The organism is Gordonia sp. G4, assembly GCF_057770005.1.
This window is the reverse complement of record NZ_CM173442.1, coordinates 5,455,318-5,496,639: the sequence shown is the minus strand read 5'-3', so window position 1 is coordinate 5,496,639 and position 41,322 is coordinate 5,455,318. Positions and strand designations below refer to the sequence as shown.

General features: G+C 67.4%; 46 protein-coding genes, 1 tRNA gene, 1 other RNA gene and 3 pseudogenes (1 of these 51 only partly in view). 24 read left to right on the top strand and 27 right to left on the bottom strand.

Features of this window, described 5'->3' with window-relative positions:
* Positions 1 to 51 precede the first annotated feature (51 nt).
* On the bottom strand, positions 52 to 1,920 hold the full coding sequence (locus AC3B5T_RS24980) for a flavin-containing monooxygenase (RefSeq protein ID WP_055477012.1): 1,869 nt from the start codon (positions 1,918 to 1,920) through the stop codon (positions 52 to 54).
* A gap of 162 nt (positions 1,921 to 2,082) precedes the next feature.
* Here AC3B5T_RS24980 and AC3B5T_RS24975 point away from each other — a divergent pair, with 162 nt between their 5' ends.
* A complete protein-coding gene (locus AC3B5T_RS24975) occupies positions 2,083 to 3,315 on the top strand; it encodes a helix-turn-helix domain-containing protein (RefSeq protein WP_055477011.1) in 1,233 nt (410 codons plus the stop codon).
* Positions 3,316 to 3,326: 11 nt separating this feature from the next.
* Here the strand turns inward: AC3B5T_RS24975 and AC3B5T_RS24970 are convergent, their stop codons facing one another.
* On the bottom strand, positions 3,327 to 4,013 hold the full coding sequence (locus AC3B5T_RS24970; RefSeq protein ID WP_055477010.1) for a response regulator: 687 nt from the start codon (positions 4,011 to 4,013) through the stop codon (positions 3,327 to 3,329).
* Positions 4,010 to 5,181: pseudogene (locus AC3B5T_RS24965) on the bottom strand (sensor histidine kinase). The gene AC3B5T_RS24970 and the pseudogene AC3B5T_RS24965 overlap by 4 nt, the downstream one beginning before the upstream one ends.
* A gap of 235 nt (positions 5,182 to 5,416) precedes the next feature.
* Between AC3B5T_RS24965 and AC3B5T_RS24960 the strand changes: the two are divergent.
* From AC3B5T_RS24960 to crcB (AC3B5T_RS24935), 6 genes are all read left to right on the top strand, one after another.
* Positions 5,417 to 5,986: a universal stress protein gene (locus tag AC3B5T_RS24960; RefSeq protein ID WP_231632813.1), complete on the top strand. Its 570-nt coding sequence runs from the start codon at positions 5,417 to 5,419 to the stop codon at positions 5,984 to 5,986.
* A 26-nt stretch (positions 5,987 to 6,012) separates the two neighbouring features.
* Entirely contained in the window at positions 6,013 to 6,624 is a 612-nt protein-coding gene (locus AC3B5T_RS24955; RefSeq protein ID WP_055477008.1) for an MSMEG_1061 family FMN-dependent PPOX-type flavoprotein, read from the top strand.
* Between the two features lie 145 nt (positions 6,625 to 6,769).
* Positions 6,770 to 8,650, top strand: coding sequence for a propionyl-CoA synthetase (locus AC3B5T_RS24950; protein WP_055477007.1), 1,881 nt, complete (start codon positions 6,770 to 6,772; stop codon positions 8,648 to 8,650).
* 2 nt (positions 8,651 to 8,652) lie between these two features.
* Positions 8,653 to 9,135, top strand: coding sequence for a DUF6790 family protein (locus AC3B5T_RS24945; RefSeq protein ID WP_010844514.1), 483 nt, complete (start codon positions 8,653 to 8,655; stop codon positions 9,133 to 9,135).
* A gap of 14 nt (positions 9,136 to 9,149) precedes the next feature.
* Entirely contained in the window at positions 9,150 to 9,602 is a 453-nt protein-coding gene (gene crcB, locus AC3B5T_RS24940; protein WP_010844513.1) for a fluoride efflux transporter CrcB, read from the top strand.
* The gene (gene crcB, locus AC3B5T_RS24935) at positions 9,599 to 9,967 is read left to right on the top strand and encodes a fluoride efflux transporter CrcB (protein WP_197282826.1); all 369 of its coding nucleotides are present in this window, start codon (positions 9,599 to 9,601) and stop codon (positions 9,965 to 9,967) included. Before crcB (AC3B5T_RS24940) ends, crcB (AC3B5T_RS24935) begins: the two co-directional genes overlap by 4 nt.
* Before the next feature lie 77 nt (positions 9,968 to 10,044).
* Here crcB (AC3B5T_RS24935) and AC3B5T_RS24930 read toward each other — a convergent pair whose 3' ends face one another.
* Both AC3B5T_RS24930 and AC3B5T_RS24925 read right to left on the bottom strand, forming a co-directional pair.
* Positions 10,045 to 11,268 (bottom strand): acyl-CoA dehydrogenase family protein, encoded by a 1,224-nt coding sequence (locus AC3B5T_RS24930; protein ID WP_010844511.1) that lies wholly within the window; start codon positions 11,266 to 11,268, stop codon positions 10,045 to 10,047.
* A 31-nt stretch (positions 11,269 to 11,299) separates the two neighbouring features.
* Positions 11,300 to 12,670, bottom strand: coding sequence for an acyl-CoA dehydrogenase family protein (locus AC3B5T_RS24925; protein ID WP_035718177.1), 1,371 nt, complete (start codon positions 12,668 to 12,670; stop codon positions 11,300 to 11,302).
* Positions 12,671 to 12,853: 183 nt separating this feature from the next.
* Between AC3B5T_RS24925 and AC3B5T_RS24920 the strand changes: the two genes are divergently transcribed.
* Entirely contained in the window at positions 12,854 to 13,312 is a 459-nt protein-coding gene (locus tag AC3B5T_RS24920; RefSeq protein WP_055477006.1) for a DUF2752 domain-containing protein, read from the top strand.
* 43 nt (positions 13,313 to 13,355) lie between these two features.
* Positions 13,356 to 14,015 (top strand): MBL fold metallo-hydrolase, encoded by a 660-nt coding sequence (locus AC3B5T_RS24915; protein WP_055477005.1) that lies wholly within the window; start codon positions 13,356 to 13,358, stop codon positions 14,013 to 14,015.
* Between the two features lie 114 nt (positions 14,016 to 14,129).
* Here the strand turns inward: AC3B5T_RS24915 and AC3B5T_RS24910 are convergent, their stop codons facing one another.
* Complete coding sequence (locus AC3B5T_RS24910) at positions 14,130 to 14,705, bottom strand: TetR/AcrR family transcriptional regulator (protein ID WP_055477004.1); 576 nt, start codon at positions 14,703 to 14,705, stop codon at positions 14,130 to 14,132.
* Between the two features lie 149 nt (positions 14,706 to 14,854).
* Between AC3B5T_RS24910 and AC3B5T_RS24905 the strand changes: the two genes are divergently transcribed.
* On the top strand, positions 14,855 to 16,558 hold the full coding sequence (locus AC3B5T_RS24905; protein ID WP_055477003.1) for a nitroreductase family deazaflavin-dependent oxidoreductase: 1,704 nt from the start codon (positions 14,855 to 14,857) through the stop codon (positions 16,556 to 16,558).
* Between the two features lie 58 nt (positions 16,559 to 16,616).
* Here the strand turns inward: AC3B5T_RS24905 and hisN are convergent, their stop codons facing one another.
* The gene (hisN, locus tag AC3B5T_RS24900) at positions 16,617 to 17,420 is read right to left on the bottom strand and encodes a histidinol-phosphatase (protein ID WP_010844505.1); all 804 of its coding nucleotides are present in this window, start codon (positions 17,418 to 17,420) and stop codon (positions 16,617 to 16,619) included.
* Positions 17,421 to 17,439: 19 nt separating this feature from the next.
* On the opposite strand from hisN, the gene AC3B5T_RS24895 reads away from it, so the two are divergent.
* The 7 genes from AC3B5T_RS24895 (at position 17,440) to smpB (ending at position 22,810) form a co-directional block, all read left to right on the top strand.
* Positions 17,440 to 17,832: a hypothetical protein gene (locus tag AC3B5T_RS24895; protein ID WP_010844504.1), complete on the top strand. Its 393-nt coding sequence runs from the start codon at positions 17,440 to 17,442 to the stop codon at positions 17,830 to 17,832.
* 46 nt (positions 17,833 to 17,878) lie between these two features.
* Complete coding sequence (gene prfB / locus AC3B5T_RS24890; protein WP_010844503.1) at positions 17,879 to 18,994, top strand: peptide chain release factor 2; 1,116 nt, start codon at positions 17,879 to 17,881, stop codon at positions 18,992 to 18,994.
* Entirely contained in the window at positions 18,991 to 19,947 is a 957-nt protein-coding gene (locus AC3B5T_RS24885) for a mechanosensitive ion channel family protein (RefSeq protein ID WP_010844502.1), read from the top strand. Before prfB ends, AC3B5T_RS24885 begins: the two co-directional genes overlap by 4 nt.
* Positions 19,947 to 20,504 (top strand): Rv3103c transmembrane domain-containing protein, encoded by a 558-nt coding sequence (locus AC3B5T_RS24880; RefSeq protein ID WP_010844501.1) that lies wholly within the window; start codon positions 19,947 to 19,949, stop codon positions 20,502 to 20,504. Before AC3B5T_RS24885 ends, AC3B5T_RS24880 begins: the two co-directional genes overlap by 1 nt.
* Before the next feature lie 90 nt (positions 20,505 to 20,594).
* Positions 20,595 to 21,281, top strand: coding sequence for a cell division ATP-binding protein FtsE (ftsE, locus tag AC3B5T_RS24875; RefSeq protein WP_010844500.1), 687 nt, complete (start codon positions 20,595 to 20,597; stop codon positions 21,279 to 21,281).
* Positions 21,282 to 21,334: 53 nt separating this feature from the next.
* On the top strand, positions 21,335 to 22,243 hold the full coding sequence (gene ftsX, locus AC3B5T_RS24870) for a permease-like cell division protein FtsX (protein WP_010844499.1): 909 nt from the start codon (positions 21,335 to 21,337) through the stop codon (positions 22,241 to 22,243).
* 90 nt (positions 22,244 to 22,333) lie between these two features.
* The gene (gene smpB, locus AC3B5T_RS24865; protein WP_010844498.1) at positions 22,334 to 22,810 is read left to right on the top strand and encodes an SsrA-binding protein SmpB; all 477 of its coding nucleotides are present in this window, start codon (positions 22,334 to 22,336) and stop codon (positions 22,808 to 22,810) included.
* A gap of 1 nt (position 22,811) precedes the next feature.
* Here smpB and AC3B5T_RS24860 read toward each other — a convergent pair whose 3' ends face one another.
* Together AC3B5T_RS24860 and AC3B5T_RS24855 are read right to left on the bottom strand one after the other, a co-directional pair.
* A complete protein-coding gene (locus tag AC3B5T_RS24860) occupies positions 22,812 to 23,114 on the bottom strand; it encodes a hypothetical protein (protein ID WP_055477002.1) in 303 nt (100 codons plus the stop codon).
* Positions 23,115 to 23,261: 147 nt separating this feature from the next.
* The gene (locus AC3B5T_RS24855) at positions 23,262 to 23,618 is read right to left on the bottom strand and encodes a hypothetical protein (protein WP_156354368.1); all 357 of its coding nucleotides are present in this window, start codon (positions 23,616 to 23,618) and stop codon (positions 23,262 to 23,264) included.
* A 141-nt stretch (positions 23,619 to 23,759) separates the two neighbouring features.
* Here AC3B5T_RS24855 and AC3B5T_RS24850 point away from each other — a divergent pair, with 141 nt between their 5' ends.
* Entirely contained in the window at positions 23,760 to 24,341 is a 582-nt protein-coding gene (locus AC3B5T_RS24850) for a TetR/AcrR family transcriptional regulator (protein WP_010844495.1), read from the top strand.
* A gap of 61 nt (positions 24,342 to 24,402) precedes the next feature.
* Positions 24,403 to 24,776: a transfer-messenger RNA gene (gene ssrA, locus AC3B5T_RS24845) on the top strand.
* Between the two features lie 55 nt (positions 24,777 to 24,831).
* On the opposite strand, the gene AC3B5T_RS24840 is transcribed toward ssrA, so the two are convergent.
* The 7 genes from AC3B5T_RS24840 to AC3B5T_RS24810 all read right to left on the bottom strand — a co-directional run bounded on the left by AC3B5T_RS24840 (position 24,832) and on the right by AC3B5T_RS24810 (position 31,358).
* Positions 24,832 to 25,710 carry a metal ABC transporter permease gene (locus tag AC3B5T_RS24840; protein ID WP_055477001.1) on the bottom strand — a complete coding sequence of 293 codons (879 nt, stop codon included), beginning with the start codon at positions 25,708 to 25,710 and terminating at the stop codon, positions 24,832 to 24,834.
* Positions 25,707 to 26,498 carry a metal ABC transporter ATP-binding protein gene (locus tag AC3B5T_RS24835; protein ID WP_055477000.1) on the bottom strand — a complete coding sequence of 264 codons (792 nt, stop codon included), beginning with the start codon at positions 26,496 to 26,498 and terminating at the stop codon, positions 25,707 to 25,709. The genes AC3B5T_RS24840 and AC3B5T_RS24835 overlap by 4 nt, the downstream gene beginning before the upstream one ends.
* The gene (locus AC3B5T_RS24830) at positions 26,495 to 27,418 is read right to left on the bottom strand and encodes a metal ABC transporter substrate-binding protein (protein WP_010843458.1); all 924 of its coding nucleotides are present in this window, start codon (positions 27,416 to 27,418) and stop codon (positions 26,495 to 26,497) included. The genes AC3B5T_RS24835 and AC3B5T_RS24830 overlap by 4 nt, the downstream gene beginning before the upstream one ends.
* A gap of 76 nt (positions 27,419 to 27,494) precedes the next feature.
* Positions 27,495 to 28,136: a class I SAM-dependent methyltransferase gene (locus AC3B5T_RS24825; protein WP_055476999.1), complete on the bottom strand. Its 642-nt coding sequence runs from the start codon at positions 28,134 to 28,136 to the stop codon at positions 27,495 to 27,497.
* On the bottom strand, positions 28,133 to 29,266 hold the full coding sequence (locus AC3B5T_RS24820; protein ID WP_055476998.1) for an ABC transporter permease: 1,134 nt from the start codon (positions 29,264 to 29,266) through the stop codon (positions 28,133 to 28,135). Before AC3B5T_RS24820 ends, AC3B5T_RS24825 begins: the two co-directional genes overlap by 4 nt.
* Positions 29,263 to 30,102 carry an ABC transporter ATP-binding protein gene (locus AC3B5T_RS24815; protein ID WP_055476997.1) on the bottom strand — a complete coding sequence of 280 codons (840 nt, stop codon included), beginning with the start codon at positions 30,100 to 30,102 and terminating at the stop codon, positions 29,263 to 29,265. The genes AC3B5T_RS24820 and AC3B5T_RS24815 overlap by 4 nt, the downstream gene beginning before the upstream one ends.
* 20 nt (positions 30,103 to 30,122) lie before the next feature.
* Positions 30,123 to 31,358: a CaiB/BaiF CoA transferase family protein gene (locus tag AC3B5T_RS24810; protein WP_044508103.1), complete on the bottom strand. Its 1,236-nt coding sequence runs from the start codon at positions 31,356 to 31,358 to the stop codon at positions 30,123 to 30,125.
* A gap of 134 nt (positions 31,359 to 31,492) precedes the next feature.
* Between AC3B5T_RS24810 and AC3B5T_RS24805 the strand changes: the two genes are divergently transcribed.
* Entirely contained in the window at positions 31,493 to 33,277 is a 1,785-nt protein-coding gene (locus AC3B5T_RS24805; protein ID WP_055476996.1) for a long-chain-acyl-CoA synthetase, read from the top strand.
* Between the two features lie 18 nt (positions 33,278 to 33,295).
* On the opposite strand, the gene AC3B5T_RS24800 is transcribed toward AC3B5T_RS24805, so the two are convergent.
* A complete protein-coding gene (locus tag AC3B5T_RS24800; RefSeq protein ID WP_156354366.1) occupies positions 33,296 to 34,054 on the bottom strand; it encodes an alpha/beta hydrolase in 759 nt (252 codons plus the stop codon).
* Between AC3B5T_RS24800 and pgm the strand changes: the two genes are divergently transcribed.
* The 3 genes from pgm (at position 34,053) to AC3B5T_RS24785 (ending at position 36,715) form a co-directional block, all read left to right on the top strand.
* Positions 34,053 to 35,696: a phosphoglucomutase (alpha-D-glucose-1,6-bisphosphate-dependent) gene (gene pgm, locus AC3B5T_RS24795; RefSeq protein ID WP_055476995.1), complete on the top strand. Its 1,644-nt coding sequence runs from the start codon at positions 34,053 to 34,055 to the stop codon at positions 35,694 to 35,696. The two genes, AC3B5T_RS24800 and pgm, sit on opposite strands and share 2 nt — an antisense overlap.
* 69 nt (positions 35,697 to 35,765) lie before the next feature.
* Complete coding sequence (locus tag AC3B5T_RS24790) at positions 35,766 to 36,518, top strand: DsbA family protein (RefSeq protein WP_044507057.1); 753 nt, start codon at positions 35,766 to 35,768, stop codon at positions 36,516 to 36,518.
* A 121-nt stretch (positions 36,519 to 36,639) separates the two neighbouring features.
* A tRNA-Ala gene (locus tag AC3B5T_RS24785) sits at positions 36,640 to 36,715 on the top strand.
* Between the two features lie 416 nt (positions 36,716 to 37,131).
* Here the strand turns inward: AC3B5T_RS24785 and AC3B5T_RS24780 are convergent.
* The 10 genes and pseudogenes from AC3B5T_RS24780 to AC3B5T_RS24735 all read right to left on the bottom strand — a co-directional run bounded on the left by AC3B5T_RS24780 (position 37,132) and on the right by AC3B5T_RS24735 (position 41,268).
* Positions 37,132 to 37,668 carry an IS3 family transposase gene (locus AC3B5T_RS24780; protein WP_488358060.1) on the bottom strand — a complete coding sequence of 179 codons (537 nt, stop codon included), beginning with the start codon at positions 37,666 to 37,668 and terminating at the stop codon, positions 37,132 to 37,134.
* Positions 37,586 to 37,987, bottom strand: coding sequence for a hypothetical protein (locus AC3B5T_RS24775; RefSeq protein ID WP_488358801.1), 402 nt, complete (start codon positions 37,985 to 37,987; stop codon positions 37,586 to 37,588). Before AC3B5T_RS24775 ends, AC3B5T_RS24780 begins: the two co-directional genes overlap by 83 nt.
* The gene (locus tag AC3B5T_RS24770) at positions 37,984 to 38,292 is read right to left on the bottom strand and encodes a transposase (protein ID WP_488358059.1); all 309 of its coding nucleotides are present in this window, start codon (positions 38,290 to 38,292) and stop codon (positions 37,984 to 37,986) included. The genes AC3B5T_RS24775 and AC3B5T_RS24770 overlap by 4 nt, the downstream gene beginning before the upstream one ends.
* A gap of 67 nt (positions 38,293 to 38,359) precedes the next feature.
* Positions 38,360 to 38,569 (bottom strand): annotated as a pseudogene (locus AC3B5T_RS24765) (ATP-binding protein); the annotation flags it as partial.
* 120 nt (positions 38,570 to 38,689) lie between these two features.
* Positions 38,690 to 39,148: pseudogene (locus tag AC3B5T_RS24760) on the bottom strand (recombinase family protein); the annotation flags it as partial.
* 32 nt (positions 39,149 to 39,180) lie between these two features.
* Positions 39,181 to 39,615, bottom strand: coding sequence for a helix-turn-helix domain containing protein (locus AC3B5T_RS24755; protein ID WP_156354324.1), 435 nt, complete (start codon positions 39,613 to 39,615; stop codon positions 39,181 to 39,183).
* A 105-nt stretch (positions 39,616 to 39,720) separates the two neighbouring features.
* The gene (locus tag AC3B5T_RS24750) at positions 39,721 to 40,020 is read right to left on the bottom strand and encodes a YciI family protein (protein ID WP_055476656.1); all 300 of its coding nucleotides are present in this window, start codon (positions 40,018 to 40,020) and stop codon (positions 39,721 to 39,723) included.
* An 18-nt stretch (positions 40,021 to 40,038) separates the two neighbouring features.
* Complete coding sequence (locus AC3B5T_RS24745) at positions 40,039 to 40,572, bottom strand: SRPBCC domain-containing protein (protein WP_084817315.1); 534 nt, start codon at positions 40,570 to 40,572, stop codon at positions 40,039 to 40,041.
* Positions 40,562 to 40,915, bottom strand: a complete 354-nt coding sequence (locus AC3B5T_RS24740; protein ID WP_231632782.1) for an ArsR/SmtB family transcription factor — start codon at positions 40,913 to 40,915, stop codon at positions 40,562 to 40,564. The genes AC3B5T_RS24745 and AC3B5T_RS24740 overlap by 11 nt, the downstream gene beginning before the upstream one ends.
* On the bottom strand, positions 40,912 to 41,268 hold the full coding sequence (locus AC3B5T_RS24735) for a VOC family protein (protein ID WP_055476655.1): 357 nt from the start codon (positions 41,266 to 41,268) through the stop codon (positions 40,912 to 40,914). Before AC3B5T_RS24735 ends, AC3B5T_RS24740 begins: the two co-directional genes overlap by 4 nt.
* A 46-nt stretch (positions 41,269 to 41,314) precedes the next feature.
* Here AC3B5T_RS24735 and AC3B5T_RS24730 point away from each other — a divergent pair, with 46 nt between their 5' ends.
* Positions 41,315 to 41,322: the 5' end (the start) of an alpha/beta fold hydrolase gene (locus tag AC3B5T_RS24730; RefSeq protein WP_055476654.1), read on the top strand. The gene runs 655 nt beyond the window's last position; only the first 8 of its 663 coding nucleotides appear in the window; its start codon is at positions 41,315 to 41,317; its stop codon lies off the right edge, out of view.

The following is a 41,322-nucleotide window of genomic DNA, read 5'->3' as shown; positions in this document are numbered from 1 at the left end:
ATCCAGAAATGCCCCGCAACCCCAGGTTGCGGGGCATTTCTCATACCCAGCTCAACTCAGGTGATGCACGTCGGCGAGTCCGTAGACGGGTGTCGGAATGCCCTCGTATCGGGCCTTCAACTGGAGCGCCAGGTAGAGCGAATAGTGCCGTGACTGATGGAGATTTCCCCCGTGGAACCACAGGCCCGGCTGCTGGGTGGGCTTCCACATGTTCCGCTGCTCGCCCTCCCAGGGCCCTGGGTCCTTGGTCGTCTCGGATCCGAGCCCCCACACCTTGCCGACGCGGTCGGCGACCTCCTGACCCATCAGATCGGCGGCCCAGCCGTTCATCGATCCGTAGCCGGTCGCGTAGACGACGACGTCGGCCTCGATCTCGGTGCCGTCGGCGAGTACCACGGCGTTGGCGGTGAGGTGGTCGAGCTGACCGTGGACGAGCTTGATCGTCCCGTCGGCGATGAGTTCGCTGGCACCGACGTCGATGTAGTAACCGGACCCGCGGCGTAGGTACTTCATGAAGAGTCCGGAGTCGTCGTCGCCGAAGTCGAGTCGGAAGCCTGCCGCCTCCAGTCGGTCGTAGAAGTCCTTGTCCTGCTCGCGGATCTGGTCGTATACGGGTACTTGGAACTGGTGCATGATCCGGTAGGGCAGTGACGCGAAGGTCAGATCGGCCTTCTTGGTCGTCATCCCGGAAGCAACCGCCTCCTCGCTGTAGAGCGAGCCGAGGGCGATCGACCGCAGCGAGTCGGACTTCACGATGTGGGTCGAGGAACGCTGCACCATCGTCGCGTCGACGCCGTTGTCCACCAGAGCTTTACAGATGTCGTGTGCGGAGTTGTTCGAGCCGATGACGACGACCTTCTTGCCGACATAACCGTCGGGCCCGGGGTGCGCGCTCGAGTGGTGCTGCTCGCCGGCGAACACATCCTGCCCGGGGACCGACGGGACCGCGGGCTTGCCGGACATTCCCGTCGCGAGCACCAGTTGCGTCGGATGAAGTGTGAGGCGCTCTCCATCGCGGTCGACCTCGACGGTCCAGCGGGCCTCCGCGTCGTCGTAAGCCGCGGACAGGCATGTGGTCTTGCTCCAGTACGGAACCTCCATGACCCTGGTGTAGAACTCCAGCCAGTCACCGATCTTGTCCTTCGGTGCGAAGACCGGCCAGTTGCTGGGGAACGGCAGGTACGGCAGGTGGTCGTACCAGACCGGGTCGTGCAGGCACAGCGACTTGTACCGTTTGCGCCACTGATCCCCGGGACGTTCGTGCCGGTCGACCACGATCGAGGGCACGCCCAGCTGGCGAAGTCTCGCACCGAGCGCTATGCCGCCCTGCCCGCCGCCGATGACCAGGACGTACGGCTGCGTGGTTCGACCGAGTGCCAGGTCCTCGTCGGCCTTCTTCTCCGCCCAGGAACGGGTGTCGGGGTCGGAACCGTGCACGGCGCCGAGCGGGCGGTTCGGGCCGGCCGGCTCCTCGTGGCCCTTGAGCTCCTGCATAGTCGTCAGCAGCGTCCAGGCCTTGTCCTCCCCGCCGACGTCCTCTCCGCCGACGTCCGGACCGCCGACGCTGCGACGGATGCGCAGGTGTCCTTCACAGCGTCCGACGGCGGTCTCGAACGCGATGAACGCCGAGACCACCCCGTCGCCATCGTCGGTGGCCGGTTCGGTGGTGGTGAAGTTCGACGGCCGGGTGTCGGCGAGACGAGCGGTCAGCATGTCGGCTATCTGCTCGTGCCCTTCGACTGTCTTGATGTTCCACGTGAACGCCGTGAGGTCACGCCAGTAGCTGTCGGTCAGAAAGGCGTTCGTGGCCCGCGCGATGTCGAGCGCGCCGAGCGCGGACTCGAACTCGCGCAGCCAGGTCTCGATCCGCTGCTGGGGGGTGCGATCGAGCGGGACGACCGGTTCCAGTGTCTGGGTCATGATGCCTCCTCAGGCCTCAGGCGTGTGCCCGCGATCGTGATGTGTAACACAGCGGGTTGTGGACAGCAGACGCCCCGGCGCCGGGTGGCGGCAAGGGTTGCAGGGGGTTGCGAGGGGTGCGCAGCGTTGTCGTTGTATGTGACGTGACGCACAATCAAGGGGATGAACGCTTACGAGTCGGTCTCCGACCTGGAGCCCGCGATGCACGCCGGTGACGATCCTCGCGAGTTCGCGTCCGTTCTCAGCGCGGTTCACGACGCCGCGATGTCGGGCGGGCGCATGCCGGCGCGTCCGCGCGGCGTCATCGACGACTCGTGGCAGCGGCTCCGTCGTGCCGGCCTGGACCCGGACGTGGCCTGCGTCAGCGAACGGACCCTGCGGCTCGACGAGCTGGAGGATCGGCGCCGACGCTCCGGCCTCGCCGAAGTCGTCGACGAGCTGGCTCGCGGCCTCGACTCGCTGATCGCCGACGGTGACAACATCCTGGTCGTCTCGGATGCGGACGGGCACGTGCTGTGGCGCAGCGGGTCGTCGAAGGTGCTCACGCGCGCGGACGATCTCGGATTCGTCGAGGGTGCGGACTGGGCCGAGGGTTCGGTGGGGACCAACGCGATCGGTACGGCACTGATGTCCGGTCGTTCGGTTCAGGTGTTCTCGGCCGAGCACTTCGTGCGGAGCCACCATTCGTGGACCTGCACCGGTGCGCCGATCAAGGACCCACGGACCGGCGAGACGTTGGGTGTCGTCGATGTCAGCGGTCCGGCCGCCACGATCCATCCGACCACTCTGGCGCTCGTGCATGCGGTCGCCCGTCTCGCCGAGTCGCAACTCCGCGAGAGCCACCACCGCCGTCTGGACTCGCTGCGGGCGGTTGCCGCGCCGATCCTCGCGCGGATGCCGGGCCCGGCGCTGGCGGTCGACACCGACGGCTGGGTCGCGGCGGTGGACACCGTGTCTCCCCGATCGAGGCTCATCCTGCCACCGCGCCTCGGGCCCGGCCGGATCTTCGTGAACGCGCTCGGCGAGTGCGACGTCGAGGCGCTACCCGGTGGGTGGTTGGTACGAGTCGCGGAGACGTCGCACTCGCCGACCACCAGGGTGGTCCTGCGGGTGCCGGGTGGCGGCAACGTCGAGGTCACCGTCGAAGGCGCCAGTGGTGCGTGGACGCACCGGTGTTCGCCGCGCCACGGTGACATACTCACCTTCCTGGCGCGCCATCCCGAGGGCGTCACCGCGGCCCGGATGTCGACTCATCTGTTCGGTGTCGACGACCGCACGGTCACGGTCCGTGCCGAGATGTCCCGTCTGCGCAGGCACTTCGGCGGTCTGCTCGTCGCGGGACCGTACCGCTTCGTCGACGGGGTCGACGTCGAGGTGCTCGACGCGAACGACTGATCGCCACGGGGTCAGTCGTACTCGGCGACCACCAGACCGCGGTCGAAGGCGTACACGATCGCCGCCGCGCGGTCGCGCAGGTCGAGTTTCGTGAAGATGTGATTGACGTGGCTCTTGACCGTCACCAGCGAGATGCCGAGGGACGCACCGATTTCCGCATTCGTCCGGCCACGGGCGATCAGCCGCAGCACGTCGGTCTCGCGGTCGGTGAGCCCGGGGGCGGTGGTCACCTGCTCGCGGCCCGATCGTCGAAAACCCTGGAGCACCCGTTCGGTGACCGCGGGGTCGAGGAACGCCCCGTCGCGAACCACGGCGCGGACCGCCCAGATCAGCGCCTCGGCCGGCGAGTCCTTGAGGATGAACCCGGCCGCTCCGGCGCGCAGGGCCCGCGACAGGAGTACGTCGTCGTCGAAGGTGGTCAGGACCAGCACCGGTGGCGGTACCCGCAGCGTACGGACCATCTCGGTGGCGGTGATGCCGTCGACATTGCGCATCCGCAGGTCCATCAGGACGATGTCGGGTCGGTGCTCGGCGATCCCGGCGAGGACTTCGGACCCGTCTGCGCACTCACCCACGATGTCGAAGCCGTCGCGCGGACGGAGGATGCGACGCAATCCGGTGCGGATGAGTTCCTGGTCGTCGACGAGCAGGACCCTGATCGGGTCGGCCGGGGCCTCCGCCGGTCCGCTGGTCGTCATACGGGCACCCCGTCGGCGATCGACCGGGCGGGCAACGTCGCACGCACCGACCACGTGCCGGCGCGATGGGAGGTGTCCAGGGTGCCGCCGAGCAGTCTCGCGCGCTGGGTCATCCCCTCGATGCCGGTCCCGTCGCCTTGTCGTGGACGGCCCTGGGCCGCGGGGTTCTCGACCGTCAGTGCGACCGCATCGGACACCGACAGCGAGACGGACGCGCGCTTGCCCGCCGAGTGTTTGACGACGTTCGCCAACGACTCCTGGGCGATGCGGTACAGCGCCGCGCCGACCGGCCGCGGGAGCTCGGTGACGTCGCCGGCGACGGTGAAGTCGACGTCCACTCCGGCCTTGCGGTAGTCCTCGACCAGCCGGACCAGATCGTCGGCACCCGGCGACGGGGACGTCGTTCCCGCGGGTCCGGCTGTCCCCAGCACATGGACGATGGCGCGGATCTCGGTCATGGCCTGCCGGCCCTGGCGTTCGGCGTCGGAGAGCGCATCCAGGGCCTCCTCGACGTCGCGATCCTGTTCGAGGGCCCGCCGGGCGCCGGTGACGTTGAGCATCGTGATCGACAGGGAGTGCGCGATGACGTCGTGGATCTCGCGTGCGATCCGGCGTCGTTCGTCGCCGGCAGCGCGGTCGGCTCGCTCGGCGAGCACGCGAGCCCGTTGTCGGCCAGTCGTTTCTGGATCAGCACCATGTAGCCGATCAGCCATCCGCAGGCGACGCCGAGCGCGTAGAGCGCCGGTGAGTCGAGGCCGCCGAAGGCGCCGAACCAGACGATGACCGCGATGCACACGACCATCACGGCGATGCCGGTGAACAGGGGATACATCGCGGCCGCGATCGCCGCCATGAGGACGAGTTGCAGTGGTGCGGCGTCGGTCGGCGTCGGGATCATCAGAAAACAGACCGAACTGGTGATGATGCCGAAGCACGCGTACGAGGTCGGCGGCAGCGACAGATCCATCACCAGCGTCACCGCCGCGAGCACCAGGGCCGCGATCACCCACCAGACCTGCTCGAACGGAATGCGTTGCGCTGTGGACACCACGGTGACCACCAGGCTCGACGACAGGATGACGGCGGGATACAGCGGGGGATAGTCGCCGCCGGCCCGTTCGATGCGGCGCTGCAGCCCTGCGCCTGCGTTCGCTGTGAAGCCCGTCACCGTTCCAGGATAGTTCCGCGTCGCAGCCGAACGTCCGCCCGACGGTGGATTCCGATCTCCACCCTGGGGTGGAGTACGGGTCAACCCGCGGGATGGCGACGCGGATCTGTTGCCTCCATAGCGTTGTGAGCAGCTGATATCGCTGACCCAGGAGGACACGATGATGACGCTGAGGACACGACCCCGGCGATGGGAGACTCTCGAAACCCGGGAATTGCCAACCACTCTCGCCTCGATGACCACGTTCCGGGAGGTACGCGACGCCACGGCGAGCAGCCGCGGAGGGCTCGGCCACCCGGTCGTCGTCGGCGTCGACGGTGGCGACGCCTCGTTGCAGGCGGTGAAGGTCGCGGCTCGCCTGCTGGGCGACTCCGGCGACCTGATCCTGATCTGCGCCACCCGCGGCCGCCGGAAGGAAGCGAGCACAACCCTCCACGACGCCCTCAAGGGCGAGTCCTACCTGCTCTCCGGACAGGCGCGGGTCGACGAGTGCCTGCGGACCGCGGCCGAGCTCGCGAGATGGCACGGTGCGCGGACGGTGTCGACCAGAAGCGAGGTCGGCGACCCGACGGCGGTCCTGCATCGGGCCGCGCAACGCGTCGGGGCAGGGACCGTCGTCCTCGGAAGGGGCGGCGCCCGCCCGGGCTGGACCGCCCGCCGCCTCGCCGGACGACTGGACGACGACCGCACCCTCATCGTCACCGACGGGTCGCTCCATCTCCGCCGGCGGTCCGGGCTCACCGAGCACCCGCGCGGCATCGGATGGAATCTCCGCTGGCCGACGCCGGCGCCGGGACCTGCGTAGCACCACCCACATGACACGATGTCCGCATGCACATCACCGACGAGGCGAGGCTGCGGGAGATCGTCGGCGAACCGGCTGCCGTGGTTCGCGACAAGGTCAGGCCGACGCTGTCCGACATCGACCGGGCATGGCTTGCCGCCTCACCCGTGGTGTTCCTGGCCACCGCCGACGCCCACGGACGCGTCGATGTCTCGCCCAAGGGCGACCCCGCCGGCAAGGTGGTGCACATCATCGACGACACCCGCATCGCGATTCCGGAACGTCCCGGGAACAGGCGCGTCGACGGCTATCTGAACATCCTGCGCAACCCGCACGCCGGCACCATCTTCGTCGTCCCCGGCCGCAACGACACCCTCCGGGTCAACGGGGCCGCCCGCGTCGTCGACGACGGTGACTACTTCGACGCCCTGGCGGTCAAGGGAAAGCGTCCGATCCTGGCGGTGGAGATCGACGTCGACGAAGTCTTCTACCACTGCTCCAAGGCGTTCCTGCGTGCGGATCTGTGGAAACCGGAGACCTGGACTCCCCGCACGCTGCCCACGGTGGCCGCCATCACCAGGATGGTCATGCCCGAACTCGAGGTCCCGCTGGTCGACGACCGCGAGACCGACGAGCAGTACCGCAAGTACCTGTACTGACCGTTCGCCGCGAGCCGACGGCCGGTCGGCGCGGGACCGCAGATCACGTGTCGTGGCGGCGATCACACCGATACCCTCGAAGGGCGATGCGGCACCCTGCAGCGGTTTCGGGTGCGGGCCACGACGAGACGGCGAAGGGAAGGCCATGGGCAGCTACAGCGAGGCGTTCACACAGGCGAGCGATGATCGTGAGGCGTTCTGGCTCTCCGCCGCGGAAGCGGTGGACTGGCACACCCCGCCGACCACGGCGCTCGACGATTCCGACGCCCCGTTCTACCGCTGGTTTCCCGGCGCCACGCTGAACACCTGTCACAACGCGCTCGATCGGCATCTCGCTGACGGCAACGACGGGCGGACGGCGCTGATCTGGGACTCGGCCATGACCGGGGAGCGACGGCACTACACCTATGCGGCGCTGCTCGATGTGGTCTCCAGATTCGCCGGAGTGCTGACTGCACAGGGTGTCTCGGCCGGAGACCGCGTGGTCATCTACATGCCGATGATCCCGGAGGCCGCCATCGCGATGCTCGCGTGCGCGCGGATCGGTGCGGTGCATTCGGTGGTGTTCGGTGGGTTCGCCGCCCGGGAGCTCGCCACGCGCATCGATGATGCCGAGCCCGTCGCCGTCGTCACGGCGTCGGGAGGCCTGGAACCGGGACGCACGGTCGAGTATCTGCCGATGGTGGCGAAGGCCATCGAGATGTCGGCGACACCGCCGCGCACCGTCATCGTCAAGGATCGTCCGGAGATCACCGGCAGCGCCGCCGATCACGCCGGCTGGCTGGACTGGGATGAGGTCACCGACACCGCCGAACCGGTCGACCCGGTACCGGTCGCCGCGACCGATCCCCTTTACATCCTCTACACCTCGGGAACCACCGGGAAGCCCAAGGGAGTCGTCCGCGACAACGGCGGGCACGCGGTCGCGTTGACCTGGTCGATGACGAACATCTACGACATCGCCGCGGGTGACGTGTGGTGGACGGCGTCGGACGTCGGATGGGTCGTCGGGCACTCCTACATCGTCTACGCGCCGCTCTTCGTGGGGGCGACGACGGTGATGTACGAGGGCAAACCGGTCGGCACCCCCGACGCCGGCGCGTTCTGGCGGGTCATCGCCGATCACGGTGTCAAGGCCCTGTTCACCGCGCCGACGGCGATCCGCGCGATCCGCAAGGCGGACCCAGAAGCCACCGAACTCGCGAAGTACGACACGTCGTCCCTGCAGACCTTGTTCGCAGCCGGCGAGCGCCTCGACCCCGACACGTTCGCCTGGGCGTCCGACGTCCTCGGGGTCCCGGTCGTCGACCATTGGTGGCAGACCGAGACCGGCTGGGCGATCGCGGCGAATCTCCGTGGGCTCGAGCCGATGCCGATCAAGGCGGGTTCGCCGACGGTGCCCGTGCCCGGATATCGGGTGGGCGTCGTCGACGCCGAGGGCAACACGCTCGGAGCGGGGGAGGAGGGCAACATCGTCATCAGCCTGCCGCTGCCGCCCGGGACCCTCGCCGGCTTGTGGCGCGACGAGGAGCGTTACCGCAAGTCGTATCTGTCGGCATTCGACGGCTACTACCTGACCGGCGACTCCGGCTACGTCGACGCGGACGGATACGTGTTCGTCCTGGGTCGTTCCGACGATGTGATCAACGTTGCCGGACACCGGCTCTCGACCGGCAGCATCGAAGCGGTGGTGGCGTCGCATCCGGCCGTCGCCGAGTGTGCGGTCATCGGCATCCGGGACGACCTCAAGGGGCAGCGCCCCAGCGGTTACGTGGTGCTCAAGTCCGGTGTCGACATCGAGGCCGAGACATTGCGAAGCGAACTGGTGTCCCTGGTACGCAACGAGATCGGGGCGGTGGCCACCTTCCGGGACGTCACCGTCGTGCCGGCGCTGCCCAAGACGCGGTCGGGCAAGATCCTGCGGAAGACCATGCGGCAGATCGCGGATCATGAAGAGTACACAGTGCCCTCGACCATCGAGGACCCCGACGTGCTGACGGCGCTGGCCGATCAGCTCAGGGGCTGAGCATGCTCGACGCCTTGATACGCAACGCGATCCGGCTCGTACCGTTCGTCGGGATCGTCGGCACGATCATCACCACGCTCATCGACGCGTTCACCCCCGGCGGTGACCTGGGCCGGGATCTGCTCGAGAATTCGGTGCTGTGGATGATCGGTGTCCAGGGATGGATGACCGGGTGCGGCCACATGTTCGTCGGTGAGCCGATCGCGGAGTCCATCGGGTGGCCACCGAAGACCCCGTGGCAGTGGGAGGTCGGGCTCGCCAGCCTCGCGACGGGTGTGTTGGGCGTGATCGCGTCGGGCTTCGGCGACGAATTCACCCTGGCCACCATCATCGCGTTCTCGGTGTTCTACCTGGGTGCCGCGGTGGGTCATGTGCGGGAGATGGTGATCCACCGGAACTTCAAGGCGGGCAACGCCGGCCCCATCTTCTTCTTCGACGTGCTGGTCCCGATCTATCTGATCGTGTTGTATGTGATCGTCGTGTAGCGGAGACTTGGCGCGTGCACCGAGACGAGCACCGCGAACTCCCCGTCGATCCCGACGAACGTCCGCTGCACCTCCGGGTGCATGCGCTCGCCTGGGTCTTCGCCGGGGGACTCGTCGGCACCGGCGTGCGGTACTGGGCCGAGGGAGCGTTTCCCGCCCAGCAGGGACACTGGCCGTGGGCGACGTTCGGGGTCAACATCATCGGCGCGTTCGTCCTGGGGGCGCTGCTGGAATTGCTTGCGCGGCTCGGCCACGACGAGGGATGGCGCCAGCGGATACGACTGTTCGGCGGCACCGGCATCTGTGGCGCGCTGACCACTTACAGCACGTTCGCGCTGGAGATCACCGAACTGACACGGGCGTCGGCGGTGGTGACCGCGTTGTCCTACGCGGTCGTCAGCGTGGTCCTCGGTCTCGCTGCGGCGGCGTGCGGGATCGCGCTCGCCTCCCGGGTGGCGCGGGCGTGATCGCGCTGGCCGTCATGGTGGCGGGTGCGCTGGGCGCGGTCTCCCGGTTCGTCGTCGACGGAGCGGTCAGAAACCGATGGCCGACGACGACGCCCTGGGGCACGTTCGCGATCAACGTCAGCGGCTCCGCGTTGCTGGGGCTGCTCGCCGGCCTCGTTGTCTTTCACGGGGCGCCACACGAGTGGCAGGTGATCGCCGGAACCGGGTTCTGCGGTGGCTACACGACTTTCAGCACGGCCGCGTTCGAGACGGTGCGGCTGGCGCAGCGGGAGGAGCGGTGGAGGTCCGGGGCATATGCGGTCGGAACGCTCGTCGCGTCGGTGACCGCGTGCGCGACGGGCATGTGGGTCGTCTGGCTCGCCTGACAGCCGGTTCGCGCCAACGGCTCGGCCCCGCGGCGAGAGTGTCGTCGCGGGGCCGAGAGGCGTTGTGTGTCAGCCGATCACTTGAGTTCGGCGCTGCTCTTGTTCAGCACACGCCGCGCAATGATCAGGTTCTGGATCTGCTGGGTTCCCTCGAAGATGTCGAGGATCTTGGAGTCACGGGCCCACTTCTCCACGAGCAGCCGCTCCGAGTACCCGAGGGTGCCGGTCAGTTCGACGACCTTGTTGGTGACGTCGGTGGCGGTGCGTCCGGCCTTGGCCTTCGACATCGACGCCTCGGTGGAGTTCGGCTGCTTGTTGTCGGCCATCCACGCCGCCCGCATCGTGTGCAGGTACGCGGCCTCGAAATCGGCTTCCATCCGCAGGAATTCGGCCGCGGCGGCATGCTGGTCGGCGGCGGGCCGATCGTAGTCGACCTCGATGCCGGCCTCGTCGAGAATCCGGCGCAGCTCCTCGAGCGCGGCGCGGGTCACACCCACGGCCATGCCGGCCACCAGCGGACGGGTGTTGTCGAAGGTCTGCATGACCCCGCCGAACCCCTTCTTGGTGTCGACCTCGGGTGAGCCGAGCAGGTTCTCCTTCGGGATGCGGCAGTTCTCGAAGCGGATCGCGGCGGTGTCGGAGACCTTGATCCCGAGCTTGTGCTCGAGACGTTCGACGGTGACGCCCGGATGGGTGCGGGGAACCACGAAGCTCTTGATGGCGGCCCGGCCGGCGCTCTTGTCGACCGTCGCCCAGACGACGATGTGGGTTGCGCGCGACCCCGCGGTCACGTAGATCTTCTCGCCGTTGATGACGTACTCGTCGCCGTCGAGCGTGGCCGTGGTGGAGACGGCGGCCGAGTCGGAACCGAAACCGGGCTCGGTGATGGCCATCGCGGCCCACACCTTGCCGAATCGTTCGAGCTGTTCGTCGGTGGCGACCGCGGCGATCGCCGAGTTGCCGAGTCCCTGGTAGGGGATGCTCAGCATGAGACCGACGTCGCCCCAAGAGGTTTCGATCACGTTGACCACGGACTGCATGTTGCCGCCGTTGACCACCGCGCCGTCGGACTTCGGCTTCTCCTTCTTCTGCTGGCTACGACCGCCGTCGGCGCCCGCACCGGCCTGGCCGGTCTCGGACAGGCCGTCGTACAGGCTTGCCAGGGTGTCGAGCTCGACGGGGTAATCGTGCTCGCGCAGGTCGTACTTGCGGGAGATGGGCCGGAATATCTCCGCCGCCGCCTGATGGGCCTGGTCGACGGTGACGTTCAGCTTCTTCGGGAGTTCGAGATTGATGCTCATGAGAGATTCTTTCGCTGCATTCCGAACGCGGTCAGAGGACGACGATGCCTTCGCCGATGCCGGCGCCGCGGAGGTCGCGGTACCAGCGTTCGACGGGGTGCTCCTTGGTGAAACCGTGGCCGCCGAGCAGCTGGACGCCGTCGAGACCGATCTGCAGGCCCTTGTCGATCGTCAGCTTGCGGGCGAGTGCTGCCTCGCGGGCGAAGGACAGGCCCTGCTCGGCGCGGGCGGCACCGCGCAGCGTGACGAGGCGGATCGAGTCGACCTCGGTCGCCATCGTGGCGACCATGAAGGCGACCGCCTGACGGTTGGAGATGGGCTCGCCGAACGCTTCACGCTCGTTCACGTAGGGGATGACGTAGTCGAGGACGGCGCGCGCGGTGCCGGCGGCCAGCGCCGACCAGCCCAGGCGGGACAACCGCACGACGTCGCGGTAGGCGGTCGCCGCGGCGTCGGGTTCGCCGCCGATGATCGCGCTTGCCGGGACGGCGACGTCCTGCAGGAGCAGGCGCCCCATCCCCGCGGCACGCACGCCCATGCCCGGGTCGGCTTCGACGATCAGGCCCTTGCTGTCGGATTCGACGATGAACAGGGTCGGCTTGCCGTCGAGCTGGGCGCCGACGATGAACAGCTCCGAGGAACCGGCGGCCGGGACGAAAGACTTGACGCCGTTGAGGCGGAAGCCGCTGGGCACGCGGGTCGCCTTGGTGTTCAAGGCGAAGGCGTCGAACAGCGGACGGGGCTCGGCGATGACGACGGCCGCCTGGGGCACGTTCTCACCGGCGAAGTCGGGCAGGTAGGTGCGCTGCTGCTCGTCGGTGCCGAAGTTGGTGAGCGTGGTGGCCACACCGCTCGGCGCGAGCAGCGGAAGCGCGAGTCCCATGTCGCCGTAGGCCATTGCCTCGGCGACGAGCGCATTGGTGACGACACCGCGCTCGGTGGCCGCGCCCTCGAACTCCTCGGGGACGTTGATCATCGTGATGCCGAGTTCGGCCGACCGCTTGACGATGTCCTCGGGTGCGGCGGCCGCCGCGTCGGCGTCGTGGGCGGCGGGGCGCAGGATCTCGGTGGCGAACTCCTTCACCGTCTCCGAGATCATCTGCTGTTCGTCGTCGGGGGTGAGGTTGAAGTAGTCCTTGGGTGCGCTGGTGAGTCGCTTGGCCTGACCCGAGCCGCCGCCCTGTGCTGCCTTGAACGCGCGGTTCGCCGCCCCGAGGGTCTGGAATCCGGTCTTGGTGCCCTGGTAGGCGATGCGGTTGATCGGCTCGCGGATCTTGTACTTCTCGGCGAACTCGGACCCGGTCACCGTGGTCAGGACGCGCATCGCGGTGCCGATGAAGTTGCGCGGATGCGGGTTGCGTCCGACTGCGGAGGTGTCGCGCGGTTCGGTGTGAGTTGTCATGATCACCAGCCGTTTCTTTCCAGTCGCCCCGGTCGGGGTCTCTGCGTGGATCCACATGTGTGGGTGGACAGGGTCGATGCGACCGACCTTACTCGGTAGTAAGTCCCAACCTTACTTCGGAGTAAGAAGTTTGTCACGCACTTGCCCGACCCCACCCGTCGGCACACCCGCTACGCTGGCCGCATGACCCTCGATCACCGCCGCGAACAGGGCTTATCGGCCAATCAGGTGGTGGGCGCGACGACCGTCGCCGTGGTCGGTGCCGCCGCACTCGGAGCTGCCAGTGTGTTCACCCCGGGCGGCGTCGACGCCGGACCGCAACTCTGCCCGTTCGCGGTGATGACCGGCCTCCCGTGCCCCGGATGTGGACTCACCCGCAGCTGGGTGGCACTCATGCACGGCGACGTCGGGTCAGCGTTCACGTTCAACATCTTCGGGCCGGTGTTCCTGGTGCTGACCGCGACCACCGTGGTGGCTGCGACCCTCACCCTGGTGCGCCGTCGCGGGTCGCCGCTGTCGAGGTGGCGCGACCTCGTGCTCGGCCCGGTCGGTGCCGTTCTGCTGGGGGTGTGGTTGGCCTACGGTCTCGCGCGGATTCTCGACGCGGTGGTCGGTTGGGGGTTCTTCCCGGTCGTGGTGTGAGCGTGCCGCTGTGTGAGCGCGCGTGAGCGTGCACAGTGGACATATGCAGATCACCCACTTCGGCCATTCCTGTCTGCTCGTCGAGATCGACGGGACCAAGGTGCTCTTCGATCCGGGGAACTTCTCGCACGGGTTCGACGGCATCAGCGGTCTCGACGCCATCCTGATCACCCATCAGCATCCCGACCACTGCGACGTCGCGAAGCTGCCCGACCTCGTCGCGGCCAACCCCGACGCGATCCTGTACGCCGACCCGCAGACGACGAGTCAACTCAACGGCGATGCCGTGGCCGGCGAGTGGACGGCCGCCCGCAGCGGCGACCAGATCGAGATAGGCTCGCTCACCGCACGTTTCACCGGCGGCCGGCATGCGGTGATCCACCCCGAGATCCCGGTCATCGACAACGTCGCCTACGTCCTCGGCACCGCCGAGCAGCCGGGACAGTTCATGCATCCGGGCGATTCGTTCTACATCCCGTTCGAACACGTCGACGTGCTCGCGCTTCCGTCGGCCGCACCGTGGATGAAACTCAGTGAGTCGGTCGACTATCTGCGCGCGATGGCGCCCCGCGTCGCGGTGCCCATCCATCAGGCGATCCTGTCCGACGCCGGTAGCGGGATCCACTACGGGCGACTGGCCGACATGAAGGCCGACGCGACCGAGTTCACGGTGCTGGAGAAGGAGCGCGCCACGCAGGTCTGAGTGGGTTCGGGGGCCCTGCTCCCTAATCCGAAAGAACCACAGACCCGCTGGCCCGCCCTGCTCCCTGAGGAGCGCCCGGAGCTTGCGGAGGGCGCGTCACGAAGGGTCTCCGCCTCATCGATCGCCGGCGCCCCCCGGGTGCGCTCGGTGGACGGCGACGAGCTCGTTGAGGTGGGTGGCCACCTGGATCAGCGGGGTGGTGGTCTGTGAGGCCTCCGACAGGACCACCGCGCCCTCGATCGCCGCGACGATGGTGGTGGCCAGGGAGGCGGTTGCTTCGGGCGCGATGCCGTCGTCGCGGAGCCGACGCTCGATGAGATCCCGCCACTCGTCGAAGACGTCGGCGGCGGCGGCCGCGGCTTCCGGTGCCGACAGGCGGCCCAGTGCGGCGGCCACCACGGGGCACCCGCCCTCGAAGTCCGTGGTGGACAGCGCTGCCGACCACATGTCGGCGAACGCCATGATCGGGTCGGCCTCGGCGACGATCTCGGTGAGGAGTGCGGTGATCATGCCGCCCGAGCTGCGCGTGGCGGCCGCCATCAGTTCCGACTTGCCGCCCGGGAAGTTGAGATAGATGGATCGGCGGGCGACGCCGCTGTGTTCGAGGATGTCCGAGACGGCAGTGCCCGCGACACCGTGCCGTCGCATGAGATCCGCGGTCGCCTCGATCAATTGGTCTCGCGCTGCCATCGAATGCCACTCCCTCGTCCGTCACGGGCCCACCGGGCGACCGGCCGCTCCTTGCAGTATACCAATCGGTCTACTAGGGTCCTCGGAAGTAGACCAATCGGTATAGAACCGGGTTCGTCCCCGGGGCACACGCAATCCAGTCGTAGGAGATGAAGATGACCGACACGGTGACACTGGCAGCACCTCTGACGCTTCCCTCGGGTCAGGTCCTGCCGAACCGGATCATGAAAGCAGCCCTGAGCGAGGGTCTGGGCGATGCGGGTGCCGGCCCGGACGATCGTCTGGAGCGTCTCTACTCGCGCTGGGCGGCGGGCTCCTACGGCCTGGTCGTCACCGGCAATGTGATGGTGGATCGGCGGTATCTCGGGGAGCCCGGGAACGTCGTGGTCGAGGACGACCGGCATCTCGATGCGCTCACGCGTTGGGCGAAGACCACGCAGGACGGTGGATCACCCATCTGGATGCAGATCAATCACCCGGGGCGACAAGCCAATCCGTTGACGACCGAGGGCCGTGTGGTGGCTCCGTCGGCCGTTCGCCTCGCCATCCCGGGGGTGCCGACCCCGCGCGCCCTCGCCGACGCGGAGATCAAAGAGATCATCTCGCGATTCGCGACCACCGCCGCGGTGGCCGAGGCGGCGGGTTTCGACGGGGTGCAGATCCACGGCGCCCACGGATATCTGCTGTCACAGTTCTTGTCGCCGCTGGCGAACCGACGCGAGGACAGGTGGGGCGGCTCCATCGAGAACCGGGCTCGTTTCGCCCTCGAGGTCGTCCGTGCGGTGCGCGCTGCAGTCCGGCCAGGTTTCGGTGTCGGCATCAAGCTGAACTCCGCGGACTTCCAGCGTGGCGGATTCTCCGAAGACGAGTCGCGCACCGTGATCGCGTTGCTCGCGTCCGAGCAGCTCGATCTCATCGAGATCAGCGGCGGCAGCTATGAGTCGCCCGCGATGATGGGGCGGCCCGTCCAGTCGGCGAGCACTCGCGAGAGGGAGGCGTACTTCCTGGAGTACGCCGTCACCGTCCGCGAACTCGCCGCGGGGATCCCGCTCGCCGTCACCGGCGGCTTCCGCACGCAGACAGCCATGGCGGCCGCGATCGCCGACGGCGCCTGCGACCTCGTCGGGATCGGACGACCGACGGTGACCACACCCACCGCAGCGCTCGACGTGATGACCGGCGACCTCGATCGTCTGACGTCGCAGCAGCAGCGGTTGCCGCTTCCGTCCCGACTGTCCGGCACCGCGACCGCCAGGTCTCTGGAAGGGGCACTCGACCTGCAGTGGCACACCGACCAACTGCACCGGATGGCCGGCGGCGAAGACCCGAACCCGGCCCGTCCGCTCTGGCGGACCGCGGTGACGACGGTGCGGCGCAACGGGATCGGCGCGCTGCGAAGCACGCGGAACGTGAAGTCGCGCGATGCCAGGGCGGTCCGGAAGTTCCGGTTCGAGCGCAACGTCGGACGCTACCTCGCCAATCCGGCTGTGGCCGCGCTCAATCGCCTCGGGATCGGCACCCACCTGGCGACGGACCTGGAGACCGTCGGCCGCAAGACGGGTCTGGCCCGCAGGGTTCCGGTGTCGGCCGCCTTCGACTCCGACGGAGCCTGGGTCATCAGTCAGCACGGCAAGCGGTCGGGATGGGGGATCAACATCACGGCGAACCCGACGGTGCGCATCCGCCACGGCCGTCAGTGGCGCACGGGGACAGCGCAGTTCGTACCCGACGACGACGTGGTCGCGCGAGCGCGTACCTTCGCCACCAGTCCACTGTTCGCCGGTCTGACGTCGGCCACCATCCGCGCGCTCCAGAGTGACCCGATCTCGGTACGGATCACCTTCACCGACTGAAGTGCCCCTCAGGCGCGCAGCGACTCCACGACTTCAGGCGCGCAGCGCCTTCGACACCTCAGGCGCGCAGCGCCTCCACGACCTCGTCGTGCAGCAGTCCGTTGCTGGCCACCGCGCTGCCGCCGGCGGGGCCGGGCGTGCCGTCGAGGGCGGTGAACCGTCCGCCCGCCTCACGCACCAGGATGTCGAGGGGGGCCAGGTCCCACAGCGAGACCTCCGGTTCGGCGGTGACGTCGACCGCTCCTTCGGCGACGAGGCAGTAGTTGAAGAAGTCCCCGTAGCCGCGCACGCGCCACACCCGGTCGGTGAGGTCGATGAATCGGTCGCGGATACCGCGGTCGGCCCAGCCGGACAGGCTCGAGAACGCGAGGCTCGCCGATCCGAGGTCGGCGACCCCGGACACCGACAAGCGTCGCACCTCGTCGTCGCCGAATCGGGCGTGGGCGCCGAGACCCGTTGCCGCCCACCAGCGCCGGTGGAGTGCCGGTGCCGAGACCACGCCCACCGTCGGCACGCCGTCGATGAGGAGCGCGATCAGTGTCGCCCACACCGGGACACCGCGCACGAAGTTCTTGGTGCCGTCGATGGGATCGATGACCCATTGCCGTCCGGACAGCGTGGCGTCGCCGCCGAACTCCTCGCCGAGGACGGTGTCCGCGGGCCGGCGTGCGGCGAGCCGTTCGCGGATCATCGTCTCGCAGGCCAGATCGGCGTCGGACACGGGTGTGAGGTCGGGTTTGTCGTCGACGCGGAGGTCGACGGCCCCGAACCGGTCCATCGTCAGCACGTCGGCGGAGTCGGCGAGTGAGAGTGCGAGTTCGACGTCGTCGCTGAACTTCGTCGGGCCGGGAGGGACGGACATGCCCGGTAGGGTAGCTCTCATGTGGCTGACCGTGACGTTCACCCTGTTGATCGCGGCACTCATCGTGGTGCTGGTGGTGCAGTGGCAGCGCGGGCGCAATCCGCAGCCGATGTCGGCGGCGAAGGCCTCCCAGTTCGTGCAGGGCACGTTCACGATCGTCGGGGTCTCCGACCGCGACGACGATCCGACCACGAGCGCCACCGACAAGAACGGCGACCGGTTCTGCACGATCTCCGGGACGATCGTCGGTCCCGAGACCAATCCGACCGAGGTGTACGGGACGCTCGTCCTCGGTGCGGGTGACCCGTGGCCCCAGATCGGCGACGATCTGCCGGTCCTCTACAAACCGCAGAAGGCCGCGACGTCGTGGCGGTTCGGGGTGATGCCCGAGCAGGGGCCCGGCCCACTCTGATCCTCCCGGGCGCTCGCGCGCCGGACTGTCGGTACTCTGGATAACCGTGCATCCCGACGTGACCGCAGACCTCGAATCCCTCGACGCCACCTTGACCACCGTTGAGAAGGTGCTCGATCTCGAGGAGCTCCGTCGTCGCATCGACGAACTCGAGATGCAGGCCTCTGACCCGGACCTGTGGAACGACCAGGACCATGCCCAGAAGGTGACCAGCGAGCTGTCCCACGCGCAGTCCGAACTCCGGAAGGTCTCCGAGCTGCGCCAGCGACTCGAGGACCTGCCGGTGCTCTACGAGCTGGCCGAGGCCGAAGAAGGTGACGACAGGGTCGCCGCGCTGGCCGACGCCGACTCCGAGCGCGAGAGCCTGCGGACCGACATCCAGGCGATGGAGGTCAAGACGATGCTCGCCGGCGAATACGACTCGCGCGACGCGGTCGTCAACATCCGTTCCGGCGCCGGCGGCGTCGACGCGGCCGACTGGGCGCAGATGCTGATGCGCATGTACATCCGCTGGGCCGAGCAGAAGGGTTACGGTGTCGAGGTCTACGACACGTCCTATGCAGAGGAGGCGGGCCTCAAGAGTGCGACCTTCGCGGTGAAGGCCCCGTACATGTACGGCACGCTCTCGGTCGAACAGGGCACCCATCGACTCGTGCGCATCAGTCCGTTCGACAACCAGAGCCGGCGCCAGACGTCTTTCGCCGAGGTCGAGGTGCTGCCGGTGGTCGAGACCACCGACCACATCGACGTCGACGAGAACGACATCAAGGTCGACGTCTATCGGTCGTCGGGTCCCGGTGGGCAGTCGGTCAACACGACCGACTCGGCGGTCCGCCTGACGCACATCCCGACCGGCATCGTCGTGACGTGTCAGAACGAGAAGAGTCAGCTGCAGAACAAGGCGTCGGCGATGCGCGTCCTGCAAGCCAAGCTCCTCGACCGCAAGCGGCAAGAGGAACGCGCCGAGCTCGATGCGCTGAAGGGTGACGGCGGCTCGAGCTGGGGCAACCAGATGCGTTCCTACGTCCTGCACCCGTACCAGATGGTGAAGGACCTGCGGACCGGCGTCGAGGACAACAACCCGACGTCGGTGCTCGACGGCGAACTGGACAAGTTCATCGAGGCCGGGATCCGCTGGCGGATGGCGACCGCCGAAGCGTGATCGCCTCACCCGCCGATCTGCTGCTGGCCGCTGAGCCGAGCCCGACCGAACTGCTCCTCGGTCGGGTCTATGTCTGGCTCGTCACCAGCGGCCTGGAAATCGTGATCTGGATCCTGGGCGCGGTCCTGCTGGCCCGTCTGATCCGATGGTTCGCCGACAAATACGCCTCGCGTGTGGATTCGCGGTTCTCGACCAGCGATCTCATCGTGCAGACCGAAGACGCGAAGCATCGTCGGGCGCTGGTCGACGTCGTCGCCTGGACCTTGATCGTCGTGATCGCGATCATCGTGATCATCCACTCACTGTCGGTGTTCGGCATTCCGCTGACCGGGCTGACCGGGCCCACGGCGGTGATCGGTGCCGCACTCGGCTTCGGTGCACAGCGCATCGTGCAGGACATCCTGGCCGGGTTCTTCGTCGTCGCGGAGAAGCAGTACGGCTACGGCGACGTGGTCGATCTGACCGTGACCGGCAATTCGCCCGCCGAGGGCACCGTGGAGGACGTGACGCTGCGGGTGACCAAGCTGCGCACCGCCGAAGGAGAGGTCATCACCGTTCCCAACGGGCAGATCGTCAAGGCCACCAACCTCTCGAAGGACTGGGCGCGCGCGGTTGTCGACGTCCCGGTTCCGTCCGAAGCCGACATCGGGATGGTCAACGAGACGCTGGATCGGGTCGGCCGCGAGTTCTACGCGTTGCCGCGGTGGCACGACATCCTGCTCGACGCACCGTCGTCGCTCGGCGTCATCAGCCTCGAGCTCGACGCGATCACGGTGCGCATGGTGACGCGCACCCTGCCGGGCAAACAGTTCGAGGTGGGACGTGCGTTGCGTGTCCACATCATCCGCGCGCTGGCACGTGAGGGAATCAACGTGCCCGCTCGCGAGGTACGCGCCGCCGGAGGGCCACCGGCAACGCAGGCCGACCAAGGCAACCGGGACGGGGGAGACTGATGGTGGACTCACCGAACGCCCCGGGCCGGCACGGGTCCGGCGAGAACCACCCCGAGCGGCCCATCCCCGGCGCGGACGACCCGACCCAGATCATCCCGACGCAGGGCATCCCTCCGCAGGACCCGTCACCACCCGAGTCGCCGGCCGCCCCCGACCGCAGGCGGCGGTTCGACTGGGGTCACATCGCACGGACCCGGGTCCGCACGAGCACCGCGATCCTCGTCGCCGTGTTCCTGGCGTGCTGCGTGCTGTACGGATACACCTCGCAGCGCTACGGGGTCGTGGCCCCGGCTCCCGCCCGACCCGCCCCGACGACCTCGCAGACGGTCGAACCGACCTACGAGCCACCGCCGACCACGTCGTCGACGACCACCACCAGCACCGAACCGTCGACGACCGACACGACCGGCGGCGTGGAGGGCACGGACGGCACCTCGACCGACGGAACGGGATCGCAGACGCCGAGCACGAGCCGCGAGACCATCCCGGGACTGCCGAACATCCCGTTCCCGAATTTCGGCGGACAAACCCCGACCACGACGGTCCCGACACGCTGACGCGGCCGGAAACGGCTGGTCAAGCGTGCGGCCGCGCCGGTATGTCGCGCCTGAACACGCTCTCAGGAGTCGTCGTTACACTGGCACACCGTGATCAAGCTGGAGAACGTCACGATGCAGTACAAGGCGTCCAGTCGACCCGCTCTGAAGGATCTGAGCCTCGAGGTCGACAAGGGGGAGTTCGCGTTTCTGATCGGTCCGTCGGGATCGGGCAAGTCGACGTTCTTCCGGCTCCTCCTCAAGGAGGACCGTCCGACGAGTGGCGACGTGTATCTCGGCGAGTTCCACGTCAACCGGCTGCGGGCGCGCGCGGTGCCGAAGCTGCGGCAGTCCATCGGGTGCGTGTTCCAGGATTTCCGGCTGCTGCAGAAGAAGACCGTCGCCGAGAATGTCGCGTTCGCGCTCGAGGTGATCGGACAGCCGAAATCGACCATTCAGCGTGTCGTGCCCGAGGTGCTCGAGTACGTGGGTCTGGAGGGCAAGCACGATCGCATGCCCTACGAGCTGTCCGGCGGCGAGATGCAGCGCGTGGCGATCGCGCGCGCCATCGTGAACCGGCCGCTGGTGCTCCTCGCCGACGAGCCGACCGGAAACCTCGACCCGGAGACCAGTGAGGAGATCGTCGACGTCCTCGACCGCGTCAACCGTCGGGGCACCACCGTGGTGATGGCCACCCACGACCGCCACATCGTCGACGCCATGCGCCGGCGGGTCCTCGAGTTCGACAACGGACAGCTCGTGCGCAACGACCCCCAAGGTGTGTACGGGATCGGCTGACCAACCGCGCCCTGCAATCACACACCCACGACCCAAGGACTGTCTGAGCAAGCATGCGAGCGAATTTCATCCTGAGCGAGGTTCTCAACGGACTCCGCCGCAACGCGACCATGACCATCGCGATGATCATCACCACGGCGATCACGCTGGGCATGTTCGGCGGCGGTCTGCTGGTGATCCAGATGGCCGACAAGAGTCAGCAGATCTTCCTCGACCGCGTGGAGATGGAGTTCTACCTCAATCCCGAGGTGACCGAACGGGATCCGCAGTGCGAGTCCGACCCGTGTGCCCAGTTGCGTCGCGGGCTCGAGAACGAGCCGGGCGTGACCTCGGTGACCTACCTGGACAAGGACGAGGCCTTCAAGCGCGCCAAGGAGATCTTCGCGAACAACCCCGACCTCGCCGAGAACATCGTGGAGGGCACGCTGCCCGCCTCCCTGCGTGTGCGGGTGTCCGACCCAGGGCAGTTCGATGCGGTGCTCACCAAATACGCGGACCGGAAAGACCTGGGCGTGGACGCCTTCAAGGACGACCGCAAACTGGTGCAGCGGATCTTCAGCGTGCTCGACGGGGTCCGCAACGCGACGTTCGCCATCGCCTCGGTACTGGCGATCGCGGCGATCCTGTTGATCATCAACACCGTTCAGGTCGCTGCGTTCACCAGACGGACCGAGGTCTCGATCATGCGCCTGGTGGGCGCCACCCGGTGGTACACCCAGCTGCCATTCCTCCTCGAGGCGGTGGTGTCCGCCTTCGTCGGCTCCGTGCTGGCCATCGGCGGTCTCTTGCTGGCCAAGAAGTTCTTCTTCGACAACGCGTTACGCGAGTTGTACGGGGTCAGTTTCTTCGCCCGGATCGAGTTGACCGACGTGCTGTTCGTCGCACCGTTCCTGGTGCTCGGCGGAATTGTGTTGGCCGGCGCGACCGCGTATGTCACGCTTCGTGTCTATGTCCGGGAATGATCCGTCCGTGCCGACGGTTCCGATTGTCGGCTGTCAGCAACACGTGGGTCGTCCGCAGGTCGGCCGGTATCGAGTCGAGGAGGTGAGTGCATGCCGAAGGAAAAGGGACGCAATGTGATCGCGTCCAACCGGAAGGCCCGGCACAACTACGCCATCCTCGACGTCTACGAGGCCGGGATCGTGCTCGTGGGCACCGAGGTGAAGAGCCTCCGCGCAGGCAAGGCCTCGCTGGTCGACGCGTTCGCGACGATCGACGACGGCGAGGTCTGGCTCCATGCCCTGCACATCGCCGAGTACGGCAACGGCTCGTGGACCAACCACTCTGTGCGGCGCAAACGCAAACTGCTCATGCACCGCCGCGAGATCGACAACCTGGTCGGCAAGATCCGCGACGGCAATCTCACGCTTGTGCCGTTGTCGATGTACTTCAACGACGGCAAGGTGAAGGTCGAGCTCGCACTCGCGCGCGGTAAGCAGGCCCACGACAAGCGCCAGGACATCGCCAAGCGGACCGCCCAGCGCGAGGTCGAGCGTGAGGTCGGTCGTCGCGTGAAGGGGATGGGGTGAGTCAGCCGCTCGTCTCGGGCTGACGTTGCTGCGCTCCACCCATCTGCGGTCCACCCATCTGGGGGCCGCCTCCCATTCCCGGGCCGTTGTCGCCCTGCTGCCAGACGGCGGCGGGTGTCGGCCGGTCAGACGTTGTATCGCCGGTGATGTAGCCGGCGCCGAACCCCAGTCCGCCCGCGACGATGGCCAGTCCGGCTGCGCCGGCGATCAGGGCCGACCGGGCCGGGGCGGTCTTCGGGGCCACCGGTCGCGGGGCGGGGGAGGCGTGGTCGGGTTCGTGCTCGCCGGGGGTCGGGGAGGTCATCTCGGTCTCGCTCTCGTCGGTCGGCCGAAGTCCGTCCTCGGCTCACGAGGTCTCCACGATCCCGGCGGCGCCTGGGCCGGGCCTGGCGGGCAGCTGTGAATGAGCTGGCAGCTCATCCGACCTCGCCCTTCGCGCGGGTCGTCGGCGTCACGCGGCGCGGTCGGCGCTGATCTGCTCGGTCCGGTGCATCGTCGAGACGTCGGCACTCGGGCGGTAGGTGCGCTCGTAGCGCTCGATGTCGGCTCGTCGCAGGAGTGGTGTCATCGGGTCGGCGGAGAGGATGTCGCCGCCCGAGAAGCGTGATCGACGGCTGAGCACCGACTGGTGCCGGAAGCACGCGACAGATGTCGTCAAGAGGACCGCCATCCCGACGCCGAACGGCCACGCGGGCGCGGCGACGCCATCGGCCAACGCCACCACGAACAACCCGAGAAACAGAAACGCGAGCAGCAGGATCAAGTATCCGGTGAAAGCAAAACATGTCGATCGAGGCGTTCCGCGCACGACGAACTCCTTCCGTTGAGTGGTCCCGACCCGATTCGCTACACCCACTGTAGCGCTACGCTACGTGTAGCGTTTCGCCGCGCGGTATCATTTCTGCCAGAGATCGGATCCGGAGTGGCTGGAAGTGCGAGGTGATCACGAGTGGCAGGCGACAGCGGCACGAAGATCGTCCGGTCGACCCTCGAACTGCTCCGCACCCGCGGGCCGGCGGGGGTCACGGTCGAGAGCGTCGCCGCCCACTCCGGGGTGGCGCGCACGACGATCTATCGCCGATACCGCAACCGGAACGAGATGCTCAGCGCCGCGTTGCTGGAGGTCGCGGTGGTCGAGCCGCCCGATGCGGACCTGTCCGCCGAGGCCCGGCTCCGCTGGGTGGTGCGCCACGCGGCGTCGATGGTGGTCGACGGCATCGGTTTCGGCGGCATGGCGGCCCTGCTGACCGATTCCGATCCCGAGTTCGGCGTCCTTTTCCGGCAGGTGCTGGCGCGGCATCGCTCCGAACTCCGGGAAGTCCTCGACGCGGGCAAACGGAACGGTCAGTTCGCGTCGTCGATGGAGCCTGAAGTGCTGGTCGACGGCATCGTCGGGGCGCTCGTCGCCGAGCGCGCCCGCACGGGAGGTGTCGCCGACGACTGGGAGGACCGAACGGTCACCGCCTTCGCTCCCATGGCCTTCGCCGCCGACGGTGACCGCCGAGGACGCGCGCCGGGGAAACGGGAATGAACTCTGCGCAACGAGTTGTTAGACTGAAGTGCTCGCTGACTTCCGTCGGCGGGTCCTACTCGGGGCTGATCGGTTTCGACTTCGTGCGTCGAGATAGGGGAAGCGTGTCGGTGCAGGCTGGAGACCACCGTAAGCGTCGCAGCAACCAATTAAGCGCCGATTCCAATCAGCGCGACTACGCCCTCGCTGCCTAAGTAGCGCCGGCTAGTCTGTCGGCCCGGGTTATGCTCCCAGACCCGGATGCCGGCATCATCCATGGGAGCTCACCGTCCTCGCCGGTCGCGGGTGAGGTCGGAACATCAAACAGCGACTGGGATCGTCATCTCGGCTTGTTCGCGTGACCGGGAGATCCAAGTAGAGACATAGCGGACTGCACACGGAGAAGCCCTAACAACACGACGGAGGACCCGGGTTCAATTCCCGGCAGCTCCACGAGAAGCGCCCCACCTGTTCAGGTGGGGCGCTTTCGTTGTCTCTACGGGCAGGTCGGCTACCCGGTGCTCAGCGCGTCGAGGGTCGCACTCTCGCGATGCTTGCGTCGCTTCGTCACCACGCCGTGGGTCGGGCTGAACAGGTAGACACCGAAGAACGTGATGCCCTGGACCAGGACGACCATCCCGCCGGGGGAGGTGTCCTGGTAGTAGGAGACGTACAGGCCGATGACACCGCAGATCGCCGAGATGGCGGGCGCGATGATCAGCATCCGACCGAAGCGATCGGTGAGCAGTCGCGCGGTCGCGCCGGGGATGATGAGCATCGCGACCACGAGCACGATGCCGACGACCTGCAGCGCCGTGACCGCAGTCAGGGCGAGCAGCGCGAGCAGGGCCGCGCCGAGCAGCTTCGGGCTGAGACCGATCGCGAAGGCGTGCGTGCGGTCGAAGGCGTAGAGGGTGAAGTCGCGCCGCTTCAGCAGGAGCAGCGTCGCGACGATCGCGCCCAGGATCGCGATCTGCACCAGGTCCGACGTCGAGACACCCAGCAGGTTGCCGAAGATGATGTGGTTGAGGTCGGTCTGGCTCGGCGTCACCGAGATCAGGACCAGTCCGAAGGCGAAGAGGGTCGTGAAGACGATGCCGATGGCGGCGTCCTCCTTCACCCGGCCGCCATCGCGGACCGCGCCGATCAGTGCCACCGCGAGGAAACCGAAGATCACCGCGCCGATGGCGAACGGGACGCCGACGATGTAGGCGAGCACCACGCCCGGCAGCACCGCATGCGAGACGGCGTCGCCCATCAAAGACCAGCCGATCAGCACGAGCCAACACGACAGGAGCGCACACACGACCGAGGAGATCAACGTCGCCCACAGCGCGCGGGTCATGAACGCGTACGCGAACGGGTCGAGGAGGATGTCGACGATGTTCACGCGACCTCCTCGGGATGTTCGGAGCCGTGGCGTTCCGAAGTCGGCCGGGCGAGGGGATCGAGACCGAACGCGCGGACGAGATTCTCCGCGGTGATCACCTCGGTCGGCGCGCCCTGCGCGATCACCCGGCGCATCAGCAGGATCGCCTCGTCGGCCAGCTCCGGCAGGACCTGCAGGTCGTGCGTCGAGACCAGGATCGTCGTCCCGGCGTCGGCGAGTTCGCGCAGTAGCGCGGTGATGGTGGCCTCGGTGCGTTTGTCGACACCGGCGAACGGCTCGTCGAGCAACAGGATCCCCGCTTCCTGCGCGATGCCGCGGGCGACGAAGGCCCGCTTGCGCTGACCGCCGGACAGCCGGCCGATCTGGCGGTCGGCGAAGTCGGTGAGTTCGACGCGCGCCAGGGCTTCGTCGACGGCGTCGTGGTCGGCCCGCTTCGGTCGGCGCGTGAACCCGAGGTGGCCGTAGCGACCGGTCATCACGACGTCGCGGACCGAGATCGGGAAGCTCCAGTCGATGTCCTCCGACTGCGGTACGTAGCCGAGCGCGCCGGCACGACGCGCTGCGGTGGGGGTCCGGCCGCCGAGCCGGACCGTGCCGGTCGTCGGGGTCACCGAGCCCACGATCGTCTTGAACAGCGTCGACTTGCCCGAACCGTTCATGCCGACGAGGCCACACACCTGGCCGGCCGGCACGCGTACCGACGCGTGGTCGAGGGCGAGGATGTCGCCGTACCGGACGGTCACGTCCGTCACTTCGATGGCGGAACCGCTTGTCGCTGAGGCGTTCACGTGTTGCTCCCGGTCAGGCCCGACACGATGGTCGCGACGTCGTGGCGGATGAGGTCGAGGTAGGTGGGTACGGGGCCGTCGGCTTCGGAGAGCGAATCGACGTACAGGGTCCCGCCGAAACGGGCGTCGGTCGCGTTCACGACCTGCTTCATCGGGGCGTCGGAGACCGTGGACTCGCAGAACACGCCGGGGACGCGGTTGGCCCGCACGAAGTCGATCGTCTCGGCGACCTGTTGCGGCGTCGCCTGCTGTTCGGCGTTGACCGGCCAGATGTAGCGCTCGGTGAGTCCGGCGTCGCGGGCGAGGTAGGAGAACGCGCCTTCGCACGTCACAAGCGCCCTTTCGTTGGCGGGTAGCCCGGCGAGGGCGGAGGTGAGGTCGGTCTGCACCTCTTGCAGCTGTTTTTTGTATGCGGCCGCGTTGGATTCGAAGGTGGCGGCGCCGTCGGGGTCGAGCTCGGTGAACGCGCGGACCATGTTGTCGACGTAGATCTGGACGTTGACCGGACTCATCCACGCGTGCGGATTGGGTTTGCCCGCGTAGGCATCCGACGCGATGTCGATCGGCTCGATGCCCTCGCTGACGACCACGTGCCGGACGTCGAGTCCGTCGACGAACTGCGCGAACCAGGCTTCGAGGTTGAGCCCGTTGTCGAGGACCAGCGAGGCGGTCGCGGCGCGCCGGATATCGCCGGGGGTGGGCTCGTAACCGTGGATCTCGGCGCCCGGCTTGGTGATCGACTCCACCTCGAGGCGATCGCCGGCGACCTCGGAGGCGATGTCGGCGAGCACGGTGAACGTGGTGAGTACGACCTTCTCGTCGGGTAGCCGGCTCGACAGCGTGCAACCGGCGAGGACCGTGCAGACGGCGGTGAGGAGTGCCCCTGCGGTGAGGAACCGACGACGCGCGGGCTTGGGCATGCCGACACTATAGTTTCGGTTGTCCGAACTTTCTAGTTCGGGGGCTGGACGGCTCAGCCGAGCTCGAAGCCGTCGCTCACCGCCGCCGGGCGAGAACGTGGAACTCGGGAAAGCGGTGATCGTCGTCGGCTCGGTGTACCGTTCGCCATTCCTCGTCGTATCCGGCGTCGGCCAGTGCGGCGGACATGCGGTCCGGGTGCCATCGCCACGCGGGTGCCACCCGATGATCGAAGTCGACGATGCCCTCGTCGGCGCTCGCCTGGCCGGCGACCAGGACGATGCTGCCCGCGTCCATCCGTTCCGCCCAGCCTGCCAACACATCAGGTACGGCGTCGGGTGGCACATGGATCAGACTGAACCGGGCCAGGATCGCCGCGACGGTGACGCCGGCGAGCTCCGGCGCCCCGAGACGGGCGTCGTCGGAGACGAATCCGACTGCGGGGTGCGTCGACCGTGCGATTCGCAGCATCGATGTACTCGGGTCGACCCCGATCACATCGAAACCGCGTGCAGCGAGTTCGGCGGTCAGCAGGCCCGGCCCACACCCGACGTCGACCACTGTTCCGGTGACACCGCTGCCGCGGACGTGTTCGACGAACGCGTCGAAGGCGTGGCGTTGCAAGATGTTCGTGAACGGCGAGGGGAACGTCTCGGCGTACAGATCGGCCAGGGCGTCGTACCCGGGCTGGAACCCGGCGGTGCCGTGGCCGGCGCTCATGCGATCCGGACGCCGCGCGGCAGCTTGCCGGCGGGTATCCGCAGACGTCGGGCCGCGACGAGATATCCCAGGCCGCCGAGCATCAGGTAGATCCCCAGTCCGACGTACCACGAGTCCCCCATCTCGGAGGTCTGGTGGGCTGTTTCGCGAGCGATGTGTCCGGTGGGGGCCTGCTGGTCGACGTAACCGAAGGATATGTCGGCACACGTGCGAGGGCCGATGTACGGGCCCGCCCGCACCGCCGACAGCGTCTGCGAGATCTCCTGCGCGGTGCTGTCGGAGGCCCTCGTCGGATTCTCGGGTGTCGTGGACACGGCGTCGGCCACGATGAAGAACGGATTCGGGGCGAGGAGCCACCAGATGCGTTCCTGGTGGTGGAACTCTTCCTCGCGGGTGACCTCCTGACACGTCCAGGTGGGCGTCGGGCTCGATGGGTCCGTCACCGTGGTGTCGGTGCGGATCACCGAATGCATTTGTGCCGTCGTCGGATACAGGAGACCGAACGCCACCGGCAGGCCGAGGAGGAGGAAGAAGACGGCCGACTGCGTCAGCACCGCGGATCCCGCCGGGCGCGCTGTCACCGCGGAGAATCCGAGTCCGATGCCTGCATACGACGCGAAGACGAGTGCCAGGACGACGATGCCGAGCACGCTGCGCCAGATCGACTGGGGCGCTTCGACCAGGCCCCAGATCAGGTACGGTGCGGCGACGGCGACCAGGGCGATGCCCGCCACCCAGCTCCCGATGAGTTTGCCCAGCGCCAGTTGCCAATTGGTGATCCCGGTGTCCTGGACCACGGCCAGGGTCGCGTCCTTGCGGTCACCGTTGATCGTGGTCGCCGCCAGCGTGGGAGCCACGATGATCCCGAGCAGCAACAGGAATCCGAGCAAGAGCGCGTAGAGATTCGACGCCCAGCCGGTGTAGGTGCCGCCGAACACCCCCACGGCCAGGTACATGGACCCGAAGACCGCCAGCGAGGTCACGACGAAGGCCACGATGAGCGAGGCCTTCCATCTCGTCGTCCGCAGTCGCTGACGTAACTCGAGTTCGACGATGACGGCGACCATCCGCCACCACGACGAGAATCCGGTGCGTCGCGAGTCGTCCGTCGGGAGCGTGGTCGTGGTCATCGGCGCTCCGGGTCCAGTGCGAGGTAGGCGTCTTCGATGCCGGTGGACACGTGCGCGAATTCGCTGACCGCCGCCCCGGAGGCCACCAGTTGTGCGAGGTGCCGGGAGGCGGCGGTCTCGTCGTCGAAGCGCGTTTCCTGCGCCTGCCCCGGCGGTTGCCCGACGAGCCGGATGCGCCACACCCCACCGGCGGTACTCGGCGCCGTGTGGGTCCGGCCCTCGGTCATCAGGACGACGTCGTCGACCATTTCCTCCAGCTCGGAGAGGATGTGGGAGGACACCAGGATCGAGCACCCGTCGTCGGCGAGCCGGCGGAGCTGGCCGCGCAAGTCCATCCGGGACCGCGGGTCCATTCCGGAGGCCGGCTCGTCGAGCAGCAGGATCCGGGGTCGGTGCACCAGCGCGCGTGCGAAGCCGAGGCGTTGTTTCTGGCCGCGCGACAGCTCGTGCGCCGGCCGCGCCGCGAGATCGGTCAGGTGGACCAGTTCGAGGAGTTCACCGGCGCGCTGACGGGCCCGGGTGGTGGGCATTCCGTACAGCTTGCCGAAGGTCGTCAGGATCTCGTGCGCCGTGAGGCTCTCCCAGGTGCCGAAGATGTCCGGCATCCACCCGGTCAACCGGCGCATGTCCGCGGGGTCCACCGCCGCGTCGTCGACCACGATCGTGCCGCTGTCGGGGGCGAGCAGGCCGGCGAGGAGCAGCAGCAGGGTCGTCTTGCCTGCGCCGTTGGGCCCGACGAGCCCGCTGATCCTGCCGGATCTGAGTTCGAGGCCCGCCTCGGCGACGGCGGTGTGCCGGCCGAAGGTACGCGAGAGCCCGGTGGCGACCAGTGACATGCCACGACCGTAGCCCAGTCTCAGATGACTCCGGCTGCTCGCAACGCCGTGATCTCCTCGTCCGACAACCCCAGCAACCCGCCGTAGACGTCCTCGTTGTCGCAGCCGGGGGCCGGGGGACCGGCGTTGCGGATACCACCGGGAGTGTCGCTGAACTGCGGCACGACGCCGGGCCCGAGCACGGTGCGCTGCGCGCGTTCGTCGTAGTGTTCGGCGATCATCCCGCGCGCCCGCAGATGCGGGTCGGCGACCACCTCGGCAACCGAGTTCACCGGTCCGACAACCACTCCCGCGGCGCCGAGCACCTCGGTCAGCTTCTCCGGCGTGAACTGCCGCGACCAGTCGCCGATGAGTGCGTCGAGTTCGTCCTGGTTGCGTCCGCGAGCGGCGTGATCGGCGAACCGGTCGTCGGTCGCGAGTTCGGGCTGCCCCATCGCCGCGCAGAGCCGCGCGAAGACCGAGTCCTGATTGGCGGCGATGATGACGTGGGTGCCCTCGCTGGTCGGGTAGAGGTTCGACGGCGCGATGCCGTCGAGCCGGGTACCCGACGGGCCGCGCACGACACCGCCGGCGTCGTAGTCGGCGATGGCCGATTCCTGCACGGCCACACAGGATTCGATGAGTGAGGTGTCGACGACCTGACCCTTGCCGGTCACCGAACGCCGGTACAGTGCGGCGAGTGCGCCCTGCGCGGCGAACATGCCGGCGAGAGTGTCGCCCAGGGACAGGGCCAGCCGCGGCGGGAGCTGTCCCGGATACCCGTTGAGGTACCGAAGCCCGCTGGCGGCCTCGGCGACCGAGGCGTACCCGGCGCGCGTCGAATCCGGTCCGGTCTGGCCATAACCCGAGACACGCACCACGACGATGCCCGGATTGCGCGCGGACAGCACCTCGGGGCCGATATCCAGCCGCTCCAGTGTTCCGGGACGGAAGTTCTCGACGACGACGTCGGCACGCTCGACGAGATCGAGGAACAGGTCTCGACCTCGATCCGACCGCAGGTCGAGCGTGACCGCCTTCTTGTTGCGTCCGTGGACCGTCCAGTAGAACCGATGGCCGTCGACCTCGGCCTGCCCCCAGGTGCGGATCGGGTCGGGCTTGCCCGGCGCCTCGATCTTGATGACCTCGGCGCCCATGTCACCCAGCAACCGTGCGGCGTGGGGGCCTGCGATCAGCGTGCCCAACTCGATGACGGTGACGCCGTCGAGGGGGCCGGCGGGGTGTTCGCTCGTCGGTCGCGGCGAGGTATCGGTCATCAGGACAGTGTGGCCGGTCACCGAGAGCTCGCCAAGCCTCGACGCCGATGGAACGATTCGCCTCCACTGTTTCATTGACGCCGAACTCCGGCTAGGGTGTGTGGCGTCCAACACATCGGGGAGGCTGGAGAAACATGGTTGATCACGCGTCGGGAACGGGACTCCTGCCGGACATCCGGCTGGTCGACATGGTGTCGGGAGTCGCGTCGCTACGCGGTGACGCCGGGACGATCCTGCGGACGCTGCCGGAGATGCTGCCCAAACCGCCGACCACGAAGATGTCCATCGGCAAGCGGTTTCAGCAGAGTGTGCAGAAGTACCCCGATCGGGACTTCCTCCGGTTCGAGGGGTCGTCGATCTCCTACCGCGCGGCGAACGCCCATGCGAACCGGCTCGCGGACTTCCTCGTCCGGGAAGGTGTCGGTCGCGGTGACGTGGTCGCGGTGCTGTCGCGAAACCATCCCGACGTCGTCATCGCGATGCTGGCGATCGTCAAGATCGGGGCGATCTGCGGGATGCTGAACTTCAATCAGCGCGGCGCGGTGCTGGAGCACAGCCTCGGGCTCATCGAGCCGAAAGTGGTGCTCTACCAAGATGATCTGCTGGAAGCGTTGGAGTCGGTGCCGGCCGGGTGCCGCCCGGCGAAGGAGTACACCTTCGCCGAGCTCACGACGCTGACCGCACGGTGTTCGCCGCTCGACCGACCGGTCACCGAATCGATCGAGGTCGGCTCCACTGCGATCTACATCTTCACCTCGGGCACAACGGGTTACCCGAAGGCCAGCAAGATGAGCCACTATCGCTGGCTGGTCGCGATGAACGGCATCGGCGGTCTGGGAATCCGTTTGCGTGGTGACGACGTCATGTACACCGCGCTGCCGTTCTACCACAACAACGCTCTCACGATCTCGGTGTCGTCGGTCCTCGCGTCCGGTGCCTGCCTGGCCATCGGCAGGCAGTTCTCGGCGTCGAAGTTCATCGACGAGATCATCGAGAACGACGCCACCGCGTTCGCCTACATCGGCGAGCTGTGCCGTTATCTGCTTGCGCAACCGCCGAAGCCGACCGATCGCGCGCACCGACTCCGGCTGGCCGTCGGCAACGGTCTGCGCCCCGACATCTGGGACGCGTTCACCGAGCGATTCGGTATCGACCGCATCGTCGAGTTGTACGCGGCGAGTGAAGCGAACATCGGTTTCATCAACGTCTTCGGGTTGTCCAAGACGGCCGGGTTCTCGCCGTTGCCCTACACGATCGTCGAATACGACGAGGAGACCGGGGAGCCGCTGCGCGATCCCGACGGGCGGGTGAAACCGGTCGGCAGGGGCGGAACCGGTTTGCTTCTGGCGCAGATCAACTCGCGTGTGCCGTTCGACGGGTACACCGACCCGGAGGCGACCGAGCGCAAGATCGTCCGCGACGCGAAGCGTAAGGGCGACAAGTGGTTCAACAGCGGTGACGTCGTCCGCGATCAGGGTTTCTCACACATCGGCTTCGTCGACCGCATCGGCGACACCTTCCGCTGGAAGGGCGAGAACGTGGCCACCACCGAGGTCGAGGCGGTGCTCGACGCCCATCCGGCCGTCGAGGAGGCGGTCGTCTTCGGTGTGCCGGTTCCCGGCGTCGACGGGAAGGCGGGAATGGCCGCGATCAGTCTGCGCGAGGGCGAGACGTTCGACGCCGACGGGCTGGCCCGGCATGTGCGCGACGGTCTGCCCGCGTATGCGGTGCCGTTGTTCGTCCGGATCGTCCAGGCGCTGGAGCACACCTCGACGTTCAAGAACATGCGCACCGAACTCCGTAAACAGTCTTATGGCGAGACCGGCGACGACCCGCTGTATGTGCTCGCAGGGGAGAAGTACATCGAGTTCCATCCCGGGTACATCGACGAGTTGGCCGGAGCCCGCCCGAAGCGTTGACCGAACGGCGCCGACCGATCAGGCGCGGCGCAGAGCGGAGAGTCGTTCGCCGACGAAGTCGAGCGCGCTGCGCTGCCAGAGCCCGATGTGGTCGAGCATGGCGTGACCGCCGCCGGGCACCGGGATGAACTCGGCGTCGACTCCCAGGGCCGACAGCTCGTCGATCCCTTTGCGGGTCCGCTTCGCCAGCGTGCGGGTGTCGGCGTCACCGTGCACGGCGACGACCCGGGCACCGGGCTGGATGTGCCGCCAGTCGGCGAACTGCCACCACGGCGCCAGCCCGAGGACGCCGATGACCCGACGGTCGGCGGCGAGGTGCGCGGCCACACGTCCGCCCATCGAATGTCCGATGGCGACGACCGGCACGCCCGGGTGACGCCGGCAGATCTCGTCGAGCGCCGCACGGGCGGGGAGCATGGGCGAGTTCTCGTCGCCGTTCCAGCCGTACACGCGGTAGCCGACCTGACGGACGCGCACCGACCGGCCGAAACGCAGTTGCAGCGACCACGTGAACGGGTACATGCGCAGCGCGGACGGCTGCCAGGGACTGAAGGGTTTGTGACTGCTGTCCGTGCCGCCGGGGAGGACGAGCACGAGCAGGCCGGGGGAACAGCGTTCGGGTGACAACAGCCCCGACAATCCCGAGATCAGCATGTGTGCGGGTTCCTCCGATGCGGCGTCGACGTTCGTCTCACCGTAGCGATTCGGTTCCCGCGGCCGGACGGATCGGTTCGTCAACCGGGCGAACGGCGCGCGGGGTGGCAGAATCGCGGTCATGGCACATCCTCGCGCTGGTACCTTGGCCCTGCCCGAAGATCTCGTCGATGTGGACGCCTTGGTGCGTGCCTATTACGACAACACGCCCGATCCGTCGGACCCGTTGCAGCAGGTCGTGTTCGGGACCTCGGGACACCGTGGATCGAGCTTCGACAACGCGTTCAACGAAGCCCACATCCTCGCGACGACGCAGGCGATCGTCGACTATCGCCGTTCGGCCGGCATCTCCGGACCGCTGTTCATCGGCTTCGACACCCACGCTCTCTCGGTCCCGGCCTGGCGCACCGCACTCGAGGTGCTCGCGGCCAACGAGGTCACCGTCTACACCGCCGAGAGCGACTCGTTCACTCCCACCCCGGCAGTCAGTCGCGCCATCCTCATGTTCAACCGGGACAACCCGGGCGTGCTGTCCGACGGCATCGTCGTGACGCCGTCGCACAATCCGCCCCGCGACGGCGGGTTCAAGTACAACCCGCCCACCGGGGGGCCGGCGGACACGTCGATCACCTCGGTGGTCGCGGCGCGGGCGAACGAGCTTCTCGAGCAGAAACTCGAGGGTGTCGCGCGCATCCCGTTCGACCGTGCCCGCGGCGGCGAGCACGTCCACGACTATTCGTTCCTGCTCAATTACATCGACGGACTCGGCGAAGTGGTGGACATGCAGGCGATCCACGACGCCGGGGTCCGGATCGGTGCCGATCCGCTGGGCGGGGCATCGGTCGGGTACTGGGCCGGCCTCGCGTTCCGGTACAACCTCGACCATCTGACGGTCGTGAACCCGACCGTGGACCCGACGTTCTCGTTCATGACCCTCGACACCGACGGCAAGATCCGGATGGATTGCTCGTCGGCCAATGCCATGGCCTCGCTGATCTCCGCCCGCGACTCCTACGACATCGCGACGGGCAACGACGCCGACTCGGACCGCCACGGCATCGTCACGCCCGACGCCGGCCTGATGAACCCGAACCACTATCTGGCGGTCGCGATCGACTACCTGTTCACGCATCGTCCGCAGTGGTCGGAGTCGGCGGCCGTCGGCAAGACGCTCGTCTCGTCGTCGCTGATCGACCGGGTGGTCGCCGGGATCGGCCGCCCGCTGCTCGAGGTCCCCGTCGGTTTCAAGTGGTTTGTCGACGGCCTGCTGAACGGTCGGGTCGCCTTCGGCGGCGAGGAGAGCGCAGGCGCGTCGTTCCTGACGTTCGACGGCAGTCCGTGGTCGACGGACAAGGACGGCATCATCATGGCGCTGCTGGCGTCGGAGATCCTCGCGGTGACGGGCAAGACGCCGTCGCAGCGATATGCCGAACTCGCCGAGCAGTACGGGACGACGGCCTACGCGCGGATCGACGCGCCGGCCAGTCGGGAGCAGAAGGCGGTGCTGTCGAAGTTGTCGCCGGAGCAGGTGACGGCGACCGAGCTGGCCGGTGAACCCATCTCGGCGATCATGACGTCGGCGCCGGGCAACGGCGCCCCGATCGGTGGCCTCAAGGTGACGACGGAGAACGCCTGGTTCGCGGCACGCCCGTCGGGTACCGAGGACGTCTACAAGATCTATGCCGAATCCTTCAAGGGCACAGACCATCTCGCGCAGGTCCAGAAGGAGGCCCAACAGGTCGTCGACGCGGCGTTGGGGAGCTGACCTGCGGGCCCGCCCCGGGCCCGACGATCCCTCAGACAATTTTCAGCGCGCCGCCGTTATTGTCGGAATGTGAGCAAGAAGCGCAAGCCGGGAGCATCGGTGCCCCGCACGTCCAACTCGAAGTATCAGCCGAGCGCGCCGTCGAACACGATGACGTACGTGCTCGGCGGTGTGGCGATCCTGGTGATCGCCGGGCTCGTCATCGGCGGGATCTGGTGGAGCGGACGAGGCGAGGGTGAGACCGATCAGGCCGCGCTGGCGTCGAGTTCGACGATGATCGTCGGCCCCGAGACCGCCCCGTTGATCGACGTCTTCGAGGACCCCATGTGTCCGGTGTGCAAGGTGTTCGAGCAGCAGTCCGGGCCGGCCATCACCAAGGCCGTCACCGAGGGCAAACTCCGCGTGCGCTACCACACGCTGCACTTCCTGAACTCGCGATCGGCGACCGGTGACTACAGCTCGCGAGCCGCCGGCGCGCTGGCCTGCGTGGCCGACGAACAGAACACCGATCTGTTCCTCCGGTTCCACAGCGCACTGTTCGCCGCGCAGCCGCCCGAGGACGGCACCGGCAACATCACCAGCCCGGAACTCGCTCGAATGGCGACCGAGCAGGGTGCGACGCCGGCGACCGCGACCTGCATCACCGACAACGCGAAGGTCGCCCAGGCCGAGGAGAACGCGCAGAAGTCGACCGACGAACTGTCGAAGGCCACCGGCGGCCAGGTCGGCACCCCGACCGTGCTGCACGACGGCAAGCCCGTCGACGGCGTGCTGGAGGGCAATGCCTGGCTCGACAGCATCCTCGGCGGTGGCAACTCCTGAGCTCTGATCGTCCAGAACTCCGGCCCGGACCTGCCCGGCCGGAGTCCTGGCGATTTGGTTGCCGTCGCTGAGATGGTGTAACTTCGCCAGTGCCCTTGAACAGGGCGGAACAACAAAATACGGGGCTATGGCGCAGCTGGTAGCGCACCACACTGGCAGTGTGGGGGTCAGGGGTTCGAGTCCCCTTAGCTCCACCATTTGAGCCTTACTCAAATCGGTGCCCTCGTAAATGGGTGCCGTGAGGCTACTCAAATCAGAGCGCGAAGACTGAACCGGTCCCCCTTTGGGGTGGCCGGTTCGTCCGTTAGTGACCCAGGACCGTTCGAGCTTGTGTAGTCCGCTGACAGACGCGGTTGTGGCGTCTGCGACGACCTCATCATCGAACACGTACAGGCCGGTGAAGATGGTCTGGTTCAGTTGGCGGCGGACGTCATCTGACGCGGCACCGTACAGGGCGTGAGGGTCAGTCAGCAGTTTGAGGCAGTTGCGGATGTGCCGTGCCCCGGTCTGTAGACCGTCGTCCTCCGTCTTCTGGCTCGCTACGAGCTCTTCTCTCTGCTGTTGGAGCTTCACGAGCTTGGGACTGCTGCACGGATAGGTGACAGTTTGGTTGTCATGCCGCGGCAGCGGCGGTGTTGATCATTGCTTCGTACTCGATGGGCGTCAACCGACCGAGGCGAGCTTGCCGGCGTCGGCGGTGGTAGGTCCGTTCGATCCAGGTGACGATCGCGATTCGAAGCTGTTCACGGGTGTCCCAGCGTTGGCGGTCGAGGACGTTGCGTTGCAGGAGTGCGAAGAAGCTCTCCATCGCGGCGTTGTCTCCGCACGCTCCGACTTTGCCCATCGACCCCGTTAGTCCATGAGTGTTCAAGGCGTGTACGAATTTTCGCGATCGGAACTGCGATCCCCGATCGGAGTGAACGATGCAACCGGCCACCTCACCACGACGGGCCACTGCGCTGTGCAATGCTGCCACGGCCAGCCGGGACTTCATCCGCGAGTCGATGCTGTAGCCGACGATCCGCCCGGAGTAGACGTCGGTGATCGCACACAGATAGAGCTTGCCCTCACCGGTGTGGTGTTCGGTGATATCGGTCAGACAAACGATTTGGCTCCTCGGCGGTGAAGTTGCGCTGGACCAGTTCGTCATGGACTGGTGGTCCCGGTCGTCGGCCGTTACGGCCTCGTTTCTTGCCGAACACCGACCACCAGGCGTTGTCCCGGCAGATCCTCCACGCGGTCCGCTCGGCCATCGACTCACCCACGGTGGCGGCTTCCCCGGTGAGGAATCGGTACCCGAATTCCGGATCCTCGCGGTGGGCATCGAACAGGGCATTCGCCCGATACGCCGCGGTCAGCTCCGCATCGATAACGGGAGCAGCCAGCCACCGGTAGTAGGGCTGGCGGGAGAGCTGAAGTACCCGGCACGACACCGCCACGGCAATCCCGTCGGCGGCGAGCTCTTTCACGAGCGGGTAGAGCCTTTTCCCGGCAGGTTCGCCTGCGACAGATATGCCGCCGCGCGACGCAGTACCTCGTTCTCCTGCTCGAGTAACCGGATCCGCTTGCGGGCCTCGCGTAGTTCAGCGGACTCGGTCGAGGTCACGCCAGGGTTGCGGCCCTCATCGATATCCGCGCGTCGCATCCACTTGTGCAGCGTCATCGGGTGCACACCGAAGTCGTTGGCGACCTGCTCGATCGTGACGCCTTCTCCACGATCACGGGCCACCCGGACCACATCGTCACGGAACTCCTGGGGGTACGGCTTGGGCACAGCTACATCCTTCCCGACCGCCCGAAGGCAAGCCAGATCAGATGTCACCTATCCGTGCAGCAGTCCCGTGTGTCTTACCGGTCCCGGGTGGTCCGATGAGCAGCACGTTGGTCGCTGATTCCAGGTAGGCGCAGGTACCCAGCTCGCGGATGAGGTGGCGATCCACACCGGGTGCGGCGTCATAGTCGAACCCGTCGAGGGTGGCTGGGGTGGGCAGACACGCAAACCGCAAGCGGCCGGCCAGGCGGTGGGCCTCGGTTGCTGAGACCTCGAAGGCCTCCCGAACCAGCGGGCAGCGCTTCGGGTCGATCTCGATCCCACGTATGTCACGGCCACCTCGCCGCTCGATCGTGTTGATGTAGCCGATGGGTGCTTGACCAAGTGTGCCGCCCTGCTCAGCTTTCCGCCGCATCTTGTACGAGATATCGACGCCGTCCCGTGCGGAGCGGTACTCGTTGACTGCAGCAAGCAGGCCGTGGGTGAGCTGGCCGACGGGCGTTTCGTCGATGTTCTCGGCCGTGCTAATCAGCTTGACGCCGTTCGCGGCAAGCTGCGTGACGATGGCGACGTCGTCGGCTCGGTTCCGGGCGAGACGAGACAGGTCGTAGACGATGACATGATCGACGCCCGAGTCGTTGGCGGCTCTGTCGAGCAAGCTTTGTAGTGCTGGCCGTGCCGTGATGGTGGTCCCAGACCGTCCGGGTTCGACATACTCCTCGATTATGGTCACACCAAGCTTGCGGGCGGTTGCCTCGCACGCCGCTCTCTGGGCGGGGATGGAGAGTCCTTCGGGACCGAGATCGGGTCGGAGTTGTTTGGTGCTGCTGACACGCAGGTAGGTGAGTGCGGTGGTCATGAAGTGCTCGCTTTCTGCCCACCCGTTCTCCTTCACTGTGACAGCTCCGCCTGAGTTTCAGCTTGAGCGGACCGCCCCTTTGTATCCCGCATGGTGACGCCGACTGCACGCAGCTGGTGCCGGACGGTGCCGTGATCAAAGCCGGTTCGTTCGCCGACTTGTGCCAGTGACAGGCCCTGCTCGTACAGCAGTTTCATCTCATCGACTTGCTTGGCCGTAGGGGAGCGTCGCCGCATCTGCACGCCCGCTCGCTTCAGGGCGCTCGAGACGCGTTGCCGGCTGATTCTGACCTCCGCAGCTACCTCGTAGACCGTCTTACCGTCCTCGTAGAGCTGGCAGATGAGGGCGATGTCATGCGGCTCGAGCCGCCGCACTTTCACAGGTGCGGGCTTACTCAAACGGTCCGGTTTGCCCGACTCTTGGCGCTCACGCACACATGCGAGTGCCAGCTCAACGGTAGCTTCCACCTTACGACCTGCGATTTCATGCTTTGAGTACTCAATCAGGAGTCCCACTGAACGAAGCCCGTTCCGACCGATGTCGGAACGGGCTTCGTCGTTGTTCGGGTCCGATCAGTCCCGTCCGATACCGACGGGCATCGGGAGGATCTCGACGCGCGCGAGGCCCGAGGTGATGGCCGGGTCGGCGGCGCTGATCGCCCGGACCTCGTCTTCGGAGTCCGTGCGGACGATGCCCAGGCCCCAGTTCCCGGCCGGGTCGACGACGGGTCCGAAGACGACCGCGGTGCCGTCGGCGAGCAGCCCCGACCAGTACGCGCCGTGCCGGCCCATGATGGCGGCCTCGTCATCGGACATGTCGCCGGGCCCGAAGGTCGGCCTGGGCGGGACGAGTTTGTACACGAAGTGCGACATGGGATGGGCTTCCTCTGTTCAGGTGGGTGTGGATTCGATGACGGCGACAGATGCCGCCAGGGCGGCGGCCCAGCCGCCGGAGTACGCGCCGGAGCTGTAACCGCCTGGCGCGGCGCAGTCTTCGCGCAACTGATCCTCGCTGAGGCGCTCCCAGCCGCGGTGTTCCACGGACACTCGCGTCAGGGCCGGGCCGAGAGAGGTGAACGCCAACTCGACTTCGGTCGGCTCCGGGGTGTTCAACCACGACATGACGAAACGGTTCGGGGGCTCCCACACCGCGAGACGGCCCCACTCGGCGGTGGTGCCGTCGTCCCAGGTCTCGAAGACCCGCCCGCCCGTGTATTCGTCGATCGTCACGGTGCGGGCACGACCCCCGCCGATGGACATGGGCTGCAACGGCCACCAGACCCCGATGGTTCGGACGAAGGTGGTGAAGACGTGGTCTAGGTCGCTGCGGACGGTGGTGGACTGCCGTATCGGTGGACGCCGCAGCGGGAGAACGGAACCGCCGCCACCGCCGGGGGATTCGTCGACTCTGCGTTCACCCGGCACTGTTCACCTCGTCGTCGTCGGTCAGTCCGCGTTCGGCCTCGACCAGTTGCCGCGCGACGTCGAGAGATGACGCCCACATGTCGTCGAGCAGGTCGCGCAGTTGATCGATGCCCTCGGGTCGGGCGCGGTAGATGCGCCGGGTTCCCTCGCGCCGCTCGGCGAGCAGCCCGGCGTCCTTCAACACCGTGAGGTGCTGGGAGATCGCGGTACGGCTGACGTCGAACCGTGCGGCGATGTCGCCCGCGGACAGCTCCTCGCCGGATACGAGTTCCAGAATGGCGCGGCGGCGGGGCTCGGCCATCGCGCGCAGGGCCTCGTCGACGCCCGGCATCTTGTCGGTCACGTCCAGAGCCCGATCGAATTGCCGTCGGGGTCGGCGAACATCGCGAAGCGGCCGTAGCCGTCCGGCAGCTCCGTGGGCGGCACGAGTGCGGTGCCGCCCAGTGTCTCGGCCCGGTCGAGGGATGCCTGCAGATCATCGACGCGCATGTACACACTCACCCCGCCGGCCCCGGCCGGGTCGGACACGGCACCGATGCCGCCGCCGACGGCGCCCTCACCCGCACCGGTGTCGACCAGCGAGTACTCCGGTCCGTGGCTCTCGTCGACGGTCCAATCGAACAGCTCGCGATAGAACGTGATGAGGCGGCTGGGGTTTTTCGAGGTGATCTCGAAGAACGCGACGGGTGCTCCCATGATGACTCCTTGTGTCAGATTAGTCGGCCGTCGCTAACGTTAGTGAATGCTGAC

Coding starts and splice junctions, on each gene's coding strand:
- AC3B5T_RS24980 (WP_055477012.1), bottom strand. CDS start 1,920: ATGACCCAGACACTGGAACCGGTCGTCCCGCTCGATCGCACCCCCCAG.
- AC3B5T_RS24975 (WP_055477011.1), top strand. CDS start 2,083: ATGAACGCTTACGAGTCGGTCTCCGACCTGGAGCCCGCGATGCACGCC.
- AC3B5T_RS24970 (WP_055477010.1), bottom strand. CDS start 4,013: ATGACGACCAGCGGACCGGCGGAGGCCCCGGCCGACCCGATCAGGGTC.
- AC3B5T_RS24960 (WP_231632813.1), top strand. CDS start 5,417: ATGACCACGTTCCGGGAGGTACGCGACGCCACGGCGAGCAGCCGCGGA.
- AC3B5T_RS24955 (WP_055477008.1), top strand. CDS start 6,013: ATGCACATCACCGACGAGGCGAGGCTGCGGGAGATCGTCGGCGAACCG.
- AC3B5T_RS24950 (WP_055477007.1), top strand. CDS start 6,770: ATGGGCAGCTACAGCGAGGCGTTCACACAGGCGAGCGATGATCGTGAG.
- AC3B5T_RS24945 (WP_010844514.1), top strand. CDS start 8,653: ATGCTCGACGCCTTGATACGCAACGCGATCCGGCTCGTACCGTTCGTC.
- AC3B5T_RS24930 (WP_010844511.1), bottom strand. CDS start 11,268: ATGAGCATCAATCTCGAACTCCCGAAGAAGCTGAACGTCACCGTCGAC.
- AC3B5T_RS24925 (WP_035718177.1), bottom strand. CDS start 12,670: ATGACAACTCACACCGAACCGCGCGACACCTCCGCAGTCGGACGCAAC.
- AC3B5T_RS24920 (WP_055477006.1), top strand. CDS start 12,854: ATGACCCTCGATCACCGCCGCGAACAGGGCTTATCGGCCAATCAGGTG.
- AC3B5T_RS24915 (WP_055477005.1), top strand. CDS start 13,356: ATGCAGATCACCCACTTCGGCCATTCCTGTCTGCTCGTCGAGATCGAC.
- AC3B5T_RS24910 (WP_055477004.1), bottom strand. CDS start 14,705: ATGGCAGCGCGAGACCAATTGATCGAGGCGACCGCGGATCTCATGCGA.
- AC3B5T_RS24905 (WP_055477003.1), top strand. CDS start 14,855: ATGAAGATGACCGACACGGTGACACTGGCAGCACCTCTGACGCTTCCC.
- hisN (WP_010844505.1), bottom strand. CDS start 17,420: ATGTCCGTCCCTCCCGGCCCGACGAAGTTCAGCGACGACGTCGAACTC.
- AC3B5T_RS24895 (WP_010844504.1), top strand. CDS start 17,440: ATGTGGCTGACCGTGACGTTCACCCTGTTGATCGCGGCACTCATCGTG.
- AC3B5T_RS24880 (WP_010844501.1), top strand. CDS start 19,947: ATGGTGGACTCACCGAACGCCCCGGGCCGGCACGGGTCCGGCGAGAAC.
- ftsX (WP_010844499.1), top strand. CDS start 21,335: ATGCGAGCGAATTTCATCCTGAGCGAGGTTCTCAACGGACTCCGCCGC.
- smpB (WP_010844498.1), top strand. CDS start 22,334: ATGCCGAAGGAAAAGGGACGCAATGTGATCGCGTCCAACCGGAAGGCC.
- AC3B5T_RS24860 (WP_055477002.1), bottom strand. CDS start 23,114: ATGACCTCCCCGACCCCCGGCGAGCACGAACCCGACCACGCCTCCCCC.
- AC3B5T_RS24830 (WP_010843458.1), bottom strand. CDS start 27,418: ATGCCCAAGCCCGCGCGTCGTCGGTTCCTCACCGCAGGGGCACTCCTC.
- AC3B5T_RS24825 (WP_055476999.1), bottom strand. CDS start 28,136: ATGAGCGCCGGCCACGGCACCGCCGGGTTCCAGCCCGGGTACGACGCC.
- AC3B5T_RS24820 (WP_055476998.1), bottom strand. CDS start 29,266: ATGACCACGACCACGCTCCCGACGGACGACTCGCGACGCACCGGATTC.
- AC3B5T_RS24815 (WP_055476997.1), bottom strand. CDS start 30,102: ATGTCACTGGTCGCCACCGGGCTCTCGCGTACCTTCGGCCGGCACACC.
- AC3B5T_RS24810 (WP_044508103.1), bottom strand. CDS start 31,358: ATGACCGATACCTCGCCGCGACCGACGAGCGAACACCCCGCCGGCCCC.
- AC3B5T_RS24805 (WP_055476996.1), top strand. CDS start 31,493: ATGGTTGATCACGCGTCGGGAACGGGACTCCTGCCGGACATCCGGCTG.
- pgm (WP_055476995.1), top strand. CDS start 34,053: ATGGCACATCCTCGCGCTGGTACCTTGGCCCTGCCCGAAGATCTCGTC.
- AC3B5T_RS24800 (WP_156354366.1), bottom strand. CDS start 34,054: ATGACCGCGATTCTGCCACCCCGCGCGCCGTTCGCCCGGTTGACGAAC.
- AC3B5T_RS24780 (WP_488358060.1), bottom strand. CDS start 37,668: ATGACGAACTGGTCCAGCGCAACTTCACCGCCGAGGAGCCAAATCGTT.
- AC3B5T_RS24750 (WP_055476656.1), bottom strand. CDS start 40,020: ATGTCGCACTTCGTGTACAAACTCGTCCCGCCCAGGCCGACCTTCGGG.
- AC3B5T_RS24735 (WP_055476655.1), bottom strand. CDS start 41,268: ATGGGAGCACCCGTCGCGTTCTTCGAGATCACCTCGAAAAACCCCAGC.